Origin of the sequence: Saliphagus sp. LR7, assembly GCF_003344565.1 — an archaeon.
Taxonomy (GTDB): domain Archaea; phylum Halobacteriota; class Halobacteria; order Halobacteriales; family Natrialbaceae; genus Saliphagus; species Saliphagus infecundisoli.
In genome coordinates this window covers 276636-322714 of the sequence record NZ_QPND01000004.1, presented here as the reverse complement: position 1 = coordinate 322714, position 46079 = coordinate 276636, and the positions used below count along the sequence as shown (strand labels likewise).

The following is a 46079-nucleotide window of genomic DNA, read 5'->3' as shown; positions in this document are numbered from 1 at the left end:
CGGCGGCGAGCGCGCCCTTTTTCATAAACGATCGTCTCGAGTCGTCGGTCGATATCTCGTCGCTCATTGTCTCTCTCGCCCCGTGGTGGGGCGTCCGATTCCTTGACCGGATTTTAGAATAAAGGGCAGCCACCGTTGCGCCGTCCAGTCCCTGATTGACGACCGTTTCAGCCGGTTTCGGACGCGTGGCGGACCGAAGCAGCTCGTCCGTTCGGGACCCGAACCGATCAATCGGTTACTACCGGCCGTAGCGATCGGCTCGATCGCGCGATGGACGCCCCGATCCGCCTCCGTGCGGCGTTTCGATCCACGCTCGGGTGGTCCGTTTCGCCGGTGGAAGCCGCCGGTTTCGGGCCCGAAACGGCGGCAACGTGATCGGTTCCGCGGGAACGAAGCGGATTACTCCCGGGCAGACGACACCGAACGACCGTCGGCCGCCGACGAACGGACGCCGTTTCGCCGGTCGGTCCGAGCGATTCCGGCGATAGGCACTCGTCCGACCGCGCCGTTCTCGCGTGGGTTACGGCCGATCCCGGTCCCGGCTCGAGCCAGGGGGCGCGTGAGCCGCGGGCCGCCGATCCGCTCCGTGCTCTCCCCGCTCTCGATCCGGAACGACGCGAGCATCGTCTCCGCGCGCTCGGCGAGAGCGTCGTCGAACGCCTCCGCGGGCGCGGCGACCTCGGCCACGTAGCCCGCGTCCGTCTCGGGATCGGTCACGAACAGCAGCCGCGAGCGCCGGCGGCCGCGCTCGCCCTCGGGATCGCCGTAGGCGACGTCGACCAGGCGGGCGTCCTGGCCCGACGCGAGGCTCCGGTCGCCCTCCTCGCGGACCTCGACGCCCTCGTAGTCGGCCTCGAGGTTGGAGAGGAACTCCGCGGAAAGCGCCTCGCTGGAGTCGAACGCCGCCGCGTCGAGGGTCAGGACGCCCAGCTCCCGGCGGCTCTCGGGGTCGCCGACGTACACCTCCTCGCCGCTCTCCTCGACCTCCCAGCCCTCGGGGTGGGCGATCGAATACCCCAGTTCGTCGTTGGTGTAGGTGACGAACCCCTCGGGGGGCTCGGTGGACTGGCTCTCCCCGCCGGTGCCGCCGTCCCCGCCATCGTCTCCCTCCCCGTTCCCTTCGCCCCTCTCTTCGCCCCCATCGCCGTCCTCGGCCGAATCGTTGGCATTCTCCTCGGCCGAGTCGTCGGCTTCCGTTTCGGTCCCCTCCGCATCGGCTACCTCCCCCTCGCCGTCACTGCTCTCAGTCTCGTTCGATCCGCCGGTTTCGGCGTCCTCGTCGTCTCGCTGCCCGGAGTCGTTCTCGCCGCCATCACCTCCGGTCCCGTTTGGATCCACGGACTCGTCGGTCGCGTTCGAGTCGGTGATCTCGTCCGTATCGCCGGTCTCGTTGGCGCCACCGTCGTCGCTCCCCTCGGAGTCGTTCGACCCCCCGGCCCCGTCGGTTCTATTGGTTCCCTCGCCGTCGTCGGGATCGTCCGTCCCCTCGGCGGTCTCGGTGTCGTTTTCGTCCACGGGCGTCGAATCGTCCCCGTCGGAGCCGTTCCCCTCCGAGGCCCCCCCCATGACGTTGTCGAGACAGCCTGCCGCCCCCACGAGCGCGAGGGCCCCCGAAACCCGGAGGACGTCCCGACGTCGTAACTCGCTCGCCATGCCCATCCATGCCGTAGCCACCCAATAACTGTTTGCAAACGGTCCGACTCCGCCCGTAGAGCGCGTCGGATCTCGCCTACAAGTGAATGAATTATATCGGAGAGCCGAGAACCCCCGACGGGTAGTGCGAAATGGCCTACACATGTGTCGACTGTGAGTGGTCAATCGACGGCGAATCGGTCGAAAACGCCGGATCGGCAGCGATCGAACATCACGTCGACTCCGGCCACGCGATCGAGCGACGTCCCGATCGATCCGACGAGGAGATCACCGTCGGTGCCGAGGACGCGAATCGCGCACGCTCGGACTGACGGCCTCGACGCTACCCACGTTTATCCGAGACCGCTCCATCCGGTCTGAAACCCAGCCACGCACGGACAGCAACCGTCTCAGTCCTCGCCTCGAACACCCATCGCCGCCCGCTCGCTGGCCTGCTCGATGAACTCCGGATCGAGGGCGTCCATCTCGCCGGCCTGGACGCTCCAGAGGTTGGCATAGAGGCCGTCCTCCTCGAGCAATGCCTCGTGATCCCCGCGTTCGACGATCCGGCCGTCCTCGACGACCAGCACCTCGTCGGCCTTCCGGACCGTCGAGAGGCGGTGGGCGATGATGAACGTCGTCCGGTCCTCGGTGAGGTCGTCCAGGCTCCGCTGGATCAACATCTCCGTCTCGGTGTCGACCGCGCTGGTCGCCTCGTCGAAGATCAGGATCGAGGGATCGTTCAGAATGGTTCGGGCGATACAGATCCGCTGGCGCTGGCCCCCCGAGAGCATCACGCCGCGCTCGCCGACGCGGGTGTCGTACCCCTCGGGCATCCGCTCGATGAACTCGTGGGCCTCCGCGCGCTTCGTGGCCCGTTCGACCTCCTCGTCGGTCGCGTCAAAGGCGCCGTAGACGATGTTCTCTCTGACCGTTCCGTCGAACAGGAACGGGTCCTGGCTGACGTAGCCGATCGACTCCCGCAGGCTCTCTACGGTGACCTCCCGGACGTCGTGGCCGTCGACCCGAACCGCCCCGCTGTCGACGTCGTAGAGCCGAAGCAGGAGTTTGAGGATCGTCGTCTTCCCCGCGCCCGTGGGGCCGACGAGGCCGATCGTCTGGCCGGGTTCGACCTCGAAGTCGATGTCGTGGAGCACCGGCTCCTCGTCGCCGTAGGAGAAGTCGACGTCGTCGTACTCGACGCGCCCCCGAACGTCGCCGAGGTCGGTCGCGCCTTCCTCGGAGTGAATCGAGACCGGAATCGACATCAGCGCGAAGATCCGGCTCGAGGAGGCCTTGGCGTCCTCGTAGCGATCGACGGCCTCGCTCATCTGTGCGAGGGGGTCGACGAGCTGTTGGGTCAGCAAAAGGAAGGTGACGAGGTTCCCGATCGAGAGCTCGCCCGAAAAGGGGCCCGGCGGCCCCGAGATGACCCAGAGACCCCCGACGATGAACGTCGCGACGAAGGCGATCGAGGTCAAGATCTGGAGGCCCGGGCGGTAGATGAAGTTCATCCGCAGCGCCAGCCAGTCACGGCGGAAGTACTCGTAGGAGGCGTCCCTGACGCGTTCGTCCTCGAACTCCTCGGTGGTCGCGCTCTTGATGACCTCGATCCCCCCCAAATTGTTCTCGAGGCGGGTGTTCAGATCGCCGACGGTCTCACGGATGTCGGCGTACATCTCCTCGACGATCGACATGAACCAGTAGGTGAAGAGTGCGGCCAGCGGGATGACGAACAGCGTGACGAGCGCGAGTTGCCAGTTGATCCAGAGCAGAACGCCACCGATCCCGATGACAAGCACGACGAGCTGAATGACGCTGTCGGTCATGTTGTCGAGGAAGAGCTCCAGGCGATTCGTGTCGTTGTTCAGGATGCTCATGAGCTGGCCCGTCTGCATCTCGTTGAAGAAGTCCATGTCCAGGCGCTGCATCGCCTGGTAGGAGGAGGTCCGGACCTCGTGTTTGACCCGGTGAGAGAACAGGTTCAGCGTGGACTGGCGGAAGAAATGCATGACCGCGGCGAGCGCCATCGTCCCGCCCATCAGCGCCGCCGAGAGCCAGAACTGGCCGGTCTCGGTCGCCGGGATCCACGCGTTGGGGACGACCGGGAGCGTGTAGGCCGCGGAGTCGTTGAAGATGGCGTCGATGGCGGCCCCGAGAATGATCGGCGGGACGAGCCCGAGAAACCGGGCCATCGTGCTCGCGAGGACGCCGACGACGAACCAGTGGAGGTCGTCGCGTCCGTACTCGGTGAACAGCCGAACGATCGGCCGGGAGACGTCTTCTCGGTGCTCGTTCAGTAGCGTCGAATCGGGGTCTGCGTCCGTACTCATTAGGGATATGGGCCTCCGCTGACCGCGCGTCTAGGGTCGGTTGTTCTCAATCCTCCGGCCTATATAACCCCCTATTCCGCGGCAGAGCTAGCCGGCACCGGCTACGAGACCGGCCTTTTAGGTCCCCCTCTTCGAATACGGGAGCATGCGACCGACGCTCTCGGATGGGGTCATGCTGATGTACAACGTGGCGGTCCTCCTGAGTGCCGGCTACATGACCGTCCAGTTCGGCATCGAGGATCGGGTGGTGTTGCTCGGGATCGCGGTCGTCTTCGGGCTCTTCTGGACCGTCTACTTCCGGATCGCGGTCCTCCCGCGACTGATAGAGAACGCCGACCTGCCGGCCGACGAAGAGGGGGGCAGCGAGCGCGGTCCGGGAGCCGACAGGAGGAGTTAGTCGTCGCCGGGTGCGGGTGGGGAGCGGCCGGCGTCGGCCAGCGACTCGCCGCGCCAGGTGTCCCGCCGAAACCAGAGGAAGGCGATCGCGGCGCCGGCGACGTTCGAGATCGCAAAGGAGGCCCAGAGCCCGATCGAGCCGAGGGCGACCGAGCCGCCGAAGGCGACGGGAAGCCGGAAGATCGCGAGGGTGCCGATGGCGATGACCGCGGCGACGGTCGTCTCGCCGGCGCCCCGGAAACCACCGGTGTACGCCCGGAGGATCCCCATGAACCCGAAGCTGAAGGCGACCACCCGGAGGAAGGTAGCGCTCTCGGCGGCCACCGCGGGATCGGTCGTGAAGATCGCCGAGATCGGGCGGGCGGCGAGGAAGGTGACGGCGCCGGCGGCGGTGAGGACGGCAAAGAGGAACTTCGCGCCGTAGTGGTTCGTCCGGGCCGCGCGGTCGGGCTTGCCCGCGCCGATGTTCTGGCCGGTCATCGTCTCGACGCCCTGGGAGAACGCGATCGCGGGTAGGAACATCACCGAGAAGATCCGCGTCCCGATCCCGTAGGCCGCGACGACCGTCGTCGGGAACGTCGCGACGATCACGAGCAGGAGGTTGATCGAGATCGCACGGCCGGTGCCCTCGACGGAGGCCGGAAGGCCGATCCCCAACAGCTTCTTTGCGTAGCCGAGGTCGGGGACCATCTGGCTCGGACGGATGCGGACGCCCCGATTCCCCCGGAACATGATCCAGAGGCCGACGGCGAAGGCGAGCGCCCGCGAGACGATGGTCGCGATCGCGGCGCCCTCGATGCCGCTGCCGGCGAAGCCCGTCGCCCCGTAGAGGGAGCTTTCGAGGCCCTCCAGAGCGAGCCACGCGAAGATCGGGTTGTCGGTGAACCCGAAGATCAGGAAGGGGTCGAGCGCGATGTTGAGCACGACCGAGCCGAACATGACGAGCATCGGGGTGATCGTGTCGCCGTAGCCCCGCATGAGCGCGATGAACATCGCGAACCCGAAGACGAACACCAGCCCCACGGAAAAGACCTCCATGTAACTCGCCGCGAGCGGGGCGTAGGCGGGGTCCGCTCCCAGCAGCGCGACGAGGTCATCGACGACGAACAGGCCGAGCGCGCCGAGGGGGATCGAGATGAGCACCGAGAAGGCGACGGTCTGGGAGGCGGCGTACTCGGCCTCCCGGAACTTGTCGGCGCCGACGTTCTGGGCGACGAGGACGCTGCCGGCGACCGAAAGCCCGATCGCAAACGAGATCAACAGGAAGACCATCGGGAACGCGAAGCTGATCGCCGCCAGTGCGTCCGTGCTGTACTGGCCGAGCCAGAACGTATCGACCAGGTTGTAGGCGGTCTGAAAGAGGTTGGTGACGACGATCGGCAGGGAGAGGTAGAGCAGGGGTTTGCCGATCTCGCCGCTGGTCAGGTCGAGGTCCTCGCTGCTGACGAACAGGGAATCGAGGCGCTCGCGGAGACTCACGCGGCCCCCTCCGTCGATCCCGATTTCCCGGCCGCGACGTCCGTTTCCCGGCTCCCGGCCCGGCGACGGTCGCCGGCGGTCGGGGAGCCGACCGATCGGTCAGCCATGGCTGACTTACCGGTCAGTCGGCCAAGTATCTGTCGGATCGAGGACTGTGTAGCAGGCCGGCGGCTCGACGGCTCGAGAACTGAGGGAAAACGAGGGGTCGGCTACTGGCCGCCGAGCTTCCGTCGCCCGATGTGGACGCCCGCGGGGGTGACGATGATCTGGTCGTCGCCCTTCTGGACGATGTCGCCGCCGACCTCCTCGGTGACCTGGCGGAGTTCGTCGATGACGTGTTCGATCCGTCCGTTGCTCGCCCGCAGGTGGGAGATGTCGGCGATGACGATGTCGCCGTCGTACACCGCGTCCTTGATGTCGATCGCCGACGCCTGGCCGTCGATCTCGGCGATGTGTACCTGCGTCGCGGCCTCCTCTACGTCCGCGGGCGCGAGATCGAGTTCGACGTAGTCGTCGGCGTTGCGCCGGGACTGGTGGTTTCCCCCCAGGATCGAGTCCATAAAGCCCATAACCGACAGGGTTCCCCGCCGCGAGTATAGTTCTTACGTTACCGCCGGTTCCCCGCGGCTCGAGAGCCGTCGGGGATCGCTCCCTCGGCGCGCAACCGCTCGAGGTCTCCCTCGCCGTAGCCGTACTCCCCCAGCACCGCCGCAGTGTGCTCGCCGAGTCGCGGCGGCGGCCGCCGGATCGTCGCCGGTGTCCGCGAGAGGAACATCGGCGAGCCGGGCATCTCGACGGTCCCGGCCGTCGGATGGGCGACCTCCTGGCGCATCCCGCGGGCCTCGATCTGGGGGTCGGCAAAGACCCCCTCCATCCGCTTGACCTCGCTCGCGGGCACGTCCGCCGCCGTCAGCCGCGCGACGGCCTCCTCGGTGGTGTACTCCCCGAAGGCCGCCTCGAGTCGCCGATCGAGGGCCTCCCGGTTTCGAACCCGCTTTTCGTTTGTCGAAAAGCGGTCGTCGGCCGCGAGCGCCGGGACCTCGAGGGCCCGACAGAGCGCCTGCCAGCTGGCGTCGTCGGTACAGGCGACGACGACGTGGCCGTCGGCCGTGGCGAACGCCTGATAAGGGGCGATGTTGGGATGTTTGCTTCCCATCCGGCCGGGCGACTCGCCGGTCGCGAAGTAGTTCTCGGCCTGGTAGCTCATCCAGGCTGCCTGACAGTCCAGCAGGCTCACCTCGACTTTCTGGCCCGTCCCGTCGCCCAGCTCGCGCTCGAGGAGGGCGGCGAGGATCGCCTGGGTCGCGTACATTCCCGCGCCGATGTCGGCGATGGCGACCCCGACGCGGACCGGCGGGCCGCCCTCCTCGCCGGTGATGCTCATCATCCCGCCTCGCGCCTGCATCACGATATCGTAGGCAGGGGCGTCGCGGTCCGGTCCCCACTCGCCGTACCCCGACAGCCCACAGTAGATCAGCCCCGGGTTCTCGCCCGCGAGATCGCCGTACTCGAGACCCCAGTCGGCGGTTTTCCCGACCCGGAAGTTCTCGACGACGACGTCGGCTTCGCTCGCCAGATCGCGAAAGACCGTCCGACCGGCGTCCGTCGAGAGATCGAGTTCGACCGAGCGTTTGTTCCGGTTGACGCTCAGGTAGTAGGCGCTCTCCTCGCTGTCGCCGTAGGTCGGGGGTATCCACCGGCGGGTCCGGTCGCCGACGCCGGGCCGTTCGACCTTGATCACCTCGGCACCCAGGTCCCCGAGTTGCATCGTACAGAACGGTCCGACGAGCACCTGAGAGGCATCGAGCACTGTCAGTCCCGAAAGCGGTCCCTCCTCGCCGTCGGGGTCGCGCGTCTCGCCGACCATCGCCGGCACTTTCGGGGCCCGGGGGAAAGCGTTTGTCCCCGGGGCCATCCCCCGAAACCCCGCGTCACACAGCCGCGGCTCACGTGATGTTCGCCGCGACATGCGAGGGTTGGGATTCGAACCCAAGGACCCCTACGGGAGCGGGTCTTAAGCCCACCGCCGTTGGCCTGGCTTGGCTACCCTCGCGAGAACTGCAATCGGGGGTTGAGGCGGAACCGGGATGGGCGTTTCGGTGTCGGGCAAGGAACCTGCCGCGAGCGAACGGCGTGAGAGCGGACCGAAGGGACTACCAATCGACGCTTAGTCGGCCGTCGCCGTGGGGGTCGGGCGCGATCTCCTCGTCGGTCCGGCGATCGACGACGTGGATACAGCCCTCGCCCTTTTTCGCGGGACAGATCTCCGCCGCGCGGACGTTCTCCGCGAGTTCGTCCTCGCCCACGAAGTAGGATCGGGGGGAGGCGAGCCCGGTGTCGAGGCTCAGCTCCCAGTTGTCGCTCGCCTCGGCGCACTTGCCCGCGCCGAAGCACTTGTTGGCCTCGAAAATGATCTTGTAGGGCTTCTCCTCGACCGGCGGGCCGTCCGCCGAACCGACGTCGCTCGGTCGCCGGATCTCGCCGTCTCCCTCGCTCATAACCCGTCTTGGGAGCGAGGACCTTTCGCCGTTGCGATCCTCGCCCCCCGAATGTCGAGTGATACCAACCCACAGAATTTTATACCTCTCCGGTGTACGGTTGTGCGGATATGTCTGACAATACGTTCGCTTCGAAAGGGGGTGAAACAAGCGGGCGAGGACCGGACGACTACGACCGCCTGTTCGACGTGCTCTCTGCCCACAGGCGGCGGATCGTGCTCCGGCATCTGGCCGACGTGCGGGTGGCGTCGGTCGGGGAACTCGCGGACCGTCTCGTCGCTCGCGGCGTGGACGACCCGGACGCGACCATCGCGCTGCGCCACGGGGACCTTCCGCGGCTCCGGGACGCACGCCTCGTCGAGTACGACCCGCGATCCGAAACCGCCCGCTACGACGGCGACCCGCTCGTCGAGGAACTGCTCTCGCGGACGAGAGCGGGCAACCGTCGGGCGTAGTCACCCCATGTCCCCGATCAGATCGCTCGCGACCCCGACGTAGGTCTCCGGCGAGAGCGCACGGATCTCCCTCCCCACGTCGGAATCGAGGTCGGGATCGTCGGCGATCGCCCGGAGGTCCTCGATGGTCACCGTCTCCCCGCGGGTGAGTGCCTTGACGCGCTCGTAGGCGTCGTCGTACCCCTCCCGCCGGAAGATCGTCTGGATCGCCTCGCCGATCACTTCGGGATGGCCCCGGAGCTCCTCGCGCATGACGGCCTCGTTGGGCACCACCTTCTCGAGTCCCGCCCCCGTCTTCTCGTAGCCGATCAGGCAGTGGGCCAGCGCGCCACCGATATTTCGCTTGACCGTCGAGTCCGAGAGGTCGCGCTGGAGCCGGGAGGTCGTGACGTAGTCGGCGAGGAAAGTCAGATCCGAATTGGCCTTCGAGAGGTTCCCCTCGCTGTTCTCGAAGTCGATCGGGTTCACCTTGTGGGGCATCGTCGAGGAGCCCGTCTCGCCCTCCGTGGTGGCCTGTCCGAGGTAGCGATCCGAGACGTAGAGCCAGACGTCCCGATCGAGGTCGATGAGGACGTCGTTGACCCCGCGGAGCGCGTCGAACAGGACCGCGAGGTCGTCACAGGGGTTGACCTGGGTCGTGAGCGGTTCGAACTCGAGTCCCAGGTCGGTCACGAACTCCCGGGCGAACGCGGGCCAGTCGACCTCGGGGTAGGCGGCGACGTGGGCACCGTAGGTGCCGCTTGCGCCGCCGAGCTTTCCCCGGAGGTCTCCTCCCGCCGCCTCGAGGCGGCCGGTCGCCCGGCCCAGCCGGGCGGCGTAGACCGCCATCTCCTTGCCGAAGGTGGTCGGCGTCGCGGGCTGGCCGTGGGTCCGGGCGAGCATCGGGAGGTCGCGGTGCTCGCGGGCCATTCCCGCGAGGGTGGTCCGGCGGTCGAACAGTTCGGGAAGGAGCACGTCCTCGACCGCGTCGGCGAGCAGCAGCCGGTGGGCGAGGTTGTTGACGTCCTCGCTCGTGAGCCCGAAGTGGATCCACGGCGAGGCGTCGCTTCCCTCGGGGAGGTGGTAGCGAAGGAAGTACTCCACGGCCTTGACGTCGTGGTTGGTCGCCTCGTAGGGGCCGTGGCCCTCGACCTCGATCTTCTTGATCAGCTCGGCGTCCTCCTCGGCGAAGCTGTTGTACTGCTTTCGGAGGTGGTTTCGTTCGTCCAGATCGAGTTCCAGCGCCGTGGCGTCGAGTTCGGCCAGCGCGATCAGGTACTCGACCTCGACGCGCAGGCGCGCACGCATCAGCGCCGCCTCGCTGGCGTACGGTGAAAGCGCCGCGGTCCGGTTGCCGTAGCGGCCGTCGATCGGCGAGACGGCGTAGAGGGCGTCGGCCATGTGGGGGAGTCCACCACGGTCCGGAAAAAGCGTGTCGGAAGCCGCCGCCACGGGCGTGCATACTTCCCCACTCGTTCCCGCTCTCGTCGCGAATAATATACACATTCGTGGATATCCGGTCGCCGGCGACCGCAACCGCTTTCCGCCTGCCGCGAGGAGACCGGCACATGACGCGACTCGCCGGGATGGCCGGCAACCGTGGGCGTAACCTGCTGAACATCGCCGACCGCGCGCCGGGCGGGGCGGAACTCGCGGTCGTCCTCGCGACCGACGAGGACGCGCCCGTGCTCGAGGACGCGGCCGAACGGGGAATCCCGACCGAAACCGTTCCCCTGCGGGAGGGAGAACAGCGCCGCGAACACGAGGAGCGCGTTCTCGACGCCCTCGCCGACCACGAGTTCGACCTGGTCTGTCTCGACGGCTACATGCGCATCCTCTCCGATACCTTCCTTTCGGAGGCGCCGACGACGCTGAACGTCCATCCCTCGCTGCTGCCCGCCTTCCCCGGCACCGACGCCTGGGGCGACGCGCTTTCGGCGGGCGTCTCGGTCACGGGGTGTACGGTCCACGTCGTCACCGACGCGACCGACGACGCGGGCGAGGTGATCGAGAGCGAGGTCGACGCCGGCCCGATCGTCACCCAGGAACCGGTCCCGGTGTACGACGGCGACGACGAAGAGAGTCTGAAAGAACGGGTCCTCTACGAGGGCGAGTTCCGGGCCTATCCGCGGGCCGTGAAGTGGTTCGCCGAGGACGCTGTCGAAGTGGATCTCGAGACGGGTGAGGTGACGGTCGAGGTGGACGTGGCGAGCACGGAGGGAGCCGATCACGACGGGCTTCCGGCACGCCGACTCGTCTCCGACGACCGCGCCGACACCCTCCGCTACGGCGAGAACCCCCACCAGGACGCGGCGGTGTACGAGGACTACACCACGGAGGAGGCGAGCGTCGTCGGCGCCGACCAGTTGAACGAGGGCGCGAAGGCACTCAGCTACAACAACTACAACGACGCCGACGGCGCCCTGAACCTCATCAAGGAGTTCGAGGAACCCGCCGCCGCCGTCATCAAGCACACCAACCCCGCGGGCTGTGCGACCGCCGATACGCTCGCGGAGGCCTACGAGAAGGCCCTCGCGACGGACCCGATGAGCGCCTTCGGCGGCATCGTCGCGCTCAACCGCGAGTGCGACGCCGCGACCGCAGAACGAGTGATCGACTCGTTCAAGGAGGTCGTCGTCGCGCCGGGCTACACCGACGACGCCCTCGAGACCCTCTTCGAGAAGGAGAACCTGCGGGTGCTCGACGTGGGCGAGCTGAACGACCGGACCGAACGGTTTACCGAGAAACCGCTCGTCGGCGGGCGACTCGTCCAGGAACGGGACCTGCAGTCGGTCGCAGTCGAGGATCTGGAGGTCGTCACCGAACGCGAGCCCAGCGACGAAGAGTTGGAGACGATGGTCTTCGCCTGGCAGACCCTCAAACACGTCAAGTCCAACGGCATTCTGTTCGCCGACGGCACCGAGACCGTCGGCGTCGGGATGGGCCAGGTCTCCCGGGTCGATGCCGTCCGGCTTGCGGCGATGAAAGCCGACGAGCAGGCCGAGGGGAAAGACGCCGATGGCGCGGTGATGGCCTCGGACGCCTTCTTCCCGTTCCCCGACGGCATCGAGGCGGCCGCCGAGGCGGGCATCGCGGCGGTCGTCCAGCCCGGCGGCTCGGTCAACGACGACGACGTGATCGAGGCCGCCGACGACCACGGGATGGCGATGGCGTTTACGGGCCAGCGGGCGTTTAGACACGACTAGCCGCCGACACCGACTCGGGTCCCTATACTGGCAACCGGTTGCGGAGCCGTTTCCACAGCGCTACCACGCGCCTGCCCCGCCGGGCCATGATTACCGCGCCCTCGCTCTCGCGGGCGATCGCCTCGGGGACGTCGCCGACGAGCACCCGCCGGAGGAAGCCGCCTCGAGTGGCGCCCAGTACGGTGACGTCGTGGCCGCGCTCGCGGCCTCGCTCGACGATCTCGGAGACGACGTCGCCGACGAGGACGGTCTCCTCGACGGACTCGACAGCACCCAGCGCGGCCGAGGTCTGGGTCAACAGTTCCCGGGCTTCGGCCATCCGTTCTTCGTCCTCGTCGCCGACGACGGTGACGAGTTCGACCCGGGCGCCGTGTTCGCGCGCGATCGAGCCCGCGACCTCGGCCGCGTACTCGGTGTGGGGACCGCCGGCGACGGGGACGAGAATCGAGTCGACCGCGTCGCTGGCGCGGTCGATCCGCTTGACGAGGACGTCACAGGGCGCTTCCGAGAGGATCTCGTCGATGTAGCTCCCGAGGACGACCTCGCGGCGCCGGGGGCGGCCCCGCCACCCGACCAGGATCGCCTCCACCTCCTCGCGCTCGGCGACCGAGACGACGCCTCCGGCGACGTCCCGGCCGAAGCGGAGCCGGCCGGTCGCGGGGACGCCCGCCTCCGCGGCGAGATCGCGGGCGTCGGTGACGACCGCCTCCTCGCTCTCGACGTCCATCGCCTCGCGGGCCCGCTCGAGGGGCAACTGCATCGGGACCTCGACGACGGTCAGAACGAGGATCGAGAGATCCCGGTCCCGGGCGAGATCGATCGCGGTGTCGAGCAGCCGCTCTGCAGTCTCGGGGTTGGCGACCGGCACGAGAACTGCGGGGCGATCGCCCGGCATTGGCGGAGTCGAGGGGTGGAGAGCCCTTAACTGTCGGCCCGTTCCGACTGGCTCAAACCCGCGTTTCACCTTGGGCCGGTGCTATGTTCTCGCGCCCGGATGGGTGAGCCATGCAGGGAGCCAACCCGGCGAACCGACGGCGATTCCTCGCGGGAACGGCGACCCTCGTCGCGACCGCGACGGCGGGCTGTACGGGCACCGCGTTCCGACCGGGCAGCGGGGAGGGAGCCGGCGACCCCGACCCCACCGGAAACGGGCGGCTCGTCGAGGTGAGCGCCGGCGGCGAGGCGTCGGCCGATCCCGACCGGGCTCGCGCGCGCTTGGGCGTCGAGGCCGCGGGCGAGACCGCCGAGGCGGTTCGAACGGAGCTGGCGACCGACGGCGAGCAGCTCCGGGCGGCCCTCTCGGACCTCGTGCCCGAGAGGAACGTCCGAACCGCGGGCTACCGGATCGGCGAGCGCCGGCAAGGAACCGGATTCGAGGGGTACCACTCCTACGCCGTCGAGATCGAGGACGTGGATCGGGTCGGGGAGGTGATCGACCGGGCCGTCGAGGCCGGTGCCGACGACGTCGGCCGGGTCGGGTTCGCGCTCGCCCCCGACACTCGGGAGGAACTCCGCGAGGAGGCCCTCGCGGACGCGCTGGCCTCGGCCGACCGGGAGGCCGAAGCGATCGCGGCCGACCGCGGCGCCGACATCGTCGAAACCGCATGGGTCTCGACTGCCGGCGGCGGTGGCGGCCGGCCGGTCGAGGGTCCCATTCCGGAGGCCGCGACCGACGCCGCCCGGGCACCGACCGACCTCGAGACGGGACCCGTCTCGGTCTCCGTGTCGGTGACCGTCGGCTACCGCTTCGAGTGAGAGTTCGATCGGGTCCAACTACTCCTCGCCGTCGCGGTCCCGGGCGACGAACTCGTCGTAGAACTCCGCGGGGAGGTGCCGGCGTTCCCAGTCACGGCGGTCGGCGTCGCCGATCGCGGCCCCCCAGATCGAGAGCACGGCGACGAACGTCCCGATTCCGGGGACGACCGCGAGCAGGGTCGTGAGAAGCGGCTCGACGACGACCCAGCCGACGAACCGGGAGAACAGTCCCGATATATCGGGGCCGAACAGGAGCCAGCGGCCGGAAAACGGCGCGAGCGCGACGATCGCGAACGGGTAGACGACGGCGTCCAGAACGGGGCCGCCGTAGCCGCGGACGAACGCGAGCGCGAAGTACGTCCAGACGAACACCGAGCCGACGATCCCGCCGACGCGCTGCTCGGCGATGCTCGCTTCGGGCGCGAGCACCGAGACGGTGCCGTAGACGGCGGCGACGCTCCCGAAGTAGCCGAACCAGAAGACGACGACCGCGACGGCGACGGTCAGCGCGTGGACCGACCGGCGCTGGCGGTCGAAACTCGCGAGGCCAAGCGGACGCTCCATCCTCCGGAAGTCCGTTCGCCCGACCGTTCAACGTTCCGAGTCGGATCGGGAGCCGAGAGGGGGGCCGCTCAGTCGTCGGCGGGGACGGTCCGCCCCGACTGTGCGTCGGTCATCGCGAGGACGTCGTCGAAGAAGGTAAGCGAGTCGTGGGGCCCGGGGTTGGCCTCCGGGTGGTACTGGCGGGTGATGACGTCGGCGTCCGTGCCGACCAGTCCCTCGGGGGTGTCGTCGTTGACGTTGACCTGGGCGACCGCGAGGCGGTCGCCGGGATCGCCGACGGTGTAGCCGTGGTTCTGGGTCGTCATCACGACGCGCTTGGAATCGAGGTCGAGGACCGGCTGGTTGACCCCGCGGTGGCCGAACGCCATCTTCTCGGTGGTTCCCCCCAACGCGCGGGCGACGATCTGCTGGCCGAGACAGATGCCGGCGATCGGGACCTCGCCCGTGAGCTCGAAGACGAGCGCCACGGCGGCCTCGTAGTTCGCGGGGTCGCCGGGACCGTTCGAGATGAACAGGAGGTCCGGATCGGTTTCGAGAACGTCCTCCGTGGTTGCATCGTAGGGGAGCACGGAGACGCTGGCGCCGCGTTCGACCAGCGAGGAGATTATCGAGCCCTTGACCCCGCAGTCGATCAGCGCGACCGAGGGGGCCTCGGGGTCGTCGGGGCCGTAGGTCTCGGCCTCGCCGACGCTGACCTGGGCGCCGATCCCCGTGTGGTCGCTCATCGCCACGCAGTCGTCGAGTTCCGCCAGAGCGTCCTCCTCGGTAACCGACTCGCCGACGGCGATCCCACACTTCATCGCGCCGCCTTCCCGGATGTCCGTAACGATCTCTCGGGTGTCGAGGTGGTCCATCGCGGGGACGCCCTCGCTTTCGAGCCAGTCGGTGACGCTGTCGGTCAGTTCGCGGGCGACGACCGCGCGGGGGTGGATCCGGTCGGACTCGAAGCGTTCCTCCCGGACGCCGTAGTTGCCGATCAGCGGGTACGAGAAGGTGAGCACCTGCTCCTCGTAGGAGGGGTCGGTGAGGCTCTCCTCGTAGCCGGTGTAGGCGGTCGTAAAGACGATTTCGCCGTTCGCTGTCCCCGGCGCACGCCCGCGTCCCTCGACGACGTGGCCGCCTTCCAGGGCGACGTAGGCCGCTGTCATTACGAGATACGTACCGGTCGAATCCTATAAGCGTTGTCTTCGAAGGTTCGTTACGAAATTCGTAATCGTCAAGTGTGTCTCGCGTGTAGGGTCCGATCTCAATGGACGAGCTCGACCGGCGGATCCTCCACAGCCTCCGGCGGGACGCCCGAAAGCCCTACACTGAGATCGCAGACGACGTGGGGACCAGCGAGGGGACGGTCCGCAACCGCGTCGAGCGGATGGTCGAGGAGGGGATCATCGAACGCTTTACCGTGACGACCCGGACGGGCAACGTCAAGGCGATGCTCGAGATCGGCGTCGCGGTCGACGTCGACACGGCGAGCGTCTCCGAGCGGATGGCCGAGTGGGAGGAGGTCGATTTCGTCTGGATGGTTTCCGGCGACGAGGACATCGTGCTCGTCGTCGACGCCGCCGACACGAAAAGCGTCAACGACCTCATCAGCCAGGCCAGAGAACAGGAGGAGGTCGTGAGCACGAAGACGCGGCTGATCCTCGACGAACAGCTGGGCTGACTACTCCTCGGGGGGCTCGCCGATGCCGGGACTCGAGGAGCCGAGGACGCTGTCGGGGTGTTTCCGGCGGTGGATCTCCCGGTAGAGCCGCCGGAGGAGCCGGTCGGTGATCCCGTTTCGAACCCGTGCCTCGACGCGGCCGTCCCGGATCGCGGCGACGACGGACTCGGGGGTGAGTTCGGGCGCGTCGATCAGGGTGTACGCCCGGCCGGCCTCGATGGGGTAGTGGGCGTCGCTGCCGCCGACGAGGGGCAGGCCCCGTTTCTCGGCGATCTCGGCGACCAGCGGCCGGGTCTGGGGGTGTTTGCCGTTGATCTCGACGGCGTCGACCGCGAGGTCGTCGAGCTCGGTGACGGTGCTGTTCCGGAAGGGGTGGGCGACGATCGCCGCACAACCCCGGTCGTGGGCGAGCCCGACGGTTTCGGCGGGGGTGAGCTCGCCCGGGGCAGTCTCGCGTGGCGGATCGGGTCCGACGACGAGGACGTGGCCGCGGGTAGTCGAGACCTCGACGCCGGGGATGATGGTCGCTCCCGACGGCGAGAACGGGGTGTAGTAGTCGTGGTTGGTCGTCGCGACCCCGTCGAGGCCGCGTCGCGCGGTCTCCCAGGCGAGAAGCCGGACCCCGAGCGGGTCGAACAGGTCGCCGAGCGTACGATGGCCGTGAAATGCGCGCGTGTGGGCGTGGAGGTCGACGGCGAACACACCTTGTGTAAGCACACCCGGTACTTTTGCTCTTCCTAAACGTATCGCCGCCATGGCCAGGGACGAGAACGGGCGCATGCTGATCTGCAACCCGACGAGCGGGAGCGGCAACCACGTCGATCGCGTGGTCGAACTCGCCGGCGAGTACGGCTTGGCCGTCCGTCGGACCGAGGGGGAGGGCCACGCGCGGGAACTCGCCCGCGAGGCCGCCCCCGACGTCGATCTCGTCGCGGCGGCCGGCGGCGACGGCACGATCAACGAGGTCGTCAACGGGATGGCCGAGGCCGACGCCCTGGAGGACACGACCCTCGGGGTCGTCCCCAGCGGGACGGGCAACAACTTCGCCTCGAACGTCGGGATCGAGGGCGTCGAGGACGCCTTCGAGGTCATCGACGACGGCGAGCGCCGCGACCTCGACCTGGGGGTGACGAACGAGCGCGCGTTCGTCAACTCCTGTGTCTGTGGGATCACCGCCGAGGCCAGCGGGGCGACGAGCTCCGAGGAGAAAGACCGCTTCGGCATCCTCGCCTATCTCCTGAAGGGAATCGAGCAGGTGAGCGAGTTCGACGCCCTCCCGCTCCGGGTCGAACTCGGCGGGGGCGAGGGCCAGCCGGTCCGCTGGGAGGGCGAGGCGATGTTCGTCCTCGTGGGCAACTGCCGGCGGTTTACGACCGCCCGGCGCGCCCAGGCGAACGTCGAGGACGGCGAGTTCGAGGTCGCGATCATCGAGCGAGCGTCGGCGGCCGACCTCGCCGGCGAGGCCGCCTTCGGGGGGCTGTTCGGCGAGGACGGCAACGACGCGATCGTCCGCCGACGGGCGCCCTCGCTGTCGATCGAACACCGGGAAGGCGAGGCAGTCGAGTACAGCCTCGACGGCGAGATGCTGGCGGCCGAGGCCCTCGAACTCCGGACCCACGCCGGGGCGCTCTCGGTGGCCGTCGGCGGCGGCTACCGGCCGGACCCCGACGCCGACGACGGAGGGCTCGGGATCGGCGCCGGCGACGCGCGGTAGGCCGCGAGTCGATACTGGTTTGTGGCCCCTTCCCGATCGTAGCGTCATGAGCACGCGCCAGACCGCCGACGACGCCGTCCACGAGAACGCCGCCCAGGACGTCGTCGCCGTCGAGGCCGATGACACCGCCATCGAGACGGTCAACCGCCTCGAGGCCCACACCGGCGACGGGATCCGCCACCGGGCGTTTACGGCCCTGGTCTTCGATCACGACGACAACGTTCTGCTGGCCCGCCGGGCTCCCGGCAAACGCCTCTGGGGGAGCTACTGGGACGGCACCGTCGCCTCCCACCCCGCCGAGGGCCAGAGCCAAGAGGAGGCCACCCGCGAACGGCTGGCGGAGGAACTCGGGATCACCGACGACCAGTACCACGACCTCCGGGTCACCGATCGTTTCGAGTACAAACGATACTTCGAGAACGCCGGCGTCGAACACGAGGTCTGTGCGGTGCTCCAGCTCACCCTCTCGGAGGTCGACCTCGAGCCCGATCGCGAGGAGGTCGCCGGCCTGCTGTGGGTGCCCTATGACCGCCTCCGGAACTCCCCCGAGGACTACCGTCAGCTCCGCCTCTGTCCGTGGTTCGAGATCGCCATGCGCCGGGACCTGTAGGCGTTCTCGGCGTGTGACACACAGTGACAACCCTTATGGTCGGGGGTTCCGTAGCTCGGATCGACGGCCGGCGCCGACCGGCCGCCCGATCGATATGACCAGCCCACCGCAGGAACGCGAGACGTACACGATCGCCCTCGACCGCGAGGAGCGCTGGGTCGTCCACCACGTCCTCACCGACCGCATCGACGACCGGATCGACGACGGCGAACGGCCCCCCGAGCGGCTGCTCGACCTCGTCTCCCGGATCGAGGACGGCGAGAAAACGCTCACCGGCCGCCAGCTCCGTACCCTCCAGGACGCTCTCCGAACGTATGCAGGAGCCGACGGGACGCCCTCGCGGGACGTCGAACTCGCATCGGCGGTCGCCGCCCGCCTCGAGGCCCTCGGTTAGGGCCGCGTCGTCGCCCACACCGCAGCCACCGCGAGCGCGAGCGCCGGCGCCAGCGGCAGGATGAGGAACGCGACGACGTAGTTCGTCTCCGGCGGCCACAGCACGATTGCGAGCGGCGAGACGATGAAGGCGACGACGATGACTCCCACGAGCACCCAGCCCCGCCGGCCGAACTCCCGCTCGGCGGCCGTCGGATGGACTCCCTCGAGGGACTCGCCCTCGCGTTCGGGGCCGTCCTCGCGGCGCTCGCCGTCTGCGTTCGCGGGGTCGTGGACGTAGCCGTCGTCGCTCCGGCTCACGTCCGGGCTTCGCCGGCTCCCCTCAAAGCCCTCACGGTTCCTCGACGGAATCGGGGACGAGGACGACCTTTCCGAACCCCTCCCGCCCTTCGAGCAGCTCGTGGCCCCGGGCGGCCTCGCTCATCGGAAGGGTCTCGCGGATCGCGGGCTCTAACTGTCCGTCCCAGACGAGTTCCATCACGTCGTCGACCTGGCCGGGCGTGGCCATCGTCGACCCCAGTACGGAGAGTCCGTTCCAGAAGATCCGCCGGACGTCCGTCTCGGGGTTGGGTCCCGTCGTCGCGCCGCAGGTGACCAGCCGCCCGCCCTTCGCGAGCGCGCGGATCGACTCGCGCCAGGTGTCGCCGCCGACGTGATCGACGACGACGTCGACGCCCCGTTTCCCGGTCTCCTCGCGGACCCAGTCGGCGAAGCTCTCCTCCTCGTAGTTACAGACGTGGTCGGCACCGAGTTCGCGGGCGGCCTCGAGTTTCGCCTCGGTGCTGCCGGTGGCGTACACCTCCGCGCCCGCGTACGCGGCGATCTGGACCGCGGCGTGGCCGACGCCACCGCTGGCACCGAGCACGAGGATCGATTCGCCCGGTTCGATTTCCGCACGGTCTATCAGCATCCGCCAGGCCGTCTGGAAGACCAGCGGCGCCGATCCCGCGATCGCCCAGTCGACGCCCTCGGGGACGGGGATCAGGTTTGCCTCGGGAACGGCGGCGTACTCGCTGTGGACCCCGCGGACGTGCTCGCCGATGATGTGAAAGCCGGTACAGAGGGTGTACTGGCCGTTCCGACAGAACTCGCAGTCCCCACAGGAGACGCCCGCCGAGAGTGCGGCACGGTCGCCCGCCGAGAATCGCGAGACGTCCGCGCCGACCTCCCGGACGACCCCCGCGGCGTCGCTCCCGGGAACGTGGGGCATCTCGAGGTCGATCCCCGGCATCCCGCGGCGGACCCAGAGATCGAGATGGTTCAACGCACCCGCCCTGATCTCTACGAGCACCTCGTCGGAGCCGACTTCGGGGTCGGGGTAGTCGCCGTACTCGATGACGTCGGTGTCGCCGTGGCCCGCGAACTGGACTGCCTGCATGGTCGTGTCGTGCCTCCGAGGGGTGAAAACGATTGGCGCCGCGGCGCCGTGGTCGGGAGCCGATCACGTCTCCGCGTCGTGGGCCGAATTCCGGCCCGAATCCGGCCCCAGCACGTCGCCGAGCCAGTAGCCCCGGACGAAGACGTACGTCCCCGCGACGGCCGCGGTGACGTTCGAGAGCGCGATGGCGTACCACGCGCCGGGGGCGCCGAGAGCGAGGACGACCACCAACAGGAGCGCGATAGCGGCGCGGGCGCCCCACAGCGTCGTGACGCCGACCGTCATCGCCAGCCGGGTCGATCCCGCACCGTAGAACGCGCCGTTCATCATGTGGTAGACGGCCATGACGGCCCAGGTCGGGGCGACGATCCGGAGGAAGGTCGCGCCGTGGGAGACGATCGGTTCGGCACCCGGTCCGGTGACGAACAGGGAGACGAGCGGCCGCGCGAACCACACCGTGAGCGCGCCCGCGACGAGGAAGACGGAGCCGAGGATCGCGATAGCGACGTACACCGTCCGGCGGGCGCGATCGGGCCGCCCACCCCCGAGGTTGTGTCCGACGACCGTCTCGACGGCCATCCCCATCGCCGCCATCGGGAGCCAGACGAGTGAGACGAAGCGGGTCCCGATGCCGTAGGCGGCGACGGCCTCCGCGCCGACCGTGGCGACGAGCGCCGTCATGACGATGGCCGCGACCGACTGCGTGCTCTGGTCGATCGCCCCCGGCCCGCCGATCCGGACGAGTCGGGTTACCAGCTCGCGGTCGGCCACGAGGTCGCCCGGCTCAAGGCTCAGTCCGACGCGGTCGCCGAACAGCAGCCAGAGACCGACGGCGGCGGCGACGGCCCGCGAGAGCACCGTCGCGCCCGCGGCGCCCGCGACGCCGAACCCCGCGAAGTCCGTGGCGGCGAACAGCGACTCCTCGAGACCCCGGAGACCGGTCCAGCCGAAGATGGGGTTGTCCGTGAATCCGAGGATCAAGAACGGGTCGAGGAGGAGGTTGACTCCGACGCCGAGAACCATCAGGTACATCGGGGTCTTCGTGTCGCCCCAGCCCCGAAGGAGCGCCATGAAGACGTGAAAGCCAAAGGTGAAGGGCATCCCGAGGACGATGATCCGGGTGTAGGTGACGGCGAGTTCGTGGACCTCCGTCCCGGGAGTCGTGCCGATCGCGCTCAGTGCCATCGGCGCGAGGACCGCTCCGAGGATCGAGACGGCGATCGAGAGGAGTCCGACGAACCCGAGGGTCCCGCCGGCGACGCGTCCAAGGTCGTGGTCGTTGCCCGCGCCGGCGTGCTGGGCGACGAGGATCGTTCCGGCGTTGGTCATCCCCGCGCCGAGGCTGACGAGCAGGAAGATGAGCGGCCACGAAAAGGAGAGAGCGGTCACCGCGTCGGCGCCGACCTGGCCGACCCAGAACGTGTCCGTGAGGTTGTAGGCGACTTGGAGCAACTGTGTCGCCGTCAGCGGACCGGCGAGCGCGAGCAGGGGCCACGCGATCGGTCCTTCGGTGAATCGGCCCTCCGCCGACGCGTCGGTCACGGTCCCTCCTCGAGCGCTATGGTCGGGTCGTCGCGTGGCGGTTCTCTCGGGGTCGTCCGATCGCTCGCCTCGAGGAAGTCGAAAGGGGGCGGGCTACGGCGCGGTCGGGGGCTGTGCGTCGCGCGGGTCGTGATCGGCGATCCGGTGGCCGGACTGCCGTTCGGGCGTGACATATGGGTGGGAATCTCTCATCGGGATGGCTGGTCGTCGAACTCTCTCCAGAACCGGCGGAGAACGCGGGTGGACCAAACGGCACGCTGCTAAAGGTGGCGAGGAGTCGGTCGTCGAAGCCACGGCTTGCGACCGGGGAGACCGACCGTGGGCCCGCGTGGGGCCCGGTTACGGGGCGGCGCGCATCGAACTGGTGGAGGCGACGGCCCGCCCCGAGATAGAGCTTTCGGCGCCACCGCGGGAACCGCCGGTCAGACCCGGGCGACCGCGAGAATGTGGTTCGACCAGTCCACGACCGCCGGGTCGGTCCTGAGTTCTCGAACCGCCTCGCGGACCCCCTCCTCGTCGCCCTCGGCCATCTCGGCGTCGTCGAGACGCTCGCCGACGTTGGCGGCGACCCCCTCGAGCCCGACCAGCTTCTCGACGTCGAAGCCCGCGCTCTCGAGGGCGGCCTCTAGCTCCGCGGCCCGGAAGAAGTGACACTCGGTGAAGCCGGGGTCGTCGGTCTGCCCGAGGGCGAACTCGCGGGTGTAGGAGCCGGTGCGGGCGATCTCGGCCATCCCCCCGTGGTACTTCGGGTTCCGAACGAGATTCTGGAGGACCGCGAGCCGGCCCATCACGGAGACGAAGACGGGCGCACCGGACCGGCCTGCCCGCCGGAGTTCGCCCAGCGCGGTCGCCCGCTCGTCGTCATCGACGACGTGCGAGAGCGGGCCGCCGGTACAGACGACGGCGTCGAAGGCATCCGTTTTCACGGGCAGCGCCCGGAGGTCGCCCCGCCGGACGCGAACCCGCCCGTCGAGACCACGCTCCCGGACTTTCTCGCGGGCAATGGCACACTGGCGTTCGCTCAGGTCCACCAGGGTCACGTCGTACCCCCGTTCGCCGAGCCAGACGGCGTACCGTCCGGCGCCGCCGCCGGCGTCGAGGATTCGGCCCGAATCGGGGAGATAGCGTCTCAGGGTAGTCGTCGTCCCCTCGAGTTCGAGGCGCCCGCCGAGGGTCGCCTCGAGACGATCCCACTCCTCGCGGCCGTACTCGTCGTAGTACCGCCGGGGCTCGAGGGTGGGCGGAGGGTCGTCGTTTCCGCTCATGTCCGCGTCTCCGGCTCCGGACCGAAGAAGCCACCGGCGGTATGATTCGAGATGACATGGGACGACCGCCGCGATCCACGGGCGTTTAACCCGGCCGGTTCCGAACGCGGGGGTATGGCTACGGACGAGCCCGGCGAAGGGACCCTCGGAGCGGCAGTGGTGACGGTGTCGTCGGCCAGATCGCTGTCGGCCGACGAGCCCGGCGACGCGATTGTCGCGGCGTTCGAGGAGGCGGGCCACGAACTCGCGACCCGGGAGCTGATCGCGCCCGGCTTCGACAACGTCCAGTCGGTCGTCTCCCGGCTCGTCGGCCGCGAGGACGTCGACGTCGTCGTCACGACCGGCAGTACGGGCGTCGGCCCCGAGGACGTCACATTGGAGGCCGTCTCCCAGTTCATCGAAAAGGAGTTGCCCGCGTTCTCCCAGCTGTTCACCCGACTGGGCTACGAGGAGGTCGGCACCGGCGTCCTCCGGGCCCGGTCGCTGGGTGGCGTCTCCGACGGGGTGGCGATCTTCTGTCTGCCCGACGACGTCGCGGCGACCAGACTCGCCGCCGAGTCGATCATCGTCCCGGAAGCGCCGGCGATCGTCGAGCAAGCAATGGACGAAGAGGACGAGGAGTGAGCCATGGGGGCCGACAAGGAGGCGATCAGACGGCGGGTCTGGGACGACCTGGAGGAACGTGGCGTCGCCCGCTTCCCGTTCCCGCCCCACGGCCGGATCCCCAACTTCGCGGGCGCCGCCGACGCCGCCGACCGGCTGGCCGACACCCCCGAATGGGAGGGTGCAGAGCGGATCAAGGCCAACCCCGACGCGCCACAGCTTCCCGTCCGCCGGCGCGCGCTGCGAGCGGGCAAAACGCTCTACATGGCCGTTCCCCGCCTGCGCGAGGCCGAGTGTTTCATCGAACTCGATCCCCGCTCTCTGGAACCGGAGGAGTACGATCCGGCGACGACCGTCTCGGGGATCGGCGAGTACGGGGAACAGGTCGGACCCGACGCGATGGCGCCGATCGACCTGATCGTCTCGGGGAGCGTCGCGGTCGATGCCCAAGGTGGGGACGCGGACGAGGCGGGCGGAAGCGAGGATGCGGATGGCACTGGGGGCGACGGGAGCGAGCCCGGCACCGGCGCCCGGATCGGCAAGGGCGAGGGCTACAGCGACCTCGAGTTCGCCCTCGCTCGGGAACTGGGGCTCGTCGACGGCGAGACGCCGGTCGCGACGACTGTCCACGAGCGCCAGCTGGTGGCCGGGATCGAGCCCGCGGCCCACGACGTCCCGATGGATCTCGCGGTCACACCCGAGCGAGCGATCCGGCCGGATACGGGCGAGAAGCCAGTGGGGATCGACTGGGACCGTCTGGACGAGGAGCGGATCAGTGAGATCCCCGTCCTCGAGGAGCTTCGGTAGAGCCGTCGAATCGAAAAGACCGTCCTCAGATGTCGCCGACGAGGTCGGCGAAGTCGTCGGTGTCGACGACCTCCATCGTCTGGGCCGAGAGGCCGTGGCGGCGCATCGTCAGCGCCGCTTTGAACGCCGCGTCGCGGTCGGGTGCGTCGAAAATCACGAGGAAGTCGTGTTCGCCCATGATCGCGTACGACTCCACGAGTTCGGCGTGGTGGTCCTCGAACTCGGTCCGGATCTCGCCCCAGATCGACGCCAGCTCCTGGGCGTTCTGGACGTCGCGATCGGCGGCTTCGACGAGGGAGGCGTATCGTACCATGGACGACCTACAAAACGCCGCCCCAAAACGTTTGGCAAACCGTCGGAGCATGCGAACGAAAGCCAAAACCGGCGTCAGCCACCTTTTTCCCGGCCAGCCGCCTACCGCTCGTCATGAGAAACGCCAAGATCGTCTGTACGCTCGGGCCGGCCTCGAACTCCCGGCGGAGGGTTCGAGAGCTCGCGGAGGCGGGGATGGCCGTCGCGAGGCTGAACGCGAGCCACGGCACCCCCGAGGACCGCGCCGAACTGATCGAGACCGTCCGGGAGGTCGACGAGTCGATCGACGCGCCCGTCGCCGTGATGCTCGACATGCAGGGCCCGGAGGTCCGGACCGCACCCCTCGGGGAGGGCGAGACGGTCGCCCTCGAGACCGACTCGACGGTACGGTTCGTCGAGGGCGAGGAGGCGACGCCGGAGGAGGTCGGACTCTCCCTGTCGATCGACGGCGTCGGCGTCGGCGACCGGATCCTGCTCGACGACGGGCTGATCGAGACCAGAGTCGAGGCCGTCAAGGACGAGTCGGTCGTCGCCCGCGTCGAGAGCGGGGGGAGCCTGGGCGGGCGAAAGGGAGTCAACATCCCCGGGGTCGATCTCGACCTGGACGTCGTCACCGAGACGGACAGACGGGATCTCGAGTTGGCCGCCGAGAAGGGCGTCGACTTCGTCGCGGCGAGTTTCGTCCGGGACCCCGGAGACGTCTACGCGGTCGAGGAGGTCCTGGAGGAACTCGGCGTCGAGATCCCGATCGTCGCGAAGATCGAGCGGGCGGGCGCCGTCGACAATCTGGAGGGGTTGATCGACGCCTCCTACGGGATCATGGTCGCCCGGGGCGATCTCGGCGTGGAGTGTCCGATGGAGGACGTCCCGATGATCCAGAAACGGATCATCCGGCAGTGTCGCGAGGCCGGCGTCCCGGTGATCACGGCGACGGAGATGCTCGACTCGATGGTCCACGCGCCCCGCCCCACGAGGGCCGAGGCCTCCGACGTCGCCAACGCCGTCCTCGACGGCACCGACGCCGTGATGCTGTCGGCGGAGACGGCCGTCGGCGACCACCCCGCTGCCGTCGTCGAGGCGATGGACAGCATCGTCCGCGAGGTCGAAGGGTCCAACGAGTACGCAGAGCTGTTAGAACAGCGGGTGCCGGCCTCGGGCGAGGCCCGGACCGACGCGCTGGCGCGCTCGGCGCGCTTTCTCGCCCGCGACATCGACGCCGATGCCGTCGTCGCCGCCACCGAGTCGGGGTACACCGCCCTGAAGACCGCGAAGTACCGTCCCGGGGTTCCGGTCGTCGCCTCGACGCCGAGCCACGAGGTACGGCGCCGGCTCGCGCTCTCGTGGGGTGTCCAACCGCTGTACGCGCCGGTCTCCGACCAGGGCGCCGGCGCGGTCGTCGAGAAGGCGGTCCAGTCGGCTCTCGACGCGGGCGTGGCCGACAGCGGCGACACCGTCGTCGTCCTCTGTGGGATGATGACCGACCTGGAGGGTGCGAACACGACGAACATGCTCAAGGTCCACGTCGCCGCCGACGCGGTCGCGACCGGCCGGGTCGTCGTCGAGGGCCGCGTCTCCGGCCCGGTCGTCCACCTCGCCGACGGCGACCTCTCGGGGGTCGAATCCGGCTCGATCGTCTTCCTGAAAGAAGGGTTCGACGACGAGTTCGACGGCGACCTCTCGACGGTTGCGGGCATCGTCGACGCGACCCGCGGGATGACCGGCTACGCCGCCCTCGTCGCCCGCGAGATGAACGTCCCGATGATAAGCGGGGCGGATCTCTCGGACGTACCCGGGGACGCGGTGGTGACGATCGACGCCGAGCGAGGCGTCGTCTACGGCGGCTCGATCGACGACCGGACCGAGCGATAGCCGGGTCGTTGCGACCGGAGCGGCCGCCACGTTACAACACCACAATATACATATAATCACATCCTTATCGATTAGATCGTATTAACTGACTGCGGCATAGATTTATATTGGATGTCGCCGTTTTCGGAGGTATGATCCAACAGCAACTCGAGGCCGAGACGATCGCTCCCCTTCCCGAGACCCTGACGTCGCCGGAGGCCAAGCTGGTCTACCTCTACGTCGACGCCGCCGGGGGCGCGACGGTCGACGACCTGAACGAGACCCTCGCGATGCAGAAGATGAGCATCCTGAGCGTCCTGAACTCGCTTTCGGGCGAGAAGTTAGTCGAGAAGTCCGGCAGCCGGTACGTCGTCTCGAGCTGAAGCGACCTGCCCCGAACCGCTCCGAGCGCTCCGGCGGCGCCGGTGGGGGTTCGAAGCCTTTATCCGCGCGGTAGGCGTCCGTTTTCCCAACAACCATGGCCGAGAAACCCGCCTCCATGTACCGGGAGATCGACAAGCCGGCGTACACGCGCCGGGAGTACATCACCGGGATTCCGGGCTCGAAGATCGCACAACACAAGATGGGCGACGTCGGGGCCGACCCCGAGGACTACCCCGTCCAGATCAGCCTCGTCACCGAGGAGGAAGTCCAGATCCGCCACGGCAGCCTCGAGGCCTCCCGGCTGTCGGCCAACCGCCACATGCTGAAAAACGCCGGCGAGGGCAACTACAAGATGATCCTCCGGAAGTTCCCCCACCACGTCATCAGGGAGAACAAGCAGGCGACCGGTGCCGGCGCCGACCGGGTCTCCGACGGGATGCGCCAGGCGTTCGGCAAGATCGTCGGCACCGCCGCCCGGATCCAGGAGGGCGAGCGAATCTTCACGATCTGGTGTGACGTCGACGACGCCGGGTTCGCAAAGGAGGCCCTCCGGCGGGCGTACAACAAGGTCTCGCCGCCGTGTCGGGTCGTCGTCGAGAAGGGCGAACAGGAACTCATCTCCTAAACTGGCCGGCGACCCCGGCCGATCGGCGCTCGAGTGCTATCGCCGGCAGTCGCCTTTCTCCCGCCGCCGGTCGGAACACTTAGTACATCGTCCGGACACCACGCCCATTAATGGGAGGAACGGTGGTCGAAGTCGGACTCCCTGCCGAGGAGTTCGCGCTTTCGGAAACGACGGCTCGGTTCGACGACCTCGAGTACGAGATCGAGCGCGTCGTCGCCCACGGCGACGGTCGCGTGCTGCCCTACGTCTGGATCGACGGGCCGAGCGTCGGCGACGTCGAGGCGGCCCTCGCCGAGGACGATACCGTCGAGGACTTCGAGCGGATCGCGGACCTCGAGGAAGAACGACTGTACAGAATGGACTGGGTCGCGCGGATCGACACCCTCGTGCGGATCCTGGTCGAGGAGGAGGGCGCGATCCTGTCGGCACAGGGCAACGGCGACGACTGGACGCTCCGCATCCTCTTTCCGAGCCGGGAGGCGCTCTCGCGGACCCACGACTACTGCGAGGAGCGCGGGCTCGCGATGGAGATCCACACGATCTACGACGTCGACGACGGCCGACAGGGCCGGTTCGGGCTGACCGACAGCCAACAGGACACTCTGCTTTCGGCCTTCGAGAAGGGCTACTACGAGATCCCTCGAGAGGCCTCGATGGACGACCTCGCCGAGGAGATGGGCGTCTCCCACCAGGCGCTGTCCGAACGCATTCGGCGAGGCCATCGGATGCTGGTCGAGAACACCGTCATCATCGGCGACCAGGGCTCCGGGGACGACCGGACGTCGGGGACCGGAAAGGGGGACTGACCCGGATCGAGTCGTCGGGGGGCTTTTGGCCCGTCGCTGCGATCCTCGGACATGCTCGAGCTCGCGGTCGCCAACAGGGAGGAGACGTTCGAACGGATGGCCGACCCCCTCGCCGAGCGGGGGATCGCGGTCCGTCACGTCCCCGTCCGCGAGCGGACCACTTCCCTCGCGGACCCGCCCTGGTCGCCCGAGGAGTTCGACGCCGGCTTCGTCTTTCCGGGCCGGGTGATGGAGGGCGGGGTCGCGACCGCGCTGCTCTCGGTCCCCTGGCTCAACGGCCGCGAGGCCGTCATGACCTCGCGCAACAAAGGCGAGGTGCTCGCCCGCCTCGAGCGTGCCGGCCTCCCGGTCCCCGACTCGGTGTACGTCTCGAGCCAGGTCGATCCCGGGAAACTACTCGAGGCGTTCGAGCGGTTCGAGCCGCCCGTGGTCGTCAAACCGAACTCGACGACCCGCGGGATCGGGGTCGCCCGCGCCGGCGACGCCGACTCCTTTCTGGGGATCTGTGACTACCTCTCGATGGTCCACGACTACCACGCGACCGGCGACAAGTCGTTTCTCGTCCAGGAGTACCTCCCCGACGCCGTCGATTACCGGGTGATGGTCCTGGAGGGCGAGTACGTCGGCGCCGTCGAGCGACGGCTGCCAGAGCCCGCCCGGGCCGCAGGGCAGTGGAAACACAACGTCCACCGGGGGGCGGAGGCGACCGGGATCGACCTTCCCGCCGAACTCCGCGACCTCGCCGAGGCGGTCGCCGCCGAGTTGGAGATCCCCTTTTTGGGAGTGGACCTGCTGGTCACCGACGAGCGGGCGGTCGTCAACGAGACCAACGCCCGGCCGACGATCGATCGGGCGACGAAGTACGAGCCGGAGTTTTACGACCGGTTGGCGGGGGCCATCGAGGCGACCGCCGACCGGGCTACTCGACGCTGATGTCCGAGGAGGAGGCGGCGGGGTCGAAGACGACCTCGAGGACGCCGTTGTTGTAGGTCGCCTCGGCGGTGTGTTCGTCGACCCGGCGGGGAAGCGAAACGCGCTCGTCGTACTCGCGGTGTTCGCTGTGGGCCGAGACCGTCAGCGTCCGCCCGTCGCACTCGAGGTCGATGTCGCCCTTCTCGACGCCGGGGAGGTCGGCGACGACCCGAACCTCGTCGCCGACGTCGTGGATGTCGACGTGGGTGTCCGATCCGAAGCCGGCGTCGGCGCCTCCGGGGCCGCCGGCGCCGACGTTGGCGCCGCCGGTCATCTCGTTCATCATCCGCTCGATCTCCCGGAAGAAGTCGTCGAAGGGCTCGTCGCGGTCGTCTCTGACCATACCCGGGGTTGGGACGGCCGGAGCAAAAACCTGTTCCCTCAGTCGGCGATCTGGCGGTCGGCGGCGCGCTCGCGGCCCTCGAAGCGCTCGAGGCCGATCCCGAGGGCCTCGTTAGTGGTGGCCATGCTCTCGGCGGCGTCGGCCTCGCCGGCGATCGCGCGGATCGCGTCGACGTTCTCGGGGACGACGTTCGACTCCTGGTGGATCGCCTGCAGACAGTAGAGGTCGCCGTCCCGGACCGCGATCGACTCCTCCCAGATCGCGTTCTCCCAGACGTCGTTCCGGGGGCGGCCGGCGTCGCCCGCGAGGTCCCGCAGGCCGCCCGTCCCCTCGATCCCGGCGTAGCCCGGAACCAGAAGCAGGCGGTTCTCTCCGGCGAGCCGGTCCCGGATCTCCCCCGCGTCGGCGTCCTCGGCGAGGGAGACGTTGACCGCGTGGACGTGCATCATCGTCGTCGGCACCCGGAGGGCGATCGTGTCGATGGCGAGTTCGGGGAAGATCGTCCGGACGTCGGGACCGTGGTGGGAGGGCAGGGAGACGGGGTCGGGGACGACGTCGTTGATCGGGCCACGGGAGGTCTGGGTCGGGTCGCCCCCGCGGCGGACGAGCGTCACGCGAGCCTTCTCGATCCCCGCGAGTTCCTCGATCGGCGCGAGCAGTCGGGAGAGGCCGGTCGTGTTACAGGAGACGACCCGGACGTAGTCGGCCTCGCTCGCCTCCGCGAAGTTCGCTCGGGCGTTGAAGCTGGCCTCGGCGACGGTCGCGTCCTCGCCGCCCTGGAAGATCGCGGGGGTATCGTGGCGCTCGTAGAGCGGACGGTTCTCGGCGCCGACCCCCGAGGGGGTCGCGTCGACGACGACGTCGCTCTCGCGGACGAGGTCCTCGACGCCGCCGGCGAGGGTGATATCGACCGCCGAAAACGGCGCCGCGTCCTCGGCGTACAGATCGTACCCGGTCTCGTCGGCGCCGACGGCGGCGTAGTCGGGGCTTCGCTTCGCGACGCCCGCCACGCGCATGCCGGGCTGGGCGCGGACGGCGTCCGCGACGCGCTTGCCGATCGTTCCATACCCGTTGATTCCGACACGGATCATTACCTCCCGGTCCACCGCCGACGCCCATAACTATTTCGCAGAAATTTGATAGATGTTTACTCGTAATAGAGTTGTAACGCCGGAAACCGCCGGAAGACGCGGGTTTCTCCCACGGTAATACGTGACAATGTTCGGAGAGCGAGGGCGCTACGGGGGGAGGAACGTGACCGAAGGGGTATCTTCTTTAGCGCGGGCCCCGATTACTCATACATGAGTGAACATTCCGTCGAGTCGGCCGAGGGGACCGTCCGCGTCGGGCTGAACGGGTTCGGACGGATCGGGCGGAACGTGCTCCGGGCCTCCCTCGCACACGACACCGTCGAGATCGTCGCGATCAACGACATCATGGACGACGAGAAGATGGCCTACCTCCTCGAGTACGACTCTGTCGCAGGTCGCCTGGACGGCGTCTCCCTCGACGACGGCACCCTCACCGTCCAGGGCCAGGAGATCACGCTCACCTCCGAACGCGACCCGACGAACCTCCCCTGGGACGACCACGACGTCGACGTCGCCTTCGAGGCCACCGGCCTCTTTCGGACCCACGACGACGCCGCCCAGCACCTGGAAGCCGGCGCCGAGAAGGCGATCATCTCCGCGCCCCCGAAGGGCGACAAGGAGGTTCTGACGGTCGTCTACGGCGTCAACCACGACGAGTACGACGGCGAGGACGTCGTCTCGAACGCCTCCTGTACGACCAACAGCATCGCCCCCGTCGCGAAGGTCCTGGACGACGAGTTCGGCATCGAATCGGGACTCCTGACGACCGTCCACGCCTACACCGGCACCCAGAGCCTCGTCGACGGTCCGGCGGGCAAGACCCGCCGCGGTCGGGCCGCCGCCGAGAACATCATCCCGACCTCGACGGGCGCGGCCCAGTCGACGACCGAAGTGCTCCCCCAGCTGGAAGGGAAATTAGACGGGATGGCGATGCGCGTGCCCGTTCCGAGCGGGTCGATCACGGACTTCACCGTCGATCTCGAGGGCAACCCCTCCCGCGAGGAGATCAACGACGCCGTTCGGGCGGCCGCCGACGGCGACCTCGCCGGCGTGCTGGGGTACACCGACGACGAGATCGTGTCCAGAGACATCCTGGGGCTGCCGTTCTCGACGTACGTCGACCTCGAGTCGACGATGGTCGTCGAGGACGGCCTCGCGAAGGTGCTGACCTGGTACGACAACGAGTACGGCTTCTCCGCCCGGATGCTCGATCTCGCGACCTACCTCATCGAGGGCCGGGCCGAAAGCGGCGCCTCGCCGCGGCCGTAGGGCCGGATTTAACCCCTCCCGGAGCGATTCTCGGCTCATGCCTTCGTTCGGAACCGTCGAGGACCTCCCGCCGGAGCAGCGCCTGCTCGTCCGTCTCGACCTGAACGCCCCCGTCGAGGAGGGCGTCGTCAAGGACAACAGGCGCTTTTCGCGCCACGCCGAGACCGTCGAACGGCTGCTCGACGACGGCCACGCCCTCGCCCTGCTGGCCCACCAGGGCCGGCCCGGCCGGGACACCTTCGTCTCGCTGGGGCAACACGCGGAGATCCTCGCCGACCATCTCGATAGGGAGGTCGAGTTCGTCGCCGACACCTTCGGCGAGGAGGCCCTCGAAGCGATCGACGACCTCGCGGGCGGCGAGGTCCTCCTGCTCGAGAACGTCCGGATGTGCGACGAGGAGTTGCCCGAGAAGACTCCCGAAGAACACGCAGAAAGCGAGCTCGTCCGGACCCTGGCCCCCGAGTTCGACGCCTACGTCAACGACGCCTACTCGGCGGCCCACCGCGCCCACGCCTCGATCGTCGGCTTTCCCCTGGTCATGGACGCCTACGCGGGACCCGTCATGGAAACGGAGTACACCGCCAACTCCGCGATCCGCGAGCGGGAGTTCGACCGCGTGACGATGGTCCTGGGGGGAACGAAAGCCGAGGACCTCATCCCCGTGATCGAGCGCCTCGAGGGCGTAGACCGGTTCTGTCTGGGCGGGATCGTCGGCGAACTCTTCCTCCGGGCGGCGGGCCACGACGTCGGCTACGACGTCGAGAGCGACCTGTTCGACGACCAGTGGGACGAGAATCGCGAGGAGATCAAGGAGACCCTCGAGACCCACGGCGACCGCCTCGTCCTCGCGAGCGACCTCGCCTACGAGGACGCCGCGGGCGAGCGCGCGGAGGTCGCCGTCGACGGCGTCGAGAAGGAGACCTCCTTTCTCGACGTCGGGAGCGACACCGTCGCGACCTACGCCGACCACGTCTCGGAGTCGGATGCGGTCTTCGTCAAGGGCGCGCTCGGAGTCTTCGAGGACGAGCCCTTTTCCGACGGCACCGTCGGCGTTCTGCGGGCCATCGCCGACACCGACTGCTTCTCGGTCGTCGGCGGCGGGGACACCTCCCGGGCGATCCCGATGTACGACCTCCCCGAGGACGCCTTCTCACACGTCTCGATCGCCGGCGGTGCCTACGTCGCCGCGCTCACCGGCGAGGAACTGGTCGCGATCGAGGTCCTGGAGCGAGACGGGTAGAACGGAGAAGGGCGTCGTAGAAGCGGCTCTCGCCGGGTACGACAACCGTCTTCGGGGGACCGGGGACCACGACGACGTCGCCGTCGGCACGGGCCGGGATCGCCGATCCCGGTCTCGACGGGTCCGACACCGGCGTCGGCCTCGATGGCGCCGCCGCCCCGGCTCGAATTAGCCGGCGAAGACGACCGAGTTATCGTTTGGTCACGGACGCGAGGGGGCCGAGAGACACGGTTCGTTGGACGGTGGAATCGTCATCCGCGTCGGCATCGTTCCCGCCGGTCGAGACGCTGAACGCGTACTCGGCGGTGACGCCAGTGAGTTGGTTCTCATCGGTTTCGACGAACAGGACGCTCCGCTCGTTCCCGTCCGGGGTTTGGACGACGGTCCCTGTTCGCGAGACCACGTTCCCGGAGCGCGTCGATTCGTATGCGATTTCGACCTGATCACCCGACTTGACCTCCTCTCCCATATCCGAACCTCGGGAGCGGAGGTGTTATCGGTTTTTCGTTCGCTCCGTTCGGTACTCGGCCACGACGGACGAAACCGTTCCCGGTCCACACGGGTTCCGTGATCGGCTCTCCGGTCACCGTCGGGCAGTGGCTGGCCGTCCCCTTTCGATCACACCCCCCAAAACAGCGCGATTCCGAGGACGGTGACGATTGAGAGAAGCACCTGGAGGGGCGCGCCGATCCGGAAGTAATCGGTGAAGCGATAGCCGCCCGGGCCGTAGACGAAGAGGTTGGTCTGGTAGCCGATCGGGCCCAGGAACGCGGTGCTGGCGGCAAAGGTGACTGCAAAGACGAACGCGAGCGGGTTCGCATCGATGCCCGCTGCTGCGGCCGCTGCGACCGGAATCATGAGGACGACGCTCGCGTTATTACTGATCAGTTCGGTGATGAGGCCGGTGACGATGTAGAACAGCCACAGCACGACGATCGTGGGAAGGAAGCCGGCCGTCGAGACGACCAGAAAGGCGAGATACGCGGCCGCACCGCTCTGTTCTAACGCGATTCCGAGCGGAATAACGCCCGCCAGCAGGAAGATGACGTCCCACTCGACGGCGTCGTACAGCTCGTTGGGGTCGAGGACGCCGGTGACGACCATCGCGACCACGCCCATGAGCGCCGAGACCAAAATGGGGTAGAGCTCGAGGGCAGCGACGGCGACGACGCCGATCATGATCGCGACGGCGATCGGTGCCTTGTTCGCGCGGTACTCCCGTCGGGGCGGTTCCCGAGCGACGATCACGTCGTCGCGTCTGGAGAGGCGATCGAGCGTGTCGGGCGCCGCCTGGACGAGGAGCGTGTCCCCGACGTCGAGACGGTGGCCGACGAGCCGACCGCCGATGAGTGTGCCACGGTGGCGGAGGCCGAGCACTGCGGCGCCGAACTCCACACGGAAGCGCTCGGGATCCAGTCGTTCGCCGACCAACCGCGAATCGAGCGAGACGACCAGTTCGGTGAGGACGCTCTCGGAATCGGCCGGCGCGAGTTCCTCGGTCGATCGCGGGTCGCCGACGAGTTCGACTGCCCCACTATTCTCGAGCATCTCGACTGCGTCTCGGCCCGTTCGGACCACGAGCACGTCGCCGTCCTCGAGTCGAACCACCTGCTGGGGGGCAACCGATCGATCCCCGTCCCGGACGACCTGGACGACGTCGACTCCGTCGCCCAGTATCGTCGTCGCGTCGCCGACCGTCTCGCCCCCGAGGGGTGACCCTGGACCGATCGCTATCTCCGCGATATAGTCGCCGACGTCGTACGTCTCGACGTAGTCCGCCCGTGGAGGGACGCGCTCGGGGAGAAGGGAATGTCCGACGAAGATCAGGTAGAGCGCCCCGACGACGACGACGATCACGCCCAACTGCGTGAACTCGAACATCGAGAACCGGTGGAGTTCGGGGTACTCGCTCCCGAGACGGCCGCTGATGTCGCTCGCGAGGAGGTTCGTCGAGGTGCCGACGAGCGTGAGCATGCCGCCGACCTGCGAGGCGTACGAAAGCGGGATGAGGAGCTTCGACGGGGAGGTGTGCCCCCGGTTCGCGACGTCGGTCACGACCGGCACGAGCAGCGCCACGACGGGCGTGTTGTTGAGAAACCCCGAGACGGGGCTCGTCGCGAGGACGGTGGCGAACAGCTGTTTCCGGACGCTGTCGCCCGCGAACGACGCCATCCGGCGTCCGAGCTCCTGGACGAGTCCCGTCTTGGCGATACCGCCGCTGAGGATGAGCATCGCCAGCACCGTGATCGTCGCGTCGTTGGCGAACCCCGAGATGCCGGTACTCGGATCGATGCCCGTCCACGGCTCCAGGACGACGAGCACGACGATCAACGAGATCGCAGTCACGTCGATCGGCAGCCACTCGGTGAGAAAGAACACGAGCGCGAGCACGACGACGCCGAGGACGACGAAGACGTCGGCCGTGAGTTCCGGCCGAACCACCGGCTCCTGGGCGAGCGCCACGCCGGCGGAACTCGGCATGGAACGGTCCACATCGCCCCGTAATGTAACACTTCTGCAAAGAACCCGGACTGTACGCAAACGATGGTGATTCGACGGCGACGGGACCTCTGGCCCGAGGCATCGGTCCGCGTTCTCGCCCACTCACCTGACTCCCACGAACTCGACGACGAGCGTATCGGGGTCGGAGCCGTCCGTGGCGTGAAAACCGGCCAGAATACACGCGGAGATGCCCCGCGAGAGCCGTCGTCTAACGGATCGGTGAGGGAGTTAGATCGGTTCGACCAGCGACGGGTCGTCGGTGTCCGGGCCGTTGACCGCCGTCGAAACCGGGTAGGCACGCATCTCGTCGGCGGGGTAGGACTCGAGCACGCCCCGTGGATCCTCGGCGGAGAGCCACTGTCGTTCGCCGTCCGGCTCGAGGACCGCGGCCATCCGGTGGTGGAGGTCGGCGACGAGGGCGTTGGGTTCGGTCGTCACGACGGTAAAGGAGCCGACCTCGGCGGGCTCCTCGGCGTCGCTCCCGCCGCCGAAGGCGTCGAGGCCGGCCTGGGTCGTCTCCGTCTCCGGCGACCGCCAGAGTCCCGCCATCGCGAACGGGCGGTCGTCCTCGAAGGCGACCCGGTAGGGCTGGCCGTCGGCCCACTCGTAGAAGCCGTCGGCGAGGACGAGACACCGCCCCGCCTCGCGGCCCTCGCTCTCGCCGACACCGCCATCGCGCCCGACCCCCTCGTAGGCCGCCCGGAAACTGGGCTTGCTCGCGACGGTCTCCGCCCGGGCGTTGATCAGCCGGTCGCCGTCCCAGTCGGGCTCGAGGCCCCACTCGAGAGACCGGATCGTATCGGACGCGGCGTCGGTGACGACCGGCAGCCGCTGGCCCGGCGCCATGTTGTACCGGCGCTCGTATGGGCCCTCGAAGCGGGCGTCGAACCGGTCCTCTAGGTCCTCCCGGTCGGCGAACAGGGTGTAGCGGCCGCACATGGTCGTCGTTCGCTCGCCGGCGACAAAACGGCTCCGGCCCCCGGCGGACCGCGGGGTAGCCGACGGCTACCGGGCGTGGGCACGCGGTAGCGAGGGCGTTACGATATAGGGCTCTCTCGTTCCATCGACCGGGGCCCGCGTCGACCCCCTGTCGTTCGCGTGGCTCCCCCGTCCCGCTCCGTGTCACCCGAGCCGCCGGGGTTGGTCCCCTCTCCCCACCCTCGGCCTCCCTCTCGGCCGCTCATCCGCCAGCACGAGCGCCCGGAAGCAGCGACCGGCCGCCGGTCGCGCCGACGACGACGACGAGGGCGACCGAAAGCGAGACCGGGATCCACATCGCCAGCGCGATGCTTTCGACCTCGGCGACGACGCCCATCGTCGTCGGAACGACGGCGATCCCGGCGTAGGTCGCCGCCGAGGTGAGCGCGCTCACGGGGCCGCTGTAGTCGGGGGCGGCCTCGACGCCGTAGGCCGACAGCAGCGGGAAGATCGACGAGATCAGGAGCCCCGTCGCGAACACCGCGAGGAGCATCGCCGGTCCCGACAGCACGACCAACGCGAGCGCGATCGTGGGCACCGCGAGCAGCGTCGTCGCAAGCGCGAGCCGCAGGTAGCCCCCGGACTCGACGAGCCGAGCATAGAGGTACCGGCCGGGGACGTACGCGAGCAGGTACGCAGAGAGCGCGAGGTTCGCGACGTTGCGCTCGAGGAAGGTCCCGGCGTAGTAGGGCAGCCAGGTGAAGATCGCGCCCTCGATCCCGCCGACCAGCGCCATCCCGGCCAGGGCGCCCCGGATCGCCGGCCGGCCGAGGAGTTCGGAGAGCGCCGCCCGGTCGAGTTCGGTCTCCGACCAGCCCGACGGGGAGTCGAGTTTCCAGAGAAGAGCGACCACGGGCAGGAACCAGGCCGCCAGCAGGAGATAGGTGAGCCGCCAGTCGGCGACCGAGAGCACGGCACTGACAACCACCGGTCCCGAAACTGCCCCGATCGACCACGCCAGCGAGTAGAGCACGAAGATCCGGCCCAGCCGGTCGGGGTAGACGTGGCTCAGGAGCGGCCTGTCGAGCCCCCGGAACACCCCCCCTGCGGCGCCCTGGGCGAGCAGCGCCGCCAGGAGCAGGGCGTAGACGGGCGCGATGGCGGTCACGGCCATCGCGAAGGTCATCGCGACCGCGCCGACGAGCATCGTCGCCCTGACGTCGAGGCGACCGGCCGCGAGCCCGACCGCGAGGATCGCGACGACGAAACCGACCGTTCCCGCGGGCGCCACGAGCCCCAGAAGCGACTCCGAGACGCCGAACGTCTCCTCGAAGCTCGAGAGCAGCGCGCCCCGGGTTTGCATCGCCATCCCGTCGCCGGCGACGAAACAGAACGCCGCGCCGAGCCAGAGCTTCCGCCGTGTCACCCCCGGACCTCGCCGCTCCTGATATACGACGCTTCCCCTTCGTGGCCGCCGCCGGCCGAAACGATTACCAACGGCGATGTTCCACGTGAACTATGGACGAGGGTGGACGCGACGTGGCGCCGCTTGCGGCGGTGGAGAACGCGGATCTACCCGAGCCGCCCGAGTTCGGGACCGTCGAACACGTCTGTGCGGACGACGGCACCGAACTCGCCCTCGCGTTCTCGGTCACCGTCGCCCACGGGCGAGCCGCGATCGAGTGGACCGCGAGCTGGGAGGGCGGCGAGCGAAGCGGGCTCACGGACGTGCTCTCCGACCACCACGGCGCGGTGATCTACGACCCCAAGCCGACGATCAACGGCGAGGAAACGACCGGAAGCAAGCTTCCCCCCGAGAAGCTCGAGGCGCTCCGGGCCGACCTCGCGGCGGCCGAGCGCTACGTAGAGCGGGCCCGCGAGGCCGCCGCCGACGCCAGGCGGACCGATCCCCTGGAGCTCGTCGTCGGGGAACACGTCGCCAGGAGCGGGGGCGAGCTGACCGCGACCAGGGTTCTGACCCCTTCCAAGGCCGAGGAGGCGTTCGGCCGGAGCCAGTGGACCGGGGCGGAGCGCGCGCTGATGGCCGCGGTCGAGGACGAACTCGGGACGACCGGGGGGTTCCCGAACGCCGACGGCCCCTTCGCGGAGAGCGCGACCGGCGAGGCGTTCGCCCTCCGGGAGGTCGTGGGCCGGATCGACGGCGTAGCGGGCGAGGACGTCCCCGAGGCGGACGCGGAGCGGTAGCGGCCGGCGACCCCGGCCGGCTCCCGGTCACTCGCCCTCGACGAGGCGCGCCAAGTGCTCAGGCGGGACCGCGCCGCGGGCGGCGTGGTCGCTGTAGACGAACGTCGGGACGCCGGTGATCCCGCGGCGCTCGGCCGCCCCGAACCGCTCCCCGAGGCGTTCGCGGTGGTCCTCGTCGTCGATCGCGTCTCGCAGCGCTCGGCCGTCGAGGCCGACCTCCCGGCCGATCCCGGCGAGCACCTCGGGGTCGCCGATGTCGCGCCCCTCGAGCCAGAGCGCCTCGAGGATCGCCTCGTCGAACGCCTCCCACCGGTCGGGACGGGTCTCTCGGACGAAAAGCGAGGCGACCTGTGCGTCGAAGGAATCGACCTCGGGGGTCTCCTCGAGCGCGAGCATCCCCTCGGCGCCGTACTCCGCTTTCAGGCGCGCGACGTTCTCGCGGACCTGTTCAAAGTAGCCCTCGTCCTTGCCGTCCTCGACGGAGCGGTCGATCTCGCCGTCGGGACCGCGTTTCCCGCTCCGGAGGTCGAACGGGCGCCAGTCGATCCCGAGGTCGTCCTCGCGACGCTCGCGGTAGGAGTCGAGGGACTGCCGACCGAGGTAACAGAAGGGACAGACGTAGTCCGAGTACATCACGATCCGGTCGTCGGTACGGGTCACGACCGCGCTAAGGGGTCGGGACGAATAAATGCCCGATTCGGGCCGGCGGCCCACCTCGCGAGTGGGTCCAGCGACATCCGTCCCTATAGGAAATTCCGTCGTCTAATCGCCATTAACTATCAATACAGTTTAGTTTCTCGGACAGTATGTAGTCGTATAGAATGGTGGGGCTCACCCGACACTGGAGAACGCACCTCGAGAAGGCACTGGAGGCAGAGGAGGCCACCGAGAAGGACTTCCACATCCGGCAGGTGTTACAGTCCGAACAGGACGCCGAGGACGGACCCGATTCGGACGAGGGGAGTTGAGATGGACGACCTCACGGGGTTCCAGCGGGACCTGTTGTACGTCATCAGCGGCTTCGACAGGCCATCAGGCCAGTCGGTCGGCTCGGAGCTAGAGGAGTACTACGAGGCCGAGATCAACTACGGACGGCTCTACCCGAATCTGGACGAACTCGTCGAGAGGGAGTTCGTCGAGAAGGGCGAACTCGACCGCCGGACGAACTACTACGCGATCACCGAGGCCGGACGGGAGGCGATCCGGGCGCGCCGCGAGTGGGAAGAGCAGTACGTCGACGTCTGAGACGGACAGAAGACGGGGGAATCCGGGTATCTATCGCTCGCGGAGTGCTCGCCCCAAAAGCACCTCACGGCGTCGCCGTTCGGCCACTTCGAGGCACCCGCTTCGCTCGCCCCTCGCGACGCCAGGACAGGGATTTGAACCACCTGAAGACGATCTCACTCGCTTCGCTCGTGAGCGTGCGTCTTCCGTAATTCAAATCCCCTCGTTGGGTATCTGCCGCTCGCGGGGTTGCTCGCGGTAGAATACGCCAGGACTGGGATTTGAACCCAGAATCCCGAAAGGGAACACGCTTTCCAGGCGTGCGCCTTACCGTTCGGCCATCCTGGCCCACACGGTGGTAGCCGCGTCCGTCGTTTAACTATTACGAAGCCCCCGACGGCGGAATCGCCCGCCACAGCCCCGCGAGGAATCGCGTCTCTGTGGATCGCCGGAACCGCGCCCGTTTTGGGCCTCGGCCCGAAGGGGGAGGAAATGGAGTACGTCCAAGAGCGGGTCGCGACGCTCCACCGGCTGGGGGGGTTCGATCCGGCGACGGCGCCCGTCGCCGAGGCCGCGGTCGTCGTCCCGATGACCGACCGCGATCGGGGCGCGCCGGCGGCCGAGGCTGCCCTCTCGGAACTCGAGCGTCTCTCGCCCGCCCGCGTCTTCGTCCCCGTCCGCGCGCCCGCTGAGCGGATCGGGGGCTTCCGGAAGTGGCTGTCGGGCTACGACCTCCCGCTATCGGTGCTGTGGTGTAACGCGCCCGCCGTCGAGGACCTGCTCGCGGGGGCGGGACTGGGAGACGGCTTCGGGAAGGGCAGGGACGTCTGGCTCGCGCTCGGGCCCGCGGCCGACGCGGGCGAGTACGTCGTCGTCCACGACGCCGACGCGACGAGTTACGAGGCGAGCCACGTCGCCCGCCTGCTCTCCCCGCTCGCGACGGAGGCGGGTTTCGAGTTCGCGAAGGGCTACTACGCCCGCGTCGAGGACGGCCGGCTCTACGGCCGGCTGTTCCGGCTCTGTTACGAGCCGCTGGTCCGGGCCCTTTCCACCGAAAGCGACGCCCCGGTCCTCGACTACCTCGATTCGTTTCGGTACGCGCTGGCCGGCGAGTTCGCCGCGACCGCCGAGTTCGCCCGCGAGATCCGCGCGCCGCCCGCCTGGGGCCTCGAGGTCGGTACCCTGGGTGATGCCTTCGCCTACGCCGGGTTCGAGGGGACGGTCCAGGTCGATCTGGGCCGCCACGTCCACGACCACCGCGCGGTCGCCGGCACCGAGGGGTTGGAGGGGATGAGCCGGGAGGTCGTCGCGACCCTGCTCCGGGTGGCCGAGGAGTTCGGCGTCGATCCCGACTACGAGAGCCTCCCCGATCGCTTCCGGGCGGAGGGCCGGCGGCTGGTCGCCCAGTACCGCGCGGATGCGGCCCACAACGGCCTCGCGTACGACCCGGCGAGCGAGCGCGACCAGGTCGAGCGCTACGCGGGCGCGATCGGTCCCCCGGGCGCCGACCGGCGCCTGCCCGCCTGGAGCGACGCCCCCTTCGCGCCCGAACGGATCCTCGAGGCGGCCCGAACGGGGGGAGCTGGCGGGACGTGATCGGGCAAGGCTCATCTAGGCGGGCGCCCATGACCTCTCCATGGACGTGAGCGCCGACGAACTCGCCGGCGTCCTCGAACTCTTCGGCGGGCTCACCCGAGCGGAACTCGAGCGGGCCCTCTCGGAGGCGGCCGCCCGGAGCGGCGCCCCCGAGCCGGAACTCGGCCCCGCGCTCGCCGCTGCCCGCCGGTCGTTCGGGGTCGTCGTGGTCACCCACGACGGGACGTCCCTCTACGTCGCCGGCCCGACGGCGTTCCCGACGCTCCCGGAGGGCGGCGAGGACCTCCGGCACATCCTCTCGGTCGATCCCCGGGACGTAGAGCGTGCGGCCGCGGCCGACGCCGTCCGCGGGCGGTACGACCGGGCGGTGCGGGCCGCGATCCGGGCCGGGGACGGCGACCGGCTCCGCGAACTGCTCGATACGAGCTACGACGTCGAGGCCTGGGCGCCGGCGGACTTCGAGGACGAACGCGACCGCATCGAGGACGCACTCGCCGGGCTTGAGGAGGACGGCTGATGACCGAGGAGTGCGAGCGTCGTCTGGACCTGACGGCGATCACGGGCCACGAGCCGGCCGAGATCCGGGACCAGCCCTCCGATGCGGCCGTGCTCGCGCCGGTCGTCGAGCGGGGGGGCGAGCAGTACCTCCTCTTCACCAAACGTGCGGACCACCTCGGCGAACACCCCGGCCAGATGAGTTTCCCGGGCGGCGGGGCCGAGCCCGGCGACCGGACGATCCTCGACACCGCCCTCCGGGAGGGGTTCGAGGAGATCGGCCTGCTCCGGGAGGAAGTGGAGGTGATCGGCCGCCTCGACGACATCCGGACGGTCACCGAGTACGCAGTTTCCCCCTTCGTCGTCACGGTTCCCGACCGGGCCTACGAGCCCGACCACCGCGAGGTCGCCGAGATCGCACTGTTGCCCGTCGCCGGACTGCTCGATCCCGCCAACTACGAGAGCGAGCGCCGCGATCACCCCCACTACGGCGAGATCACCATCCACTACTTCCGCGTTGACGGCTACACCGTCTGGGGGGCGACCGGCCGGATCCTCGTCCAGCTCCTCGAACTGACGAGCGGGTTCGAACCCGCAGACCGGGTCGATCGCTCGAGCGACGGCGCCGTCTGACGGAGGTCCGACGAAATCGGGCTCCAGACGCCGCATACGGCGTATCCAAGCTCAACCCATTTATGGGGACAGGCTGAAAGTGAGTCCATGCTAGAGTTGGCAATCGCGTTCTTCGTACTGGCAATAATCGCATCCGCGCTCGGCGCGACCGGCGTCGCCGGCGTCACGATGACGATCGCGAAGTGGCTCGTGATCGTCTTCCTCGTGCTCGCCGTGGTCTCGTTCCTGCTCTGAGAGCGAGCGGAGGAGGTATCGGCGACCGACCGCCGCGGGGGCCGCCCCGTCGGCCACGCTTCTCTCGCGTGCTCCCCCGGAAGCGACGGCGCCGGCGGCCACACTCGCGCCAAGCGGCAGCCTTTTCCACGCTACCGCCGGAGGGGGTCCATGGTCGCAGAGACGATGGATCGAGTTCCGCGATAGGGGGGCACATCGATGAGATCACGGCAGACGAGCCGGGCGTGGGACGCGCTCGACGCGGTCGCGATCAAGCCCAGCGAGTCGCCGGTGTCGGCGGCCGCCCGGATCCCCGTCGGAACGGTCGCCGTCGACTACGAGGGCTGCGAGCACCTCCCCGACCGGGAGGCCCTCGCCGACCTCGCCCGCGAGACCCGCGTCCTCGTGACGACGCCGGTCCGGGCCGACGGCTTCGACCCGCTGGGCGATGACTCGCTGCTCGCCGAGCTCCCGCCCGCCGCCGGCCGGGTGCTCGTCGCCGGCCACCCCGCCTACCTCACCGACGAGGAGCGCGAGCGGGCGATCGCCCCGCGGCTCGGGGCCGCACTCGAGACGGCACCCGACGCCTGGGTCGGCACCGAGGGGATCGAGCGGACGGCGCTCGCGACGGGCGCGCCCCAGTACGAGTTGCTCTCGCGGACGACCGAGGAGGACCTCCGCGCGCTGCGGGCCGCGGGGTTCGACGGCGAGATCGCGGTGTACGCGCCGACGCTCGCGACCGACGACGCCGACGAGATCCTCGACGCCTTGGGCGCGTACGTCGCCCGACGCCGGCCGGTCGCCGACGCCCTGCCCGCGGGCGCGCCGACCGACTCGGCGGCCTCGGGGCGGGCCCGAAGCGTCCTCCTTTCGGCCGCCCGGGACTACGCGCTCGTCGGATCGGGGGCGGGGATCGAGCAACGGGCGCGGGCGCTCCGGTCGGCGGGCGCGACGACGGTCGTCGGCTACCCCGCCGGCGGGCTCCGGACGGTCGACTGACGCGATCAGTCGAGGATGATCTCCCCGGGGTTGGCCTCCCGGTCGGCGTCGGCTCCGTCCTTGGGGATCTCGACGTTCAGCGTTCCGACGTCGGTGAGCCGCGCGGTCGCGCCGTCGGGATCGACGACCGCGTCCTCGGGCAGGGTCGCCTCGCCGCTCAGGGCCATCCCGCGGCCGGGAAAGCGCATCTCGAACCCGTCGTGGAACTCCCGGAAGCGGTCGATCCGGATCCGGACGCCGCCGTCGACGTATCTGACCTGGACGTCCTCGAGGCCGACGCCGGGGCTGTCGAAGACGACGAGATAGGAGTGGCTTCCCTCGAGGACGTCGACGGGAAGCGGCCGGTTCTCCTGGACGTAGCTCTTTGCGGCCCCGATCCGTCGGTAGATCCGCTCACGGGCCGACCGGCCGACCTCGCTTACGTTCATCGGCGTCCCCCACCGATCCGGTCCGCCGAGGGGCGGCTCCATGCGTCAGACATGCACGGGAAACGGTACGCGGGGGACCGTCATATCGTTTTTGCCTGTCGAAATAAACGTCGGACGCGCGTCGTCCGAGGGCGAACGGGATGGGCGAGAGCCGTCTCCGGGCCCCCCGAGACCTCCTCAGAGTTCGATCTCCTCGAGACAGTCGGTCCCCCCACAGACCGGACACGAGAGGTCGGCGACGCCGTGGTCCTCGGGGACGTCGTAGGTGTAGTGGTTCTCGAACATGTCGAGAAAGCAGCCGTCGTCGGTACACTTGACCTCCTTCGTCGGTGGCATGCGTGGGGGTATCACCGGCAGACCCATCAACGCACGGGTAGGGGAACCAGCGGGTAGTCATCGTTTTAGGCATCGAGGGGTTACTTCCGACGATGACGGAGCCCGAAACGCTGTCGGTGACCATCGTCGACGGCTACGTCGACGAGCCCGCACACTTCGGGGTCCCGCCCTATATCTCGACGTACCCCCGGTACACTGCGGGCGCGCTCGTCGATGCCGGCGTCCCCCGCGAGCGGATCACCTACCACACGATCGACGCCCTCCGCGAGGAGTCCGGGCGCTGGCGGGACGTCGAGGACGCCGACCTCATGATCTACCTCGGCGGGATGACCGTCCCCGGGAGCTACGTCGGCGGAACGCCCGCCGAACCCGACGAAGTTCGGGAACTCGCCTGGGTCGCCGAGGGGACGAGCCTGATGGGCGGCCCCGTCAAGTTCGGCGTCGGCGAGGAGAACGCGGGCGCGACGGAGACCGAACGCCAGGACCTCGACTTCGAGTTCGTCGCGAAAGGCGACGTCGAGGCCGCCGCCCACGACTTGGTCGAGAGCGGCCTCGAGGGCTTTTCCAACCGGATGCGCGACGTCCGCGAGGTCACCCGGTGGGCCCGGGAGGGCGCATTCGTCGTCGAGCAACACCCGAACCACCCCGACTACCTCATCTGCGAACTCGAGACCTCGCGGGGCTGTGCCTACCGCTGTTCGTTCTGTACCGAACCGCTGTACGGCGATCCCGACTTTCGCCCCCCCGAGAGCGTCGTCGGCGAGGTCGCCGCGCTTTCCGACCACGGCGCCGCCCACTTCCGGCTCGGCCGCCAGGCCGACATCCTCGCCTACGGCGGCGACGGCGAGGCGCCAAACCCCGACGCCCTCCGGGAACTCTACGGCGGGATCCGCGAGGCCGTCCCCGACCTCGGCACGCTCCACCTCGACAACATGAACCCGATCACCGTCGTCGAGTGGCCCGAGAAGAGCCGCGAGGGGATCCGGATCATCGCCGAGCACAACACCCCCGGAGACACCGCCGCGTTCGGCCTCGAGTCGGCCGACCCCGTCGTCCAGGAGGAGAACAACCTGAACGTGACCGCCGAGGAGTGTCTCGAGGCCGTCCGGATCGTCAACGAGGAGGCGGGGTGGCGCCCGGGAGGGGAGAAGGACACAGCTCCTAATTTCAGCCCCGACGCCACGCGACGGCTCCCCAAACTGCTCCCGGGGATCAACCTCCTCCACGGCCTCCAGGGCGAACGCGAGGAGACCTACGAGCGCAACATGGCCTTTCTCGAGCGAGTCTTCGAGGAGGGGCTCATGCTCCGGCGGGTCAACATCCGCCAGGTGATGGCGTTTTCGGGCACCGAGATGTCCGAGACGGGCG

The 46079-nt window shown here is 68.9% G+C and carries 52 protein-coding genes and 2 tRNA genes (1 of these 54 only partly in view); 27 read left to right on the top strand and 27 right to left on the bottom strand.

Going from position 1 to position 46079, the window contains the following annotated elements:
* Positions 1-399: 399 nt before the first annotated feature.
* Positions 400-1653, bottom strand: coding sequence for a hypothetical protein (locus tag DVH23_RS08760; protein ID WP_114577050.1), 1254 nt, complete (start codon positions 1651-1653; stop codon positions 400-402).
* A 131-nt stretch (positions 1654-1784) separates the two neighbouring features.
* Between DVH23_RS08760 and DVH23_RS08755 the strand changes: the two genes are divergently transcribed.
* Complete coding sequence (locus DVH23_RS08755) at positions 1785-1964, top strand: hypothetical protein (protein WP_114577049.1); 180 nt, start codon at positions 1785-1787, stop codon at positions 1962-1964.
* Positions 1965-2042: 78 nt separating this feature from the next.
* Here the strand turns inward: DVH23_RS08755 and DVH23_RS08750 are convergent, their stop codons facing one another.
* Positions 2043-3965, bottom strand: coding sequence for an ABC transporter ATP-binding protein (locus tag DVH23_RS08750; protein ID WP_114577048.1), 1923 nt, complete (start codon positions 3963-3965; stop codon positions 2043-2045).
* A gap of 145 nt (positions 3966-4110) precedes the next feature.
* Here DVH23_RS08750 and DVH23_RS08745 point away from each other — a divergent pair, with 145 nt between their 5' ends.
* Positions 4111-4362 carry a hypothetical protein gene (locus DVH23_RS08745; RefSeq protein WP_114577047.1) on the top strand — a complete coding sequence of 84 codons (252 nt, stop codon included), beginning with the start codon at positions 4111-4113 and terminating at the stop codon, positions 4360-4362.
* Here DVH23_RS08745 and DVH23_RS08740 read toward each other — a convergent pair.
* From DVH23_RS08740 to DVH23_RS08720, 5 genes are all read right to left on the bottom strand, one after another.
* A complete protein-coding gene (locus DVH23_RS08740; protein ID WP_114577046.1) occupies positions 4359-5840 on the bottom strand; it encodes an MATE family efflux transporter in 1482 nt (493 codons plus the stop codon). The two genes, DVH23_RS08745 and DVH23_RS08740, sit on opposite strands and share 4 nt — an antisense overlap.
* Positions 5841-6049: 209 nt before the next feature.
* Positions 6050-6409, bottom strand: a complete 360-nt coding sequence (gene sepF, locus DVH23_RS08735; protein WP_114577045.1) for a cell division protein SepF — start codon at positions 6407-6409, stop codon at positions 6050-6052.
* Positions 6410-6447: 38 nt separating this feature from the next.
* Positions 6448-7707, bottom strand: a complete 1260-nt coding sequence (locus DVH23_RS08730; RefSeq protein ID WP_114577044.1) for a CaiB/BaiF CoA-transferase family protein — start codon at positions 7705-7707, stop codon at positions 6448-6450.
* Positions 7708-7808: 101 nt separating this feature from the next.
* A tRNA-Leu gene (locus DVH23_RS08725) sits at positions 7809-7893 on the bottom strand.
* Between the two features lie 100 nt (positions 7894-7993).
* Positions 7994-8338 carry a ferredoxin gene (locus DVH23_RS08720; protein WP_114577043.1) on the bottom strand — a complete coding sequence of 115 codons (345 nt, stop codon included), beginning with the start codon at positions 8336-8338 and terminating at the stop codon, positions 7994-7996.
* 110 nt (positions 8339-8448) lie between these two features.
* Between DVH23_RS08720 and DVH23_RS08715 the strand changes: the two genes are divergently transcribed.
* Positions 8449-8793, top strand: a complete 345-nt coding sequence (locus tag DVH23_RS08715) for a hypothetical protein (protein WP_114577042.1) — start codon at positions 8449-8451, stop codon at positions 8791-8793.
* On the opposite strand, the gene purB is transcribed toward DVH23_RS08715, so the two are convergent.
* Positions 8794-10173: an adenylosuccinate lyase gene (purB, locus tag DVH23_RS08710; RefSeq protein WP_114577041.1), complete on the bottom strand. Its 1380-nt coding sequence runs from the start codon at positions 10171-10173 to the stop codon at positions 8794-8796.
* A 167-nt stretch (positions 10174-10340) separates the two neighbouring features.
* Between purB and purH the strand changes: the two genes are divergently transcribed.
* A complete protein-coding gene (gene purH, locus DVH23_RS08705) occupies positions 10341-11978 on the top strand; it encodes a bifunctional phosphoribosylaminoimidazolecarboxamide formyltransferase/IMP cyclohydrolase (protein ID WP_114577040.1) in 1638 nt (545 codons plus the stop codon).
* A 22-nt stretch (positions 11979-12000) separates the two neighbouring features.
* Here the strand turns inward: purH and DVH23_RS08700 are convergent, their stop codons facing one another.
* Complete coding sequence (locus DVH23_RS08700; RefSeq protein ID WP_114577039.1) at positions 12001-12873, bottom strand: universal stress protein; 873 nt, start codon at positions 12871-12873, stop codon at positions 12001-12003.
* A gap of 110 nt (positions 12874-12983) precedes the next feature.
* On the opposite strand from DVH23_RS08700, the gene DVH23_RS08695 reads away from it, so the two are divergent.
* Entirely contained in the window at positions 12984-13733 is a 750-nt protein-coding gene (locus DVH23_RS08695; RefSeq protein ID WP_114577038.1) for an SIMPL domain-containing protein, read from the top strand.
* Positions 13734-13751: 18 nt separating this feature from the next.
* Here DVH23_RS08695 and DVH23_RS08690 read toward each other — a convergent pair whose 3' ends face one another.
* Positions 13752-14297: a hypothetical protein gene (locus DVH23_RS08690; protein ID WP_114577037.1), complete on the bottom strand. Its 546-nt coding sequence runs from the start codon at positions 14295-14297 to the stop codon at positions 13752-13754.
* Between the two features lie 68 nt (positions 14298-14365).
* A complete protein-coding gene (gene carA / locus DVH23_RS08685; protein ID WP_114577036.1) occupies positions 14366-15445 on the bottom strand; it encodes a glutamine-hydrolyzing carbamoyl-phosphate synthase small subunit in 1080 nt (359 codons plus the stop codon).
* A 101-nt stretch (positions 15446-15546) separates the two neighbouring features.
* On the opposite strand from carA, the gene DVH23_RS08680 reads away from it, so the two are divergent.
* Positions 15547-15960 (top strand): Lrp/AsnC family transcriptional regulator, encoded by a 414-nt coding sequence (locus DVH23_RS08680; protein WP_114577035.1) that lies wholly within the window; start codon positions 15547-15549, stop codon positions 15958-15960.
* Here the strand turns inward: DVH23_RS08680 and DVH23_RS08675 are convergent, their stop codons facing one another.
* Positions 15961-16662 carry a PHP domain-containing protein gene (locus DVH23_RS08675; protein WP_198667883.1) on the bottom strand — a complete coding sequence of 234 codons (702 nt, stop codon included), beginning with the start codon at positions 16660-16662 and terminating at the stop codon, positions 15961-15963.
* Between the two features lie 52 nt (positions 16663-16714).
* Between DVH23_RS08675 and DVH23_RS08670 the strand changes: the two genes are divergently transcribed.
* The 3 genes from DVH23_RS08670 (at position 16715) to DVH23_RS08660 (ending at position 18678) form a co-directional block, all read left to right on the top strand.
* The gene (locus DVH23_RS08670) at positions 16715-17674 is read left to right on the top strand and encodes a diacylglycerol kinase family protein (RefSeq protein WP_114577033.1); all 960 of its coding nucleotides are present in this window, start codon (positions 16715-16717) and stop codon (positions 17672-17674) included.
* A 46-nt stretch (positions 17675-17720) separates the two neighbouring features.
* Positions 17721-18284: an isopentenyl-diphosphate delta-isomerase gene (locus DVH23_RS08665; RefSeq protein ID WP_114577032.1), complete on the top strand. Its 564-nt coding sequence runs from the start codon at positions 17721-17723 to the stop codon at positions 18282-18284.
* Positions 18285-18378: 94 nt separating this feature from the next.
* The gene (locus DVH23_RS08660) at positions 18379-18678 is read left to right on the top strand and encodes a hypothetical protein (protein ID WP_114577031.1); all 300 of its coding nucleotides are present in this window, start codon (positions 18379-18381) and stop codon (positions 18676-18678) included.
* On the opposite strand, the gene DVH23_RS08655 is transcribed toward DVH23_RS08660, so the two are convergent.
* The 4 genes from DVH23_RS08655 to DVH23_RS08640 all read right to left on the bottom strand — a co-directional run bounded on the left by DVH23_RS08655 (position 18675) and on the right by DVH23_RS08640 (position 22862).
* Positions 18675-18977 carry a hypothetical protein gene (locus DVH23_RS08655; RefSeq protein WP_114577030.1) on the bottom strand — a complete coding sequence of 101 codons (303 nt, stop codon included), beginning with the start codon at positions 18975-18977 and terminating at the stop codon, positions 18675-18677. The two genes, DVH23_RS08660 and DVH23_RS08655, sit on opposite strands and share 4 nt — an antisense overlap.
* A 31-nt stretch (positions 18978-19008) precedes the next feature.
* On the bottom strand, positions 19009-20055 hold the full coding sequence (locus tag DVH23_RS08650) for a zinc-binding dehydrogenase (protein WP_114577029.1): 1047 nt from the start codon (positions 20053-20055) through the stop codon (positions 19009-19011).
* A 63-nt stretch (positions 20056-20118) separates the two neighbouring features.
* Positions 20119-21597: an MATE family efflux transporter gene (locus tag DVH23_RS08645; RefSeq protein ID WP_114577028.1), complete on the bottom strand. Its 1479-nt coding sequence runs from the start codon at positions 21595-21597 to the stop codon at positions 20119-20121.
* Positions 21598-22019: 422 nt separating this feature from the next.
* Positions 22020-22862 (bottom strand): bifunctional 2-polyprenyl-6-hydroxyphenol methylase/3-demethylubiquinol 3-O-methyltransferase UbiG, encoded by an 843-nt coding sequence (locus DVH23_RS08640; RefSeq protein WP_114577027.1) that lies wholly within the window; start codon positions 22860-22862, stop codon positions 22020-22022.
* Positions 22863-22976: 114 nt separating this feature from the next.
* Here DVH23_RS08640 and DVH23_RS08635 point away from each other — a divergent pair, with 114 nt between their 5' ends.
* Positions 22977-23486, top strand: coding sequence for a molybdenum cofactor biosynthesis protein B (locus tag DVH23_RS08635; protein WP_198667882.1), 510 nt, complete (start codon positions 22977-22979; stop codon positions 23484-23486).
* Between the two features lie 3 nt (positions 23487-23489).
* Positions 23490-24272: a 5-formyltetrahydrofolate cyclo-ligase gene (locus tag DVH23_RS08630; protein WP_114577025.1), complete on the top strand. Its 783-nt coding sequence runs from the start codon at positions 23490-23492 to the stop codon at positions 24270-24272.
* A gap of 25 nt (positions 24273-24297) precedes the next feature.
* Here the strand turns inward: DVH23_RS08630 and DVH23_RS08625 are convergent, their stop codons facing one another.
* Entirely contained in the window at positions 24298-24585 is a 288-nt protein-coding gene (locus tag DVH23_RS08625) for a GYD domain-containing protein (RefSeq protein WP_114577024.1), read from the bottom strand.
* A 113-nt stretch (positions 24586-24698) separates the two neighbouring features.
* On the opposite strand from DVH23_RS08625, the gene pyk reads away from it, so the two are divergent.
* The 5 genes from pyk to DVH23_RS08600 all read left to right on the top strand — a co-directional run bounded on the left by pyk (position 24699) and on the right by DVH23_RS08600 (position 29180).
* Entirely contained in the window at positions 24699-26453 is a 1755-nt protein-coding gene (gene pyk / locus DVH23_RS08620) for a pyruvate kinase (protein WP_114577023.1), read from the top strand.
* A gap of 131 nt (positions 26454-26584) precedes the next feature.
* The gene (locus DVH23_RS08615) at positions 26585-26815 is read left to right on the top strand and encodes a MarR family transcriptional regulator (protein ID WP_114577022.1); all 231 of its coding nucleotides are present in this window, start codon (positions 26585-26587) and stop codon (positions 26813-26815) included.
* 95 nt (positions 26816-26910) lie between these two features.
* Positions 26911-27441: a 50S ribosomal protein L16 gene (locus DVH23_RS08610; protein WP_114577021.1), complete on the top strand. Its 531-nt coding sequence runs from the start codon at positions 26911-26913 to the stop codon at positions 27439-27441.
* A 122-nt stretch (positions 27442-27563) separates the two neighbouring features.
* A complete protein-coding gene (locus tag DVH23_RS08605) occupies positions 27564-28247 on the top strand; it encodes a bacterio-opsin activator domain-containing protein (RefSeq protein ID WP_232833717.1) in 684 nt (227 codons plus the stop codon).
* A gap of 51 nt (positions 28248-28298) precedes the next feature.
* Positions 28299-29180 carry a RimK family alpha-L-glutamate ligase gene (locus DVH23_RS08600; RefSeq protein WP_114577019.1) on the top strand — a complete coding sequence of 294 codons (882 nt, stop codon included), beginning with the start codon at positions 28299-28301 and terminating at the stop codon, positions 29178-29180.
* On the opposite strand, the gene DVH23_RS08595 is transcribed toward DVH23_RS08600, so the two are convergent.
* Positions 29167-29562 carry an Hsp20/alpha crystallin family protein gene (locus DVH23_RS08595; protein WP_114577018.1) on the bottom strand — a complete coding sequence of 132 codons (396 nt, stop codon included), beginning with the start codon at positions 29560-29562 and terminating at the stop codon, positions 29167-29169. The two genes, DVH23_RS08600 and DVH23_RS08595, sit on opposite strands and share 14 nt — an antisense overlap.
* Before the next feature lie 38 nt (positions 29563-29600).
* Positions 29601-30653 (bottom strand): type II glyceraldehyde-3-phosphate dehydrogenase, encoded by a 1053-nt coding sequence (locus DVH23_RS08590; protein ID WP_114577017.1) that lies wholly within the window; start codon positions 30651-30653, stop codon positions 29601-29603.
* Positions 30654-30863: 210 nt separating this feature from the next.
* On the opposite strand from DVH23_RS08590, the gene gap reads away from it, so the two are divergent.
* Together gap and DVH23_RS08580 are read left to right on the top strand one after the other, a co-directional pair.
* Positions 30864-31922: a type I glyceraldehyde-3-phosphate dehydrogenase gene (gap, locus tag DVH23_RS08585; RefSeq protein WP_114577016.1), complete on the top strand. Its 1059-nt coding sequence runs from the start codon at positions 30864-30866 to the stop codon at positions 31920-31922.
* A gap of 37 nt (positions 31923-31959) precedes the next feature.
* On the top strand, positions 31960-33162 hold the full coding sequence (locus tag DVH23_RS08580) for a phosphoglycerate kinase (RefSeq protein ID WP_114577015.1): 1203 nt from the start codon (positions 31960-31962) through the stop codon (positions 33160-33162).
* A 190-nt stretch (positions 33163-33352) separates the two neighbouring features.
* Here the strand turns inward: DVH23_RS08580 and DVH23_RS08575 are convergent, their stop codons facing one another.
* From DVH23_RS08575 to DVH23_RS08560, 4 genes are all read right to left on the bottom strand, one after another.
* Positions 33353-33631: a hypothetical protein gene (locus DVH23_RS08575; RefSeq protein ID WP_114577014.1), complete on the bottom strand. Its 279-nt coding sequence runs from the start codon at positions 33629-33631 to the stop codon at positions 33353-33355.
* Positions 33632-33780: 149 nt separating this feature from the next.
* A complete protein-coding gene (locus DVH23_RS08570; protein WP_114577013.1) occupies positions 33781-35643 on the bottom strand; it encodes an SLC13 family permease in 1863 nt (620 codons plus the stop codon).
* A 249-nt stretch (positions 35644-35892) separates the two neighbouring features.
* Complete coding sequence (locus tag DVH23_RS08565) at positions 35893-36603, bottom strand: SOS response-associated peptidase (protein ID WP_114577012.1); 711 nt, start codon at positions 36601-36603, stop codon at positions 35893-35895.
* Between the two features lie 241 nt (positions 36604-36844).
* Complete coding sequence (locus DVH23_RS08560; RefSeq protein WP_198667881.1) at positions 36845-38008, bottom strand: sugar MFS transporter; 1164 nt, start codon at positions 38006-38008, stop codon at positions 36845-36847.
* Between the two features lie 92 nt (positions 38009-38100).
* Between DVH23_RS08560 and DVH23_RS08555 the strand changes: the two genes are divergently transcribed.
* Positions 38101-38787, top strand: coding sequence for a hypothetical protein (locus tag DVH23_RS08555; protein ID WP_114577011.1), 687 nt, complete (start codon positions 38101-38103; stop codon positions 38785-38787).
* Between the two features lie 27 nt (positions 38788-38814).
* Here DVH23_RS08555 and DVH23_RS08550 read toward each other — a convergent pair whose 3' ends face one another.
* Positions 38815-39420 (bottom strand): DsbA family protein, encoded by a 606-nt coding sequence (locus DVH23_RS08550; protein WP_114577070.1) that lies wholly within the window; start codon positions 39418-39420, stop codon positions 38815-38817.
* 188 nt (positions 39421-39608) lie between these two features.
* Between DVH23_RS08550 and DVH23_RS24195 the strand changes: the two genes are divergently transcribed.
* Both DVH23_RS24195 and DVH23_RS08545 read left to right on the top strand, forming a co-directional pair.
* A complete protein-coding gene (locus DVH23_RS24195) occupies positions 39609-39755 on the top strand; it encodes a hypothetical protein (protein WP_198667880.1) in 147 nt (48 codons plus the stop codon).
* Between the two features lies 1 nt (position 39756).
* Positions 39757-40032 carry a PadR family transcriptional regulator gene (locus DVH23_RS08545; RefSeq protein ID WP_114577010.1) on the top strand — a complete coding sequence of 92 codons (276 nt, stop codon included), beginning with the start codon at positions 39757-39759 and terminating at the stop codon, positions 40030-40032.
* A 245-nt stretch (positions 40033-40277) separates the two neighbouring features.
* Here DVH23_RS08545 and DVH23_RS08540 read toward each other — a convergent pair.
* A tRNA-Ser gene (locus tag DVH23_RS08540) sits at positions 40278-40359 on the bottom strand.
* A gap of 144 nt (positions 40360-40503) precedes the next feature.
* Between DVH23_RS08540 and DVH23_RS08535 the strand changes: the two genes are divergently transcribed.
* From DVH23_RS08535 to DVH23_RS08515, 5 genes are all read left to right on the top strand, one after another.
* Positions 40504-41607 (top strand): glycosyl transferase family 2, encoded by a 1104-nt coding sequence (locus DVH23_RS08535; RefSeq protein WP_114577009.1) that lies wholly within the window; start codon positions 40504-40506, stop codon positions 41605-41607.
* A gap of 40 nt (positions 41608-41647) precedes the next feature.
* Positions 41648-42124, top strand: coding sequence for a hypothetical protein (locus DVH23_RS08530; protein ID WP_114577008.1), 477 nt, complete (start codon positions 41648-41650; stop codon positions 42122-42124).
* Positions 42124-42735, top strand: coding sequence for a CoA pyrophosphatase (locus tag DVH23_RS08525; protein ID WP_114577007.1), 612 nt, complete (start codon positions 42124-42126; stop codon positions 42733-42735). The genes DVH23_RS08530 and DVH23_RS08525 overlap by 1 nt, the downstream gene beginning before the upstream one ends.
* Positions 42736-42822: 87 nt before the next feature.
* Positions 42823-42969, top strand: coding sequence for a DUF1328 domain-containing protein (locus tag DVH23_RS08520; RefSeq protein ID WP_114577006.1), 147 nt, complete (start codon positions 42823-42825; stop codon positions 42967-42969).
* A gap of 198 nt (positions 42970-43167) precedes the next feature.
* Entirely contained in the window at positions 43168-43947 is a 780-nt protein-coding gene (locus DVH23_RS08515) for a luciferase (RefSeq protein WP_114577005.1), read from the top strand.
* A gap of 5 nt (positions 43948-43952) precedes the next feature.
* On the opposite strand, the gene DVH23_RS08510 is transcribed toward DVH23_RS08515, so the two are convergent.
* Together DVH23_RS08510 and DVH23_RS24190 are read right to left on the bottom strand one after the other, a co-directional pair.
* Positions 43953-44417 carry an Hsp20/alpha crystallin family protein gene (locus DVH23_RS08510; RefSeq protein ID WP_380683032.1) on the bottom strand — a complete coding sequence of 155 codons (465 nt, stop codon included), beginning with the start codon at positions 44415-44417 and terminating at the stop codon, positions 43953-43955.
* 135 nt (positions 44418-44552) lie between these two features.
* Positions 44553-44711 carry a hypothetical protein gene (locus DVH23_RS24190; protein WP_198667879.1) on the bottom strand — a complete coding sequence of 53 codons (159 nt, stop codon included), beginning with the start codon at positions 44709-44711 and terminating at the stop codon, positions 44553-44555.
* 92 nt (positions 44712-44803) lie between these two features.
* On the opposite strand from DVH23_RS24190, the gene DVH23_RS08505 reads away from it, so the two are divergent.
* A protein-coding gene (locus DVH23_RS08505) for a radical SAM protein (RefSeq protein WP_114577004.1) crosses the window boundary here: on the top strand, positions 44804-46079 show its 5' portion. The gene runs 458 nt beyond the window's last position; only the first 1276 of its 1734 coding nucleotides appear in the window; its start codon is at positions 44804-44806; its stop codon lies beyond the right edge, outside the window.

Bases quoted from the DNA above. Each gene is read 5' to 3' on its own strand.
- DVH23_RS08545 (WP_114577010.1), top strand. From the start codon at position 39,757: ATGGACGACCTCACGGGGTTCCAGCGGGACCTGTTGTACGTCATCAGC.
- DVH23_RS08750 (WP_114577048.1), bottom strand. From the start codon at position 3,965: ATGAGTACGGACGCAGACCCCGATTCGACGCTACTGAACGAGCACCGA.
- DVH23_RS08625 (WP_114577024.1), bottom strand. From the start codon at position 24,585: ATGGTACGATACGCCTCCCTCGTCGAAGCCGCCGATCGCGACGTCCAG.
- DVH23_RS08530 (WP_114577008.1), top strand. From the start codon at position 41,648: ATGGACGTGAGCGCCGACGAACTCGCCGGCGTCCTCGAACTCTTCGGC.
- DVH23_RS08670 (WP_114577033.1), top strand. From the start codon at position 16,715: ATGGCCAGGGACGAGAACGGGCGCATGCTGATCTGCAACCCGACGAGC.
- purH (WP_114577040.1), top strand. From the start codon at position 10,341: ATGACGCGACTCGCCGGGATGGCCGGCAACCGTGGGCGTAACCTGCTG.
- DVH23_RS08760 (WP_114577050.1), bottom strand. From the start codon at position 1,653: ATGGCGAGCGAGTTACGACGTCGGGACGTCCTCCGGGTTTCGGGGGCC.
- DVH23_RS08575 (WP_114577014.1), bottom strand. From the start codon at position 33,631: ATGGGAGAGGAGGTCAAGTCGGGTGATCAGGTCGAAATCGCATACGAA.
- gap (WP_114577016.1), top strand. From the start codon at position 30,864: ATGAGTGAACATTCCGTCGAGTCGGCCGAGGGGACCGTCCGCGTCGGG.
- sepF (WP_114577045.1), bottom strand. From the start codon at position 6,409: ATGGGCTTTATGGACTCGATCCTGGGGGGAAACCACCAGTCCCGGCGC.
- DVH23_RS08525 (WP_114577007.1), top strand. From the start codon at position 42,124: ATGACCGAGGAGTGCGAGCGTCGTCTGGACCTGACGGCGATCACGGGC.
- DVH23_RS08730 (WP_114577044.1), bottom strand. From the start codon at position 7,707: ATGGTCGGCGAGACGCGCGACCCCGACGGCGAGGAGGGACCGCTTTCG.
- DVH23_RS08515 (WP_114577005.1), top strand. From the start codon at position 43,168: ATGAGATCACGGCAGACGAGCCGGGCGTGGGACGCGCTCGACGCGGTC.
- DVH23_RS08610 (WP_114577021.1), top strand. From the start codon at position 26,911: ATGGCCGAGAAACCCGCCTCCATGTACCGGGAGATCGACAAGCCGGCG.
- DVH23_RS08615 (WP_114577022.1), top strand. From the start codon at position 26,585: ATGATCCAACAGCAACTCGAGGCCGAGACGATCGCTCCCCTTCCCGAG.
- DVH23_RS08660 (WP_114577031.1), top strand. From the start codon at position 18,379: ATGACCAGCCCACCGCAGGAACGCGAGACGTACACGATCGCCCTCGAC.
- DVH23_RS08680 (WP_114577035.1), top strand. From the start codon at position 15,547: ATGGACGAGCTCGACCGGCGGATCCTCCACAGCCTCCGGCGGGACGCC.
- pyk (WP_114577023.1), top strand. From the start codon at position 24,699: ATGAGAAACGCCAAGATCGTCTGTACGCTCGGGCCGGCCTCGAACTCC.
- DVH23_RS08640 (WP_114577027.1), bottom strand. From the start codon at position 22,862: ATGAGCGGAAACGACGACCCTCCGCCCACCCTCGAGCCCCGGCGGTAC.
- DVH23_RS24195 (WP_198667880.1), top strand. From the start codon at position 39,609: ATGGTGGGGCTCACCCGACACTGGAGAACGCACCTCGAGAAGGCACTG.
- DVH23_RS08520 (WP_114577006.1), top strand. From the start codon at position 42,823: ATGCTAGAGTTGGCAATCGCGTTCTTCGTACTGGCAATAATCGCATCC.
- DVH23_RS08590 (WP_114577017.1), bottom strand. From the start codon at position 30,653: ATGATCCGTGTCGGAATCAACGGGTATGGAACGATCGGCAAGCGCGTC.
- DVH23_RS08595 (WP_114577018.1), bottom strand. From the start codon at position 29,562: ATGGTCAGAGACGACCGCGACGAGCCCTTCGACGACTTCTTCCGGGAG.
- DVH23_RS08695 (WP_114577038.1), top strand. From the start codon at position 12,984: ATGCAGGGAGCCAACCCGGCGAACCGACGGCGATTCCTCGCGGGAACG.
- carA (WP_114577036.1), bottom strand. From the start codon at position 15,445: ATGACAGCGGCCTACGTCGCCCTGGAAGGCGGCCACGTCGTCGAGGGA.
- DVH23_RS08745 (WP_114577047.1), top strand. From the start codon at position 4,111: ATGCGACCGACGCTCTCGGATGGGGTCATGCTGATGTACAACGTGGCG.
- purB (WP_114577041.1), bottom strand. From the start codon at position 10,173: ATGGCCGACGCCCTCTACGCCGTCTCGCCGATCGACGGCCGCTACGGC.
- DVH23_RS08580 (WP_114577015.1), top strand. From the start codon at position 31,960: ATGCCTTCGTTCGGAACCGTCGAGGACCTCCCGCCGGAGCAGCGCCTG.
- DVH23_RS08650 (WP_114577029.1), bottom strand. From the start codon at position 20,055: ATGCAGGCAGTCCAGTTCGCGGGCCACGGCGACACCGACGTCATCGAG.
- DVH23_RS08635 (WP_198667882.1), top strand. From the start codon at position 22,977: ATGGCTACGGACGAGCCCGGCGAAGGGACCCTCGGAGCGGCAGTGGTG.
- DVH23_RS08720 (WP_114577043.1), bottom strand. From the start codon at position 8,338: ATGAGCGAGGGAGACGGCGAGATCCGGCGACCGAGCGACGTCGGTTCG.
- DVH23_RS08555 (WP_114577011.1), top strand. From the start codon at position 38,101: ATGGACGAGGGTGGACGCGACGTGGCGCCGCTTGCGGCGGTGGAGAAC.
- DVH23_RS08690 (WP_114577037.1), bottom strand. From the start codon at position 14,297: ATGGAGCGTCCGCTTGGCCTCGCGAGTTTCGACCGCCAGCGCCGGTCG.
- DVH23_RS24190 (WP_198667879.1), bottom strand. From the start codon at position 44,711: ATGCCACCGACGAAGGAGGTCAAGTGTACCGACGACGGCTGCTTTCTC.
- DVH23_RS08550 (WP_114577070.1), bottom strand. From the start codon at position 39,420: ATGTACTCGGACTACGTCTGTCCCTTCTGTTACCTCGGTCGGCAGTCC.
- DVH23_RS08600 (WP_114577019.1), top strand. From the start codon at position 28,299: ATGCTCGAGCTCGCGGTCGCCAACAGGGAGGAGACGTTCGAACGGATG.
- DVH23_RS08535 (WP_114577009.1), top strand. From the start codon at position 40,504: ATGGAGTACGTCCAAGAGCGGGTCGCGACGCTCCACCGGCTGGGGGGG.
- DVH23_RS08715 (WP_114577042.1), top strand. From the start codon at position 8,449: ATGTCTGACAATACGTTCGCTTCGAAAGGGGGTGAAACAAGCGGGCGA.
- DVH23_RS08570 (WP_114577013.1), bottom strand. From the start codon at position 35,643: ATGCCGAGTTCCGCCGGCGTGGCGCTCGCCCAGGAGCCGGTGGTTCGG.
- DVH23_RS08510 (WP_380683032.1), bottom strand. From the start codon at position 44,417: ATGGAGCCGCCCCTCGGCGGACCGGATCGGTGGGGGACGCCGATGAAC.
- DVH23_RS08630 (WP_114577025.1), top strand. From the start codon at position 23,490: ATGGGGGCCGACAAGGAGGCGATCAGACGGCGGGTCTGGGACGACCTG.
- DVH23_RS08565 (WP_114577012.1), bottom strand. From the start codon at position 36,603: ATGTGCGGCCGCTACACCCTGTTCGCCGACCGGGAGGACCTAGAGGAC.
- DVH23_RS08665 (WP_114577032.1), top strand. From the start codon at position 17,721: ATGAGCACGCGCCAGACCGCCGACGACGCCGTCCACGAGAACGCCGCC.
- DVH23_RS08755 (WP_114577049.1), top strand. From the start codon at position 1,785: ATGGCCTACACATGTGTCGACTGTGAGTGGTCAATCGACGGCGAATCG.
- DVH23_RS08700 (WP_114577039.1), bottom strand. From the start codon at position 12,873: ATGCCGGGCGATCGCCCCGCAGTTCTCGTGCCGGTCGCCAACCCCGAG.